Consider the following 55,386-nt stretch of genomic DNA (forward strand, 5'->3'; position numbering starts at 1 on the left):
ACCCGGCTGGCACCCTTCGAGCACACCCTCACGGCCGTCGACAGCGACCAGCAGGCCGTGGGGATCTTCGCCGGCTGGCAGTTCGGGCCAGGGCGGGCCCGCCCCGACCGCACCATCCGTGCTCTCCATCCCCTACGCACGAGGAGCGCCCATGGCGCAGCAGGAGCGAGCCGAGCGGACGCGCAGGGCTCTGATCGACGGCGCCGCCAAGGCCATTGACCTCTACGGGTACGAAGGGGCCTCGCTCGCGGTGATCTGCACCGCCGCGGGAGTGACGAAGGGCGCCCTGATGTACCACTTCCCCGCCAAGGACGACCTGGTCAGAGCGGTGCGCACCGAGGCCCGGCAGACGATCGTCGGCGCGCTGGGCGCCGTACCGCACCGCGGGATGCGGCCCCTGCAGACCGCCGTCGACATGACGCACGCGGTCGCCGGGCGGCTCGGGCACGATCCCGTCGTACGGGCGGGCGCCCGGCTGACCCGGGAGTTCGTGCACTACCCCGACGGCAGCGTCTCCTGGACCGACGCCGTCCGCGAGGAGCTGGCCGACGCCCTCGCCGGTGCGGCCGACCCCTGGGGGACGGCCGCGCAGCTCGTGTACTCACTGATCGGGATGGACGTGTGCCTGCGCGGGGAGGAGCACCGCCCGGGCCGTTCCTGCGGGCCGCTGCGCGGGCACCTGACCCGGCTGTGGCAGCTGATCCTGCCGGGGATCCTCGCGGCGCCGCAGGCCGTGGAGCTGTACCGGGCCGAGGGCTCCTCGCCGTACTGCGCCTTCGCGGCCGCGCCCGAGCCCGTGCACACCGGGCCGCGGGGATGAGCGCGGAGCGCGCGGACCGCGCGGACCGCGCGGGGGCGACGATCGGGACGGGGACGGGGACGGGCATGGGCATGGGGATGGGCGCGGCGACGAGGGCGGCGATGGGGGCGAGCGTGCCCGATCCGCGTCCGCTGACCGGTGAGCCGCTCAGCCTGGACCTCCTCAACACCCACTGGCACGACCGGTACGGCCGCTACGACCTGCTGGACTCCACCGCCGGCCTCGCGTGCTGGCTGGCCGGGTCCCGGGTGGCCGCCGCGTACGCCGGCGGCGAACTGCGCGCCGACCGGACCACCCTGACGGCCGCCCGGGCCGCCCGCTCCGCGCTGGCCGGTGTGGTCGGGCGCTCCGATGCGGGGCCGGGGGCGCTCGACGCCTTCAACCGGCTGCTCGACGCGGGCCGGATCCGCCGGCTGCTCACGGCCGCCGGGCCCGTGGAACGGCTGGAGGCGCCCGACTCGGGCCGCCTGTTCGGGTACCTCGCGGCGGCGGACTACCTCCGGCTGCTCAACACCGCGGCGGACCGGGTGCGCAGTTGTGCCAACCCGACGTGCGGGCTGCGCTTCCACGACGTCAGCCGCAACGGCACCCGGCGCTGGTGCACGAGCACCGGCTGCGGCAACCGCGCGAAGGCGGCCCGTCACTACGCCCGCCGGACGGCGTCCACGGCCTGACCCGAGCTCCTCGAACGCCGGAGGGGCCGGCCGCACCGCGCGGCGATGGTGCCCACGCAGCTCAGGACGAGGCCCACGGCCGTCCCGGCCGCGGTCAGCGGCGATCGCCGCCTTCGACGGCCGCCGGGACACCGGACCGGCAGACGTGCGCCGACCTGCTGAACATCCGCCGGGGGCAGCGCGGCGCGGACGTCCCCGCGGGCCGCACCGCCTGCTGCGGGAACTGCCCGCCTGACCGGCCGGCTCCGAAGGACTTCCGGGTGATGTCGCCCTGGCGTCACTCTGGCGCACCATGGTGTCACTGCTCTGACCAGCATTTTTATATGTCGCGACATCACTGTGCAGCACAGTGGCGCCACATTGGCTCGACATGGCGCCATCCCTGTGCCATGCTGGGGACATGGACCTCACGCCCTACGTCTCCACACTCCGCCAGGAGCTCGCCGTCGCCGCCGAGGCCGGCGGCGACGAAGCCCGCAAGCTGGCCGAGAGGCTCACCGCTCCCCTGGAGTCGGCGACCCGCCTGACCCTGCTCAACGTGCTCTCCGCCGCGATGGACGAGATCACCCGCGAACTCGCCCCCGGCTCGGTCGACGTACGGCTGCGGGGGCTCGATCCCGAGTTCGTGGTGACGCTGCCGGCCGGCGAGAACCACGCCCCCGTGGAGCCCGCCACCGCCGAACCGCTCGCACCGCACGCATCCGCCGAAGGCGACGAGGGCGGCACCGCCCGCGTCAACCTGCGCCTGCCGGCCCACCTCAAGGCCCGCGCCGAGGAGGCCGCGAGCCGCGAAGGACTCTCGGTCAACGCATGGCTGGTGCGCGCCGTATCGGCCGCGGTGGACGGCGGAGCCAGGCCGCGCCCGGCGGAGAAGTCCCAGAGCGTGGGGCAGAGCTTCACCGGCTGGGTGAGCTGACCGGGCCCGGCTCCAGCACCGCACATCACCGCACCGCATCACTTCACCCCCACCACGTCCCACCAGCGGGGACGCCCAGAAGACCCAAGAGGACGGGACAGCCATGCCTACTTTCGACACCTCCGAAGCGATCTCGGTCACCGCGCACGTGGAGGCCGGCTCCATCCAGTTCACCGCGGGCGACCGCCTCGACACCGTCGTCGCGGTGCGGCCCCGGGACCCCAAGCGCGACAAGGACGTACGGGCCGCCGAGCAGACCGAGGTCGCGTACCACAGCGGTGTGCTGACGGTCCGGACGCCCAAGTCCAACCCGTTCGGCAAGCCCGGCATCGTCGACGTGACGGTCGACCTGCCCACGGGCTCGCACGTGGACACGGCCGGCGCCTGGACCCAGGTGCTCGGCGAGGGACGGCTCGGCGAGGTCCGGGTGAAGACCTCGTCCGGCGACGTGCGCCTCGACACGACCGGCCCGCTCAGGCTGACCGCCTCGCACGGCTCGATCACCGTGGACCGGGCCGAGGGCGCGACCGAGATCACCACCAGCTCCGGCAGCGTGCGCCTCGGCTTCGTCGGCGGCCCCGCCGTCCTGAAGAACTCGCACGGCACCACGACCGTCGGAGCCGCGGCCGCCGAGCTGCGGGTGAGCGGCGCCAACGGTGACATCGAGATCCGGCGTGCCGAGGACTCGGTCACCGCCAAGACCGCCCACGGCACCCTGCGGGTGGGCGAAGTCGTCCGCGGCACCGTGGAACTGGAGACCTCCTACGGGGCCATCGAGGTCGGCGTCCGCGAGGGCACGGCCGCCTGGCTCGACGTCAGCTCCGGCTCCGGCCAGGTCCGCAACACCCTGACCGCGTCCGGGAGCCCGGACGGGAACGCGGACACCGTCAAGGTCCGCGCCCGGACGAAGTACGGCAACATCGACGTCCGCCGCGCGCTCGCCGCCGGGGCCTGACCCTCCACGGAGGGGCCCGACCCTCCTCGTGGCCGTCCCCTCGCTCGCGCAGCCCTTCTTCTTCTTCTCCATCCCCCGTCGCTTCAGCCTTCGAATGGAGGGCTCCATGCCTTCTTCTGTCATGCCCACATCACGTCGACCGGACGGTCACGCGTCTCCGGCCGCCGTCTCCGCGGTCGGTCTGCGCAAGGCCTACGGGGACAAGACCGTCCTCGACGGCATCGACCTGAGCATCCCGGCCGGTTCGGTGTTCGCCCTGCTCGGACCCAACGGCGCCGGCAAGACCACCGTCGTGAAGATCCTGTCCACGCTCATCGCCGCCGACGGCGGACAGGCCCGGGTCGCGGGCCACGACATCGCGGCCTCCCCGGGCGGGGTGCGGGCGGCGATCGGTGTCACGGGGCAGTTCTCCGCGGTGGACGGGCTGATCACCGGTGAGGAGAACATGCTCCTCATGGCGGACCTGCACCACCTGTCCAAGCGGGAGGGGCGACGGGTCACCGCCGAACTGCTGGACCGCTTCGACCTCACCGAAGCGGCGAAGAAGCCGGCCTCCACCTACTCCGGCGGCATGAAGCGCCGGCTCGACATCGCCATGACCCTGGTCGGCGATCCGCGGATCATCTTCCTCGACGAGCCGACCACCGGCCTCGACCCCCGCTCCCGCCACACCATGTGGCAGATCATCCGCGAACTCGTCACCGGCGGGGTGACCGTCTTCCTCACCACCCAGTACCTGGAGGAGGCCGACGAACTCGCCGACCGGATCGCGGTGCTGAACGACGGCAGGATCGCCGCCGAGGGCACCGCCGAGGAACTCAAGCGGCTGATCCCCGGAGGCCACGTACGACTGAGGTTCTCCGACCCGGCCGCCTACCGGTCGGCCGCCGACGCGCTCGGTGAGGTCACCCGGGACGAGGAGGCGCTGGCCCTGCAGATCCCCAGCGACGGCAGCCAGCGCGCCCTGCGCCTGCTCCTCGACCGGCTGGACTCGGCCGGCGTCGAGGCGGACGAACTGACCGTGCACACCCCCGACCTCGACGACGTGTTCTTCGCCCTGACCGCCTCCACCCACCAGACCAAGGAAGACGTCCGATGAGCTCTCTCTCCCTCGCCGTCCGCGACTCGGCCACGATGCTGCGCCGCAACCTGCTCCACGCCCGGCGCTACCCGTCCCTGACGCTGAACCTGCTGCTCACCCCGGTCATGCTGCTCCTGCTCTTCGTCTACATCTTCGGAGACGTGATGAGCGCCGGCCTCGGGGACGGCGGCGGGGGCCGGAGCGAGTACCTCGCCTACCTCGTGCCCGGCATCCTGATGCTGACCATCGGCGGCACCACGATCGGCAGCGCGGTGTCGGTCTCCACCGATATGAACGAAGGGATCATCGCCCGCTTCCGCACGATGGCGATCCACCGCGGGTCGGTGCTCATCGGGCACGTCATCGGCAGCGTGATCCAGTGCGTGATGAGCGTGGTGCTCGTCGGGGCCGTCGCGGTGGCCATCGGCTTCCGGTCCGTCGACGCCACCGCCGTGGAATGGCTGCTGGCGCTGGGTCTGCTGGCGCTCGTCTCCCTGGCGCTCACCTGGATCGCGGTCGGCATGGGCCTGACCAGCCCGAACGCCGAGGCCGCCAGCAACAACGCGATGCCGCTGATGATCCTGCCGCTGCTCTCCAGCGCGTTCGTCCCGGTCGACGCGATGCCGGGCTGGTTCCAGCCGGTCGCCGAGTACCAGCCCTTCACCCCGGCCATCGAGACCCTGCGCGGGCTGCTGCTCGGTACCGGGATCGGCAACAGCGGGTGGATCGCCGTCGCCTGGTGCCTGGGGCTGGCCGTGCTCGGCTACCTCTGGTCCAAGTCCCTGTTCCACCGCGACCCGAAGTAGTTGACCTTCGCGGCTAATGGCATTAGCTTGTGAGTGACAGGCATTAGCTGCTACTTCCGGGGGACGGGTCATGACGGAGTTTCTGAGCACGGACGGTGGACGCCTCGCCTACGAGGTCACGGGCGAGGGCCCGCTGGTCGTGCTCGCCCACGGCATGGGCGACAGCCGCGGGGCCTACCGCGAGACCGCGGCCCTGCTCGTCGCCGCCGGGTACCGCGTCGCCTCGACCGACCTGCGCGGACACGGGGAATCGAGCACCGGCTGGGCCTCGTACACCCGTACCGACGTCGCGGGCGACCTGCTCGCCCTGATCCGGCACCTGGGCGGACCGGCCGTCGTCGTCGGCCACTCCTTCGCCGGCGGCGCCGCCACCATCGCGGCGGCGCAGGAACCCGAACTGGTCGGCGCCATCGTCGAGATCAGCCCGTTCACCAAGGCCCAGAAGATCGACTTCGGAGCCCTCGGCTCCCACGCCCGCTACCGCACGGGCATGCTCCTGCTGCTCGGCGCCGGCATCCTGCGCAGCCGCGGCGTGTGGAAGCGCTACCTCGACCACGCCTACCCGGGTGCCCGCCCGGCCGGCCACGCCGCCCACCTCGCCGCACTCGACGCCGACCTGGCCCGGCCCGGCCGGATGGCCGTCGTCGCCAGGATGGGAATGTCCGCCCCCACCGACGCGGGCGCCCGGCTCGGCGACGTCCGGTGCCCCGCGCTGATCGTCGAGGGCACCCTCGACTGCGACTGGGCCGACCCGGCCGCCGAGGGCGCGGCCGTCGTCGCCGCACTGCCCGCGGGGCGCGGCCGCCTCGTGATGATCGAGGGCGCGGGCCACTACGCCCACGCGCAGTTCCCCGCCGAGACCGCCGCGGCCATCGTGTCCTTCCTCAAGGAGACCGCCCGTGCCCAGGCCGCCTAGGGCCTCGCTCTCCGCCGACGCGGTGGTCGACGTGGCGCTGGGCCTCGTCGACGCGGAGGGCCCGGCGGGCCTGACCCTGTCGGCGGTGGCCGGCCGGGCGGGCGTGGCGACGCCCTCCCTCTACAAGCACGTGCGCAACCTCGCCGAGCTCCGTGACCTGCTGTCGGCGCGGATCATGAACGAGATGGCGGACGAGATCGGGGTCGCCGTCATCGGCCGCTCCGCCGACGAGGCGATCCGCGCCTTCATGACGGCCTGGCGCGGCTACGCCCTGCGCCGGCCCCACCGGTACGCGGCCCTGCTGCAGAGCCCGGAGCCGCGGACCGCCGAAGCCGGGGAACGCCTGATCACCATCCTCTTCGCCACCCTGCGGGCCTACGGCCTGGAGGATTCCGCGGCCGTGCACGCGGCCCGCTGCCTGCGCGCCACCGCCCACGGTTTCGTCTCCCTCGAAACCGCAGGCGCCTTCGCCCTGCCCGAAGGCCTGGACGAGAGCTACGCCCTCCTGACGCACATGGTCGTCACGGGCCTGAACGCACCCCGCACCCCGCACTGACCCGGCGGTCCGGCACTGGTGAGCAGGCTACGGGGCCCGTGGCGGGACGAGCAGCCGCTCGGCGGCGAGGCCGTTCGCGCGGGTGTCCTCGTACAGGGTGGTCTCGCCGTCGCTCCAGCGGACGACGAGGTCGTCGGTGAGGCCGTCGCCGGTGTACCGGCCGGCCGTCATGAGGGCGCTGTGGGTCCAGGTGCGGTTCGGGGCGCGCAGGCGCCGTTCGCCGCCGAGCCCGCGGGGGGTGATGCCCGGGTGGCTCGCCAGCGCGCCGTTGGACCGGCGGACCAGCAGGTCCCACTTGTGGTGGCCGGAGAACTGCCCGGCGGCGAGCAGGGCGGCGCCCTTCCAGGCCGGCCCGGGGCCCACCAGCCGGTGCTCCCGGCCGAAGGTGCCGGCGCCCACGGCGGTGTGCAGGGAGACCTCGCCGTCCGACCAGCGGACCACGAGGTCGGTGACGTAGTGGGCGGCGTTGAACCGGCCGGCGGTGATCTGGGCGGCGTGCTTCCAGACGGATCCGGCGGGGGCCATCGCGGTGCCGCGGCCCAGCCCCCGGGAGCCGACGTCGCCGTACAGGGTCATCCGGCCGTTGGTCCGGCGGACCAGCAGGTCGAACCGGTCCGAGCCGGTGAAATCGCCCGCGGTGACGGTGGCGACGTCCTTCCAGCCCGCGTTCGGTGCCAGGAGCCGGCGCTCCGGGAGGAAGCCGCCCCGGCCGTCCCCCGGGAAGAGGGTCACCTCGCCGTCCGTCCACACCACCAGGAGGCTGCTGCGGCCGCTGCCGGTGAAGTCTCCGGAGGCCATGGCCTTCGCATGGGTCCACAGCTCGCCCGAGCCGGGCAGCGGGTGGCTGTCGGGGGAACCCTCGTAGGGCGGCCGGGAGAGGGAGCCGGGGTCGCGCCCGGCGTCGGCGTCCTCGTACAGGTCCCGGGCGTCCCTGCCGTAGGCGGGGGCGTACGTCACCCAGGAGTCGTTGCCGCCGCCGTGGTAGCCACCGGTGTTGCCGATGACCTTGCCGGTGCGGTGCGCCGCGTCGTAGTCCTTGATCCAGGGGCCGCCGGACACACCTCCGTAGAAGCCCTCGCACACCATCCGCAGCTGCCGGAAACCGCTCAGCCGGGTGGTGGGCACCTCGCACCGGACGGCCTGGTGCTCCTTGTTCACGCGGGAGGCGGACGGGTAGCCGACCACGGTGACCTGGTGCTCGTACGTGCTGACGGGCGTGAAGGTCAGGGCCCCGGTGAGGTTCTCGACGCGTCCCTTCGCGTTCGGTCCGACCAGGACGAAGGCGAAGTCCAGGTCGGAGACGGCGGCGTTGCCGTTCGACCGGTAGCGGGGGTCCGTGTACACGCCCTTGGCCCGGACCGGGAAGACGCCGAACGGCTGGGCGGCGGCCGTCCTTCCGTGGCGGTAGCGGGGCACGAACACCGCCTGGCTCGCCGGGTGCCGCATGCCGGCCGCGCAGTGCGCCGCCGTGAGCACCATGCTCCGGCCCGCGCTGCGGACGACGCTGCCGGTGCACGAGGTGTCGGCGGTACCGATCCCGGCCTGCCGGTAGAAGAAGGTGCCCACCATCGGCATGCCGTCGAAGTGGACGCCGGCCGGAGTGCCGGCGGGCGCCCGGGCGGTGGCCGCGGCCCGGCTCCGCACGGAGTCGACGGGCACGGCCGCCGCCATGCGCCCGGCCGTCCAGTACGCCTCCGCGGAGGCCGCGGCCGTCGCGGGAGCGGCGCCCGGCACGGCCGCCAGCACGCAGACGGCGGTCAGGGCGGAGAGGCTGGGGAGGGTGAACCGTCCGGATCCCAAAGAACCTGCCCGCCTTCTGCCCGATGTCGATCCCGCGGAACGCCGAGCCGGCCGGTACGACCGTCGACGGACAAGAACGAGACCACACCGGCACGACGTGGACGTGTACGGGCGCGTTCGCCGCGCGGGCACTGCTCCGGATGCCCGGCGCGAAGCACCCCCCAGCACCCCCCAGCACCCCCGCGCACCGGCCGTGAGGCCCGCGTCGGCCGACGGCCTGGTGGAGCCTGGTCCAGAAGTCGCCCATGGCGCGCGGCGCATCCGGGGCGGACGGCGCGGGACCGGCCGGGGGTTGCAGTAGGCGGTGCCCCGCCGCACCGCGCCGGGCCGTCGGCCGTCACGGGCGATAGAACGCGGGACAGCCCGGACCCCCGTGGCTACACTGCGCGCAGTTGATCAAGTGGTGTGGGGGCGACCGGTGTTGGAGCGGACGGCGACACGGGTGTGCCCGTTGTGCGAGGCGACCTGCGGGCTGAGCATCACCCTGTCGGACGAGGTCGTCACCCGGGTCAAGGGGAACCGCGACGACGTCTTCAGCAAGGGCTACCTCTGCCCGAAGGGCGCCTCCCTGGGCCGCTTCGACAGCGACCCCGACCGGCTGACCGCCCCGCTGGTGCGCCGCCCCGACGGCGGCTTCGAGGAAGTGGGCTGGGCCGAGGCCTTCGCCGCCGTCGAGCGCGGACTGCGCGGGGTGAGCGAACGGCACGGCAAGGACGCCGTCGCCCTCTACATGGGCAACCCGGTCATCCACACGCTGGCCCTGCCGCTCTACATGCTGGTGCTGCGCGAACGCCTCGGCACGCGCAACATCTACTCCTCCACCACCCTCGACACCATGCCCAAGAGCGTGGCCTGCGGCTGGATGTACGGGGACCCGCTCGCCTTCCCGCTGCCGGACATCGACCGCACCGACCACCTGCTGGTCCTGGGCGCCAACCCCATGGAGTCCAACGGCAGCCTGTGGACCGTCGCCGACCTGCCGGGCCGCCTCAAGGCGCTGAAGGCGCGCGGCGGCCGCCTCGTCGTCGTCGACCCGCGCCGCACCCGCACCGCGGACCTCGCCGACGCGCACGTCCCGATCCGCCCGGGCACCGACGCCCTGCTGCTGCTCGGCATCGCGCACACCCTGTTCGACGAGGGCCTGGCGAAGGACCCCGGCCCCGGCTTCGCCGGCTTCGACGAGCTGGCCGTCCAGGTGAAGGGGTTCGCCGCCGAGGACGTCGCGGACGCCTGCGGGGTCCCCGCCGGGACCATCCGTACGCTCGCGCGCGAGCTGGCCGCCGCGCCCACCGCCGCCGTGTACGGACGACTGGGCACCTGCACCACTGAGTTCGGCACCCTCACCAGCTGGCTGGTGGACGTGGTCAACATCATCACCGGGAACTTCGACCGCCCCGGCGGAGTCCTCTTCGGTGAGGCCCCGCACGCCACCCGCCGCCCCGCCGAGCCCTTCCGCACCGGACGCTGGCACAGCAGAGTGCGCGCACTGCCCGAGGCCAACGGCGAACTTCCCACTGCGACCCTCGCGGACGAGATCGAGACCCCGGGTGAAGGGCAGGTACGGGCCCTGCTGTGCATCGCCGGGAACCTGGTGCTCGCCTCGCCGCAGGGCGAACGGCTGGACCGGGCCCTGCCCGGCCTGGACTTCATGGTCTGCGTCGACCCCTACCTGAACGAGACCACCCGCCACGCCTCCGTCATCCTGCCGCCGCCCAGCGCCCTGGAATCCCCGCACTACGACGTGGTCCTGGCCGGCCGCTCCGTCCGCCGCAACGCCCGCTTCTCCCCGCCCGTACGGCCCCTGGCGCCCGGCCGCCCCAGCGAGGCGGAGATCCTCGCCCGGCTGGTCCTCATCGCCTCGGGCAAGAGCGTGGACGGCGACCCCGACAGCGTGGACGAGGCACTGACCGACCTGACCCTCAGGGCCGCCTCCGGCCGCCCGGGGGCGCCCCTGCACGGGCGAGAACCGGCCGCGCTCAAGCGGGAACTGACCGGGGACAACGCCCTGGAACGCCGGCTCGACCTCATGCTCCGGCTGGGCCCCGCCGGCGACCTCTTCGGCAGACGCCCCGACGGCCTGAACCTGGCCCTGCTCAAGGCGACCCCGAACGGCATCGACCTCGGGCCGCTGCGGCCCCGCCGCGAGGAGGTCGTCATGACCGCCTCCGGCCTGGTGGAACTGTGCCCGCCCGCCATCACCGCGGACCTGCCCCGGCTCGACGCGCGGCTGCGGGAACTGGACGCCGGCGGGTTCGTACTCATCTCCCGCCGCCAGCTGAAGTCCGTCAACAGCTGGTCGCACAACATCGCGACCCTGTCCGGCGGAACCAACCGCTGCGCCCTGGAGATCAGCACGGGGGACGCGGAGCGCCTGGGCGTCACCGCCGGAGACCTGGTCACGGTCCGCGGCCGGGCCGGTGAGGTCGTGGTGCCGGCGGAGCCCACCGACCGGCTGCGCGAGGGCGTACTGAGCCTCCCGTACGGCTGGGGGCACGGGCGCCGGGGCAGCCGGCTCACGCACGCGGCCACCCAGCCGGGCGTGAGCATGAACGCGCTCACCGACAGCTCGGTCGTCGACCCGCTCTCCGGGACGGCCGTCTTCAACGGGGTGCCGGTGCGCGTGGAGAAGACGGAGACGGCCGAACGGGAACAGGAACAGGAACGGGAACAGGAGCGGTGACGGGAACGGGAAACGGAAACGGAAAGGTGAATTCCGGACGATCCGCATTCTGCGTCATTTGAATTCCTGATCGCGCCGAGGGAAAACTTTTCAGACATCCCGAGCGTCCCTAGACTGGCCAAGAAGGTCCGATCGCCAGTCAATGGAGATTCCGTGAGTCTTGCCCGTCGCATTGCGATTCCTGCTGTTTCCCTGATGCTGCTCGCCGGAGTGGCCACCGCGGCGAACGCCGTCGAAGAACCCGCGCAGGATTCCCTGTTCGGTCCGGTGTGTTCGCCGACGCAGACCGCCATCACCGACGTCCCGCACCGGCTCTTCGCCGCGTGGAACAACGGTGACGCGGCCGGAGTCGCCGCCCAGTTCACGACGGACGGGCACATGATTCCGAGCAACGGCGCCTACCTCACCAGCCGGACCGCGATCCAGTCCTTCTACCAGGGCGCCTTCGCCGGTCCCCTCGCGGGCACCCGGATGATCGGCAAGCCGCTCAGCGTGCGCTGCCTGTCCAGCACCACGGCCGTGATCGACGGGCTCGGCGGGCTGCTCAAGCCCGGTGACACCTACACCGACCCGGAGCAGGTGCCGATCGGCCAGCGCATCATCGTCTCCTGGACGGCGGTCCGCGTCGGCAACACGTACTACATGAAGGAATTCCAGAGCACCACCATTCAGGGCTGATCACCGCGCCGGCCGCGCAAGAGAAAACGAGAGGAACGGAGAGTTTCGTTGCCACGCACGGTGCTGGTCACGGGAGGAAACAGGGGAATCGGGCTCGCCATTGCCGAGGAATTCCTCGGACGTGGTGACCGGGTTGCCGTCACCTACCGCAGCGGACCACCGGACGGGAAATTCCTGGCCGTTCCCTGCGATGTCTCGGACGCGGAACAGATCGACTCCGCATTCACCGCGGTCGAGGCGGAGCTCGGCCCGGTGGAGATTCTCGTGTCCAATGCCGGGATCACCGAGGACCGGCCCATGCTGCGGATGCAGGAGGAGCAGTTCTCCCGGGTCCTCGACACCAATCTCACCGGCGGCTGGCGCTGTGCCCGGCGGGCCCTGCCCAAAATGCTGCGCGGCCGGTGGGGGCGGATCGTCTTCGTGTCCTCCGTCGCCGGACTGCGCGGCAACCCGGGCCAGGTCAACTACGCCGCCAGCAAGGCCGGCATGGTCGGCATGGCGCGCTCGCTCGCCCGCGAGGTCGCCACCTCCGGCATCACCGTGAACGTGGTGGCGCCCGGCCTGATCGAGACGGACATGACGGCCGCCCTGTCCGGAGCCCGCAAGAGCAGCCACCTGGCGGAGATCCCGGCCGGCCGGGCGGGCCGGCCCGAGGACGTGGCCGACACGGTGGCCTGGCTCACGGGGGAGCGGGCCGGCTACGTCACGGGCGCGGTCGTGCCCGTGGACGGCGGCCTGGGAATGGGGCACTGATCACATGACCACCGTCCTTCCCGAACCCACCGCACCCCCCGCCACCGGCGGCCTCCTCGCCGGCAAGCGGATCGTCGTCACCGGGGTGATCACCGAGCGGTCCATCGCCTTCGCGGCCGCCCGGATCGCCCAGGAACAGGGCGCCCGGATCCTCCTCACCGGCTACGGCCGGATGTCCCTGGTCGAACTGGTCTCCCGGCGGCTCCCCGAGAAGCCGCCCGTCGTCGAACTGGACGTGACCGACCGGGACCACCTCGACCGCCTCCCGGACCTGGTCGGCGAGCAGCTCGGCGGCGTCGACGGAGTCCTGCACTCCATCGCCTTCGCCCCGCCGAGCTGCCTCGGCGGATTCCTCACCGCCCCCTGGGAGGACGTGGCCACCGCCGTCCACACCTCCGCCTACTCCTACGTCTCCCTCGCCAAGGCGCTGCTCCCGCTCATGGGCCGCGGCGGCTCGGTGGTCGGACTGACCTTCGACGCCACGAAGGCCTGGCCGGGCTACGACTGGATGGGCGTGGCCAAGGCCTCCCTGGAGTCCGCCAACCGCTACCTCGCCCGGGAAGCCGGCCCGCTCGGCATCAGGTCCAACCTGGTGGCGGCCGGCCCCCTGCGGACCACCGCCGGGAAGGCCATCCCGGGCCTGGCCCGCACCCAGGACGACTGGGCGGCGCAGGCACCCCTGGGCTGGAACGTCACCGACACGGAGTCCACGGCACGGGCCTGCGCCGCGCTGCTCTCCGACTGGTTCCCGGCGACCACGGGCGAGATCGTCCACGTCGACGGCGGCCACCACGCGATGGGCGCCTGAGCGACGGAGCACCCCGCGAACGAACGGGCCGGTGCCCCGGGCCGCACGCGCGGCCCGGGGCACCGACCCTTCCACGGCCCGAGGGTCAGAGCGCGAAGCTGCTGCCCGCCTCGGGAACCACCAGGAGCCCGGCCGCGCCCGCCTTCTCGAAGGCGGCGCCGACGGCGTCCTGACCCTCCGTGAAGTGCTGCCAGCCGTCCTGGTGCACGGCGAGCACCTTGCGGGCACCCAGCAGCTGCGCCACCTCCACCGCCTGCTCCGAGGTCAGCGAGAGCAGCGTCGGGCCGAACGGGGCGAGCTGCGCCGCGCCCACGTGCAGCACCGCCAGGTCGACGCCGGCCCCGCCGAGGCGCTCCGCGAGGGCCCGCACCGGCTCCAGGGAGACGTTGTCGCCGCTGACGTAGACCGTCGGCAGCCCCTCGCCGCTCAGCAGGAAGCCGGTGACGGCTCCGAGCATCGGCTCGGTACCGGCCGGACCGTGCTGCGCCGGGACCGCGGTGACCACGAGGCGGCCGCCGTCCGGGCGCTCCAGTACGTGCTCGGCCCACGGCGCCAGCCCGGTACCGCCGACGCGCTCCGCGGACTGCTCGGTGGTGAGCACCAGGGCGACCTCCTTGAGGAAGGCGCGCCCGGCTCCGTCGAGGTTGTCGGGGTGCTGGTCGTGCGACAGCAGGACGGCCGCGACCGGGCCCAGCCGGCCGGGGTCGAGCGCCGGGTCCGCGATCTTGTGCAGGGCGACCGGGCCCAGCTCGTAGGAGGAACCGGCGGCGTCGAAGGTCGGGTCCGTCACGAACCGCAGCCCGCCCAGGTCGATGACCGTGGTGGGGCCGCCCACCACGGTGACGGCGAGCTGTGCGGCGGTGTTCTCAGTCATGGAACTGCTCCTCGAAAAGTACGACTCGAACGGTGGGATGGGAAAGAGAAGGAGGGAGCGGGGAACGGGGGCCGGTCAGCCGGGATCCACGACCACCAGGCCCCCGGTGAACCCCCGCGGCAGCCGCAGCGGGTGCCAGCGGTGGCCGACGTCCTGGTCCGGGACCCCGGCCAGCGCACGGACCCCGGTGCCCACGGCCTTCACGTACGCCTCCCGCCGGGTCCAGAGGTCCAGCCACAGCAGGTCCCCGGCCCGGCCGGAGGCCTGGCCGAGGCGGGCGCGTTCGGCGGGGGAGAACAGCCGCCGGGCCAGTTCGCCGGCCCGGGGGACCGTACGCACCTCCTCGACGTCCACACCGATACGGGTCCGGGGCGCGAGCCCGCTGCCCACGGCGACGACGACCACACCCGCGGCGTGCGCGATGCTCACGTCGACCCCCGGAGCGCCCGTCACCCAGGGCCGCCCCGCCCGGTCCACGGCGAGGCCCACCCGGGCGGGCGGCCGCCCGAGCATCCGCCCCAGGACCCCGCGCAGCACGGACCGGGCCAGGACGAACTCGGCCCGGCCCAGCGGATCGGAGACGGCGTCGTACCGGGTGCGCTCGTGCGGGGCCAGCCCGGTGGCCGCCAGCTCCGCCACCGCGCCGGCCGGCAGCGTGCGCCCGTCGGCCCACCAGGCGCGTACGACACCCGGGCCCGCGGCCAACTGCCCCGCCGGGAAGGCCCGCCCCGCCGGGAAGTCCCGCCCCCCGGCCGCGACCCGAACCGCCGGGGCGGCGGTGGCCGCCGTGCCCTCCGATCCGCTCCGGTTCACGGCCGGCCGGCCGCCAGTACCCGGTCGGCCAGCTCGTCCTCGGTCAGTCCGAAGTGCGAGGTGAGGGCGCTGATCCAGCGCTCCAGGCCGAAGGCCACGCACCCGGTGAAGGCGGGCTCGCCGTCCGCGGTGCGGATCTCGCAGCGCTCGCCGAAGAAGTTGCGGTGGAAGTTGAGCGAGCCGATGGCCAGCGAGCCGTCGAAGACGAACTCCTCCTTCACCGGGAAGAGCTGGGCCATCAGCGCGCGTCCCGCGCTCGCGTCGAAGAAGGGGTCCGTGGCCGCCTCGATCTCGACCGGCAGCCCGAGCTCCGACAGGTAGCCCGTGATCTTCTTCCGGAACAGCTCCAGGTGGGCCAGGACCTCGTCCCGGGTGCCGACGCACACGATCTCGCGCATGCTGAAGCCCAGCAGCCGGCGCAGCGCGTCGTAGTGCGTCTCGCGGCGGAAGCAGGTGGCGACGGTGGTCACCTTGTGGGGACCGTCGCCCAGCGTGCGGCCCGTCAGATCGAGGTAGACGTTGTAGCAGGCCGCCGAGGGCAGCGCGTACGAGGCCTCCGTGAGGTGCCCGGCCGGCAGCGACGGCTCGCGCGAGCCGCCCGTCGCGTACTGCGGAGCGGCCTCCTCCGTGAGGGCCGCTCCCAGGATCGCCAGCTGCGGGAAGTTCTGGAAGTAGTCCAGCCGGTGCAGGTCCTCGACCCGCATCAGCGGCGGGTACTGCACCGCGTCGGCGCCGACCTCGGCCGCCCAGCCGGTGAACACGCCCTCCAGCGTGGCCCGCAGCCTCAGCGCACCCGGCCCGAGGGTGGCGAGACCGCCGCGCGTCGAAGGGGCGCGCCCCGCCTCCTGACTACTCATGGAAGAACCTCTTTCGAATCGAGTTGATCGTACGAAAATCAGACGGGGTCACGTGCTCCATCAAGATCTCTTCGCCGGTCTGTTCTTCCAGCACGTAGAGGAAGTTGACGAAGCCGAGGGAGTCGAGGATGCGGTTCTCGACCAGGTCGAGGTCCGGATCGATCGACGTCAGCTCGGGCCGCTTGGTCAGCAGGTACTGGATCACGGCGTCGACGCCGGTCGCGGTGCTCATGAGCGCGGCAGGACGTCGTCGGTGAAGATGCCCTCGTTCACGAGGAAGCTCATCGAGCGCTTGAGCATCTTGCGCTCCAGCTCGTGGAAGGCCGGGTCGGCCAGCACCTCGTTGCGCACCTGGTACGGGTTCGCGATGCCCGCGTCCCGGAAGGCCGCCGGGTTCACCAGACCGTCCACCGACTTGCGCAGGTACCGCTTGAGGTACAGCTCCAGCTCGGCCAGCTCCTGCGTGCTCAGCTTCTCGCGCAGCTGGCGGTGCAGGTGCGAGACGATCTGCCGGCCGAAGGCCACGTGCCGGGACTCGTCCTGGTGGTGGATGGCGTTGATCTTGCGGATCGTGGGGTGCAGCCGCTCGTCGTCGCCCATCCGCTTGTTGAAGAAGTCCACGACCTCTTCGAAGAGCAGCAGCCGCGCGAAGACCAGGAAGTGGGCCGACTCGCCCTCGGACTTCATCTCCAGCTGGACGCCCTTGTCCGGGTAGACCTTGCCGCCGTACAGCAGGCAGAACCGGGCGAAGAACCACATGTGGGCGTTCTCCTCGCCGATCATGTGGTGGAAGTACTCCGAGGAGAGGGCGAAGTCCTTCGTGTGGATCCGCGCGATGATCTCGGTGATCAGCTCACGGATGCCGTCGACGTTCAGGCTGTAGAAGTTGACGCTCTCCCACTTGCTGATCGCCCACTTCTGCTCCTCGGTGAACGACTCGGCCACCTTGGTCCCGTGGATGGACAGCAGCTCCGGAGTCATCCAGTACTGGTCCTCGGGCAGCGTCTCCGGCCAGTCGAACATCGTGTACGGGTCGTAGTGGTCGCGCTCGGACATCGACACGAGCCGGTCGAGTATGGACTGCAACTGCGCGTCGGCCTGCAGCACGGGCGTGCTCATCGGATCCTTTTCCTCTCTCAGTTGCCGGAGCCGTTGCCGGCGACGGCGCCCTCGCGCGGAGCGGGCTGCTCCGCCGAGAGCTGGATGTCGGTCTGGTGGCGCGGATGGGCGAACGCGCCGCCGCGGCGGTACCCGTTCACCGGTTCGTCCGCATGGTGTTCCGTGGGCAGCAGCCGGTTCAGCAGCGAACCGGTGAAGGCCTGCGCGATGTCCGGGTGCGGGGTCTCGGCGTGGTGGTCGGCCAGGATGACGAAGGCCGGGTCCATGTTCTTGACCAGGCCGTCCTCGTCCACGACCTCCAGCCAGGAATGGGCGAGGTCGAGCATCCCCATGATCCAGCCGCGCCGGGTACGGGCCTCGAAGCCGGCCTCCCGGCACCGCTCGGCCAGCTCCAGGCAGACCGAGATGCAGGGGGCGTAGCCCTGCGCGAGCACCTCGTCCTTGCGCCACTGGAGCTCCTCCGGCATCCGGCCCCAGCGGAACCGGTCCGGGCCGTACGAGGTCACGATCGCGCGCAGCTTCTCCGAGACGATCTCCCGCCGCTCCCCGGAGGTCACCAGCACCCCGGAGGCGGTCAGCCCGGCGGTGCCGCTCGCGGTGATGTCCTTCTCCCCGAGCGTCGCCGCCCCCTCGGGCCCGATCGACAGGGACTCCGTCCAGCCGCCGCTCAGCTCCGGGTGGGGCGTGGCCAGGTTCCAGTCGGTGCGCTCCGGCTCCCCCTCGCCGTGGGCGGCCGGCGGGGTCAGCTCGACGGAGTAGTTCCAGCGCCGCGGCCGGAACAGGGACTCGGGATCGGCATGCATCCAGCGCAGGGCGTAGCGCATCGTCTTCTCCGGTACGGAGGTTCCCGAGCCGGAGTAGAGCGCGAGGTTCACCAGGTCGAAGCGGTCGAAGCGCTCCGCCCCCGGCGTCCCGCCGTGCGGCAGCCCGCGGCGCAGCAGCTCGTCGAGGATCTCCGGCCCGCACTGGAGCAGTTCGAGCGCGGCGTCCCGCTCCACCCACTCGTCGCGCAGCTCCGGCGGGATGATCAGCAGGTCGCGGAGGGAGTCGAGCCAGCCCTCCAGTCCCCGCGGCGACGCGGGGCGGGTCCACGGTTTGGCTTCGATGGTCATCCGTTGCTCCCGGCGGGCGTCAGGCTTGTCAGGTTCAGCGGGGCCAGGGGCGAGAAACGGGCGCGCAGCGCCGCCTTGTCCGGCTTTCCGTACGAGGCCGTGGGGATGTCCGTGACGAACTCGAACCGTCCGGGCACGTGCGCCGCGCCCAGGGCGCCGCGCACCGCGGCGGACAGTTCCTCCACGAGGCCGGGCCGGCCCCCTTCCCACGGGTCCTCCCACGGGTCCTCCCGGGGAACGCAGACGGCGACCAGGGCCTCGCCCGTGCGCGGGTCGGGCACCCCGATGACGGCGGCGCGCCGGATGTCCGGATGGGCCGTCAGCACGTTCTCGACGGCCTGCGGATAGCAGTTGGTGCCGTCGACGATGACCAGGTCCTTGGCCCGCCCGGTCAGGTACAGGTAGCCGTCCTCGTCGATCACCCCGAGGTCGCCGGTGCTCAGCCAGCCGTCCCGCAGCACCTCGCCGCTCAGGTCGGGCCGCTGCCAGTAGCCCGCCATCACGGTGGGCCCGGACACCTCGACCGCGCCCTCCGTACGGGGCCCCAGCGTGCGGCCGTCGGCGTCCGTGACGCGCAGGGACACCCCGGGCACCGCACGGCCCACCGAGCCGAACAGTTCGGGCCGCGACGCGGCGGCCGCCGCGTGGTCCTCGGGACCCAGCGAGGTGATCGCGATGGCCTCGGTCAGGGCGTAGCTCTGCCGCAGCCGCGGGCCGAGGCTGCGGACCGCCTGGGCGAGCCGGTGCGGGGTCACGGGCGCACTGCCGTAGCTGACGGCCGCGAGCCCGGACAGGTCGGTCTCCGCCAGGGCGGGGTGGTCCAGCAGCCGGTACAGGTACGGCGGGTAGAGGTACGTGGTCACCGGCCGGCCCTCCGCGGAGGCCTCGGCGATCCGCACCAGCAGCGCCTCCGCGTCGAACTCGTCGAACAGCTCCACGCTCACGTGGTGGCGCAGCAGGCCGCAGGCGATCGCGCCCGCGGCGTGCGCCATCGGGGTCATGGCCAGGAACCGCAGCCCCGGCGGCGGGGCCGCGCCCGCCCAGGCGCCGGCCGCCGCGGTCAGCGCGCCGAAGGTGTACACGACCCCCTTGGGCAGGCCGGTGGTTCCGCCCGTGTACAGGACCCGGGCGACATCGTCCTCCCGTGCCTCCACCGGCAGGGGGGCCTGCGACCGGGCGGCGGCCTCGGCGAGCAGGTCGGTCACGTCCGGGTCCGCGACGGGGCCGAGGGCGAACAGCCGCTTCACCCCGGCGGCGCGGGCGAGTTCGGCCATCCGGTGCCCCGGCAGGATCGGCCCGGCGCAGGCGAGGATGACGGCCGCGGGCGCGGCGTCGCGCAGGATGTGCGCGGCGACCTGCTCGCCGCCGGCCGCGTACACCGGGGTGTAGCTGATGCCGAGCAGGTGCGCGGCCAGGCCCACCGCCGACATCTCGATCGGGTTGGCGGCCAGCAGGACGAGGCGGTCCCCGCGGCCCAGGCCCGCGTCCCGCAGGACCCGGGCCGTCCGGTAGGCCAGCGAGAGCAGCGCGGCGAAGGTCATGGACCGTTCGCCGTGGATCAGCGCGATGCGCTCGCCGCGGGCGGCGAACTGCTCGATGGCGCTGGTGACGTACGCGGCGGGGGCGCCGGGGTCGGGCGTGGTCACGGGGTCTCCTTCCCGGGGGCGGTGCTGCTGGTGGCGGTGGCGGTGGCGGTGGCGGTGGCACTGGCGGTAGTGGCGGTGGTCGTGGTCGTGCTCGTGGTCGTGCTCGTACGGAAGCGGCAGGCGGAGCCGCCGGTGCGCAGGCACTCCACCCGGTGGTCGCTGACCTCCGTCTTCAGCCCCTCGAACCAGCCCGCCCGCATCTGCGGGCACGGGCACGCGTAGCCCTCCAGCGTTCCGGCGCGCGCGAGCATCTCCAGGGCGAAGTTGCGGGTCACCGCCGTCTCGAAGGAGTCCTCGCCGGTGACCTTGTTGGAGGCCTCCACGGCGTCCCCGGTCATCAGCTCCGAGATGCCGGTCAGCGCGCCCGCCAGCTCGGCGGCGGAGAGGCCCGGGGCCAGCCCCTCCTCCCGCGCGTAGGCGGAGGCGATCCGCCGGGTGACGAACTGCATCGCCTCCGCGTTGACCTCGTTCGCCGCGTCCTGGCCGAACCGCCGCGCGACCCCCTGGTACCAGCGGGCGTCGTGCAGCCACCAGAACTGGCGCAGCAGGTCGGCGGAGGGCTCGCCGGGGGCTGCCGGTCCGGGTGCCTGGGAGGCGGAACTGGTCACGGTGTCCTCGTCCTTCGGGAGGGAGCGGGTGGGGGGAGCGGGTCGGTGGTGCCGTGGTGCCGGGGTGGTCGCGGGCGGGTCAGACCGCCGCCGGGGCGCGGCCGAGCACGAGGCTCACGTTGTGGCCGCCGAAGGCGAAGGAGTTGGACACCGCGGCCTCGGCGGCCGTCGCGCGGGGCGCCCCGCGGACGTGGTCGAGCGCGCACTGCGGGTCCGGCCGGTCGAGGTTGGCCGTCGCCGGGAGGCTCCGGTGGTGCAGGGCGAGTACGGTCGCCGCCGCCTCCACCGCGCCCGCCGCGCCCAGGAGATGGCCGATGGCGCCCTTCACCGAGCTGACCGGCGGCCCGTCCTCGCCGAACACCGAGCGGACGGCCCGCGCCTCGGCCACGTCACCCGCCTTGGTGGCGGTGCCGTGGGCGTTGACGTAGCCGATGTCCCGGGGCGACAGTCCCGCGTCCGCCAGCGCGCGCCGCATGGCGTCCGCGGCGCCCTCGCCGTCGGGGCGGGGCGAGGTCGGGTGGTGGGCGTCGCTGGTCGCGCCCCAGCCCAGCACCCGCCCGTAGGCGTGCGCCGAGCGGGCGCGGGCGTGGGCGGCGCGCTCCAGGACGAGCACCCCGGCGCCCTCGGCCAGCACGAACCCGCTCCGGTCCAGATCGAACGGGCGGCTCGCCGCCGCCGGATCACCCGTCCCGGCGCGGGCCAGCGCGCGGGCGTTGCCGAAGGACGTGGCCACGGAGGGGGCGAGCGCGGTGTCGGTGCCCCCGCAGATCACCACGTCCGCGGTGCCCTCGCGGATCAGCCGCAGCCCCTCGGCCACCGACATCGCCCCCGCCGCGCAGGCCGTGGCGATGGAGCTGCTGAGCCCGCGCACGCCGTGGCGCATCGCGATGCGGGCCGCCGCCATGTTGGGCAGCATGCCGGGAAGGAGGTACGGGCTGACCGCGGCCCGGCCCCGGGAGGCGCGGCCCACGGCCTGTTCCTCGTAGGTGGCGAGCCCGCCGGCGCCCGTGGAGACCACGACCGCCACCCGGTCCGCGGCCACGTCCTGGCCCACCGTCAGCTTGGCGTCGCCGAGGGCCTCGTCGGCGGCGGCCAGCGCCATGAGCACGAACCGGTCGACCGACCGGGCCTCGGCGCGCGGCAGCAGGTCCAGCGCGGAGATCTCCGGGGCCACCCCGGCCACGTCGGCGCCGGTCGCGGCCCACACCTCGCCCTCCAGCCGGCGCAGCCCGGAGCGCCCGGCCGCGAGCCCGTCCACGAAGGCCGGTACGCCGATCCCCAGCGGGGTGACCAGCCCGATCCCGGTGACCCAGACGTCGTACTGCTCCCGCAGGCCGCTCCTCACGACGCCTCCCGGGCGAACGACGCGGTGTCCGGCACGGTGTCCGGCACGGCATCCGGCGCGGGCCGTACGAGCAGGGCGAGGGCGCTCGCGGGCGCCCCGTCCGGGCCGGCCTGCTCCACGAGCAGCAGCAGCGCCTCCTCGGCGTCGCCCCCGTCGACCAGGAAACGGGTGACGTCCAGGGCCTCGCCCAGCGGATCGGCGGTCGCCGCGTCGGGGCTGAAGCAGATCACCGGACCGGCGAGCCCCCAGCGCTTGGCTATGTGGCCGACCACGGCGTTGGGCACGGACTGGAAGAAGAGGAGGGGAGCGGCGGGCCGGCCCGCGTCCACGGCGGCCGCGGTCGCCGTGTGGGTCTCCAGGTCACCGCCCCGGGAGGCCAGCACGATCGCCGTGCGCCCGGCCCGTTCGCCGCCGGTCTCGGCCGCGCCCGGAGCCCCGTACACCTGCTCCAGGCAGCGGTCGGCGGCGGCCGAGGCCATCGGGCTGAAGGAGGAGACGGCGAAACCGGCGAGCGGCACGGGCAGCGCGGGATCGCCCGGGGCGGGCCAGACGCCCTCGGCGAGGACCTCCACGGCCGCCGCGGACTCGCCGGAAAGGGCGGGGGAAAGGGCGGGGGAAGAGGCGGGGGACAGGGTCATGGCGCGCTCACCACCAATGCGGTGTTGGCCCCGCCGAAGGCGGCGTTCAGGCTGAGGACGTGCCGGGGGGAGACCCGGCGGGGCGAGCCGAGGACCAGGTCCAGACGGCACTCGTCGTCGGGGCCCGAGTGGTTCGCGTTCACGGGCAGTTCCCCGCTGCGCAGGACCAGCAGGGTGACGGCGAGTTCGAGCATTCCGGAGGCCTCCAGGGAGTGCCCGTGCAGGGACTTCGTGGAGCTCACCGGGATGGCGTCGACGGCCTCCCCGAGGGCGAGCCGCAGGGCGGCGCTCTCCGAGGAGTCGTTGGCGGGCGTGCCGGTGCCGTGGGCGTTGACGTAGCCGATGTCCGCGGGCGCGAGTCCGGCCCGCTCCAGCGCGGCGCCGATGGCCCGGGCCATGCCCAGGCCCGCGGGGTGCGGCCGGCACACGTGGTGGGCGTCGCCCGCCAGGCCCCAGCCGGACAGCACGGCCAGGGGCCGCGCACCGCGCGCGGCGGCGGCCCCGGCGGATTCCAGGACCACCGCGCCGACGCCGTCACCGAGCAGGAGGCCCTTGCGGCCGGCGCTGAAGGAGCGCAGGGCCCCGTCCGGGGAGAGCGCCCGGCCGGCGGAGAACAGCGCGAAGTTGTCCTCGTCCACCAGATAGCCCGCCGCGACGACCACGCGGTCCTCGCGGCCGGTGCGGATCCGTACGGCCGCCTCGGAGAGCGCCGTACTGGCGGCCACGCAGGCGTTGGTGTAGGTCCGGGCCGCGCCCAGCAGGCCGCAGGCCCGGGCCAGTGCGGCCGCGGTGTCCGAGATCGCGGACTTGCCCTGGACGGCCAGCGGCCCGCGGGCCACCGCCGGGTCGGCGTGCCGGCCCAGCAGCAGCGGAGCCTGGGCGCGCTCGGCCGGATACAGCCCGGCCTGCTCGCAGGCCTCGTCCACGACCCGGCGCAGCTCCTCGTCCAGGTCGGGCGAGCCCGGCAGTACGGCGGCGACGCCCGCGCGGTACCGGTCCGTGGCGAAGCGTCCGACGGGGCCGAACGCCGCCCGGGAGGCGGCCAGTCCCCGGCCGAGGGCCTCCTCGCCGCGGCCGAAGGCGCTGGTGACGCCGAGCCCGGTGATGACGACCGTGCGGTGCGCCGCCCGGCCCACCGCCGCGTCTCCCGCCGCCGCGTCTCCCGTCCGGCCCGCCGCCGCCTCGGCCGCCCCGGTCATGAACCGCTCCCGCCCGCCGCGGACGCGGCCAGGACGCCCGCCAGCACCGCGACGGCGCCGTCGACCGTGTCCATGGCCTCCAGCTCCTCGTCGCGGTCGATCCGGATGCCGTACCGCTCCTCGACCACGTGCACCAGCCAGGCCAGCTGCAGGGAATCGATCCGCTCGCCCACGTCGCCCGGGGCGCACTCGTCGTGCTGGGCCAGCAGGGCGATCACCTCCGGGCGGCCGGGGGCGGGGGACCGGCCGCTCACGCCGAGCCAGCCTGGGCCGTGACCTGGGTCCGGCGCTGCTCGACCTGGGCGACGAACTCGCCGATGGTCAGGGTCTGCAGGCCCTCGACGTCCTCGTCGGAGAACTTGACCCCGTACTCCTCCTCGACCTGCATGACGAGCTCGGCGGTGGTGAGCGACTCCAGCTCCAGGCCGTCGTCGCCGATGGGGGTGGCGTCCGTGACCCCGGTCGTGTCGAGGTTCATGGTTTCGAGGGTGTTCACTACGAAGGCGCGCACAGGGGTGCTCATGAACTGGCTCCTTGTATCAGTGTTCGTATGTGTGTTCAGGGCGTGTCTGGGCACCGGGGACGAGTGGGGGTGTCGGTGTCGGTGTCCCGGGTGGAGGTGTGGCTCGCGGTCCCGGTCGGTGACCAGCGCAAGCACGCGCACGCGCTGCTGCGGCGGGCCGCGGCGGCGGTGCTGGGCGTCGGGCCCGAGGGCCTGGCCGTGGCCCGGGAACCGGGCGGGCGGCCGTACGTGGTGTCACGGCCCGGCGCCCCGGACCACGGGCAGCGGCCGCCGGCGCCGGTACGGGTGAACGTGAGCGTGAGCCACACCCGCGGCCTGACCGCGGTCGCGGTCTGCACCGGCGGGGAGGTGGGCGTGGACGTGGAGCCGGCCCGCGAACTCCCGGCGGTGGCCCTGGCCCGGCGCTGGTTCGGCGAGGAGGACGTCCGCTGGATCGAGGCCCACGCACCCGCCCTGCGGGCCCGCGCCCTGCTGTGGGTCTGGACCCACAAGGAGGCACTGGGCAAGGTGCTCGGCACCGGGCTGGCGGGCGGCGGCCGGCTGCGGCCGGTGCCGCTGCCCGCCTCCGGCCTGCCGCCGGAGCCCGCCGGGCAGCCGGTGACCCTGCGGGAGATCTTCCCCGGATCGGGCCTGACCAGCGCCGTCCCCGAAGGCCCCGAGGGGTACGTCCTGTGCGTGGCCGGCGGCCCGGGAACCGAGGGCGCCGCGGTGTCGGTCACCCGCGTGGACGGCTGAAGCCCCGCTCCGCTCCACCAGGCTCACACCCGTTCCACGGCGGCGGCCGGCTCCGCCGCGGCCCGCAGCGCGGACGGGTCGCGCACCGGCTTGCCGGTGGTCGTCCGGGGCAGGGCCGTCAGGACGTGGATGCGGCGCGGGAGCTTGAAGGCGGCCACCCGTTCGGCGAGCAGGGTTTCCACGGCCCGCGCCGCGACCCCCTCGGCGAGGACCGCGTAGGCCTCGATGGCCCCGTCGTGGACCACCACCGCCTCGCGCACGCCGGGCAGTTCGGACAGGGTCCACTCGACCTCGGTGAGATCGACCTTGAGCCCGCCCACCGACACCTGGGAGTCCAGCCGGCCCACGATGGCCAGCAGCCCGGTCTCCGGGTCCAGCGTCCCGGCGTCGCGGGTGCGCAGCCAGCCGTCCGCCCAGCGGTCCGGACCGGCCGGGCCGAGGTACGGGCTGACGGGCCGCCGTACGAGGAGCTCGCCGTCCACCACCTTCGCCTCGATGCCCGGCGCCGTGCGCCCCGTGGCCGGCCGGGAGGCCCCGGACAGGTCGGCCGCGAGGACGCCCGTCTCCGTCATCCCGTACACCTCGCCCAGCGGTACGCCGTACCGCGCGGCGAAGGCCTCGGCGACCCCGGGCCGTACCGGCTCGCCCGCGGAGATGGCCCGTACGAGGTGCGGCAGCGCCGGGGGAGCGGACACCGAGGCCAGCAGCTGGGCGTGGAACGGCACGCCCGTGATCACGGTCGGCGCGGTCCGCGCGGCCACGGCGGCGAGGATGCCGTCGGCGCTCATCCGCTCCGGCAGCACGATCTCGACCCCCGCGTGCAGGCTGTGCAGGATCCCCGCCATCAACCCCATCGCGTGGATGAGGGAGTTGAGTACCACGATGCGGTCCCCCCGGCGGGGCATGCCGGGGATCAGGGTGTAGCGGTGGACCTCGGCGACGAGGTCCGCGGCCGTGCGCCCGATCACCTTGGAGGGGCCGGTGGAACCGGAGCTGAGCTGCACGAGCGCGTGCCCGCTCGCGGCCGGGCGGCCCCCGGGGTACGGCTCGGCCACCGCGTCGACCGCGTGGAAGCCGCGCAGGACGCCGAGGCGCACCGGTCCGGCAGGCCGGACCAGGAACTGAGGGGCCGTCCGGCGCAGCGCCAGATCGCTCTCGTGGGCGGTCAGCCGGTGGTCGAGGAGGATCACCTGGGCCCCGGTCCGCCAGGCGGCCAGCAGATGGGTGAGCAGCGCCAGCGAGGGCGGCAGCTGGAGCGCGACCGAACCGCCGCGGCGCAGTCCGGCCTCCGCGAGCTCCGCGTGGCGGGCCCCGACCTCACGGCGCAGACCGTCGCGATCCAGCCGTTCACCGATGTGCACGGCGGGCTCGGTTCCGTCGTGGCCGGAGTGCAGGAGCAGCTCGTCGACCCAGCTACCGTCGTGCGCCCGAGGATCTGCCGTCCCGGGCCCGGGGCCCCCGAAATCGCTGATCACGAACAAACATCTCCCCGTCGCACTGCCCCGTTGTGCTGCCGATTCGCCCTGACTGGCTCGGCAGTTCCGCATAATAGAAACGACCCCTCAGGGACTGTCAAGCGTCATATGAAAAGCGCGACAGCACTCTTGCGGAATTACGAATTCCTACTCCCGGGTTGCCTTGCGGGGGCCGTTCTGCGGTGCGGAAATGTTTGACTGAACAGGGACTCCCTGTAGGGTCTGCCCGTGTTGAACGGGGAGATCAATCATTCCCCGATTTCCCTGATGGGGAATCGGGAGCTCAGGGTCGGGTCCAATTGACCGGCTGTAGTGCCTGCCGCGCGGCGCCGGTTTATCCGTGAGGCCATCGAGGCGATCTTTCCCGGGCTGCGTAGTCCGTCCGGAATTCAGTCATCAGATCTTTCTATCGGATCCGGCTGTCGAATCCGTCCCTCCATGACCTCGTGAGGTGAGCATGCGCACGCTCCTGGTGGATAATTACGACTCCTTCACCTTCAATCTGTTCCACCTGCTGGCGGAGGCCAACGGGCGCGAACCCGTCGTCATCCGCAACGACGAGCCGGGGTGGAGAACCAGCCATCTGGAGGGGTTCGACAACGTCGTCCTGTCCCCCGGACCCGGCACTCCCGAGCGCCCCGAGGACTTCGGCATCTGCACGGAGATCGTCCGCGCGGCGGACCGCCCGGTCCTCGGCGTGTGCCTCGGCCACCAGGGCATAGCCCACCTCGGCGGCGGCTCCGTACGGCGGGCCCCCGAGCCCCGGCACGGACGGGTCTCCCCCGTGGAGCACTCCGGCACGGACCTCTTCGCCGGGCTCCCCTCGCCCTTCGACGTCGTGCGCTACCACTCCCTCACCGTGGAAGACCTCCCCGAGGACGTCTTCGAGGCCACCGCCTGGGCGCCGGGCGGCATCCTCATGGGACTGCGCCACCGCGAACGCCCGCTGTGGGGCGTGCAGTTCCACCCGGAATCCATCAGCAGCGAGCACGGACTGCTGATGATGCGCAACTTCCGCGAACTCACCGCCCGCTGGCAGCAGCAGCACCCCGCCGCGCGGCCCCTCGCCCCGGCCGCGCCCGCGGCCGCGCCCGCCCGGCCCGCCCCGCGCCGGCACCTGCGCGTCCTCACCGAGCGGCTGCCCACCGCGTGGGACCCCGAGATCGTCTTCGACGAACTGCTGCGCGGCGGGAACCACGCCTTCTGGCTCGACAGCAGCCGCAGCGACGGCGCCACCGGCCGCTTCTCGATCATGGGGGACGCCTCGGGCGACCTGGCCCGCGTGGCCACGGCCGACGTCGCGGCCGGTACGGTCACCGTCGTGTCCGAGCGGGACGGCGTGCGCAGCGCGCAGGTCGAGCGGCGCCCCTTCTTCGACTGGATCGACGAGGACCTGAAATCCCTGCGGACGGACCTGCCCGACCGGGCCGAGAACCCCTGCAACTTCGCCCTCGGCTGGGTCGGCTACCTCGGCTACGAACTCAAGGCGCAGTGCGGCGCGGGCCCCGTCGTGCACCGCTCGAAGCAGCCCGACGCCACGATGGTGTTCGCCGCCCGCGCCCTGGCCTTCGACCACCTGACCGGCACCACGCACCTGCTCGCCCTGGCCCCCGCGGAACCCGGAGCCGGAGCCGGCGCCGATGCGGATGCCGATGCGGATGCCGATGCGGAGGGGGACGCCGAGGCGCTCGCCCTCGAAGCCTCCGCGCGCGCGTGGCTGCGTACCACCGGCGAGCGGCTGCGCGCCCTCGCCGGCAAGGCGGCCGAAGCCGACGTGCCCGCGCAGCCCCTGGACGCCGGCGACCTGAGCCTGCGCCACGACCGCGACGCCTACCTGGACCGGATCCGGCGCAGCCAGGAGGACATCGCCGCCGGCGAGACCTACGAGGTCTGCCTCACCAACGAACTGCACAGCGAGGCGAAGGTGGACCCCTGGGAGGGGTACCGCTTCCTGCGCCGCACCAGCCCGGCGCCGTTCGCCTCGCTGCTCCTCTTCGACGACCTGGCCGTCCTCAGCACCTCGCCGGAGCGGTTCCTGCGCGTCACCGCCGAGGGGCTGGCCGAGTCCAAGCCGATCAAGGGCACCCGGCCGCGCGGAGCCACCGCGCGGGAGGACGAGGCGCTGATCGAGGACCTGCGGACCAACGAGAAGGACCGCTCCGAGAACCTGATGATCGTCGACCTGGTCCGCAACGACCTCGGCCGGTGCGCGGAGGTCGGCTCGGTCCACGTGCCCACACTGTTCGACGTGGAGACCTTCGCGACGGTGCACCAGCTCGTCAGCACCGTACGGGCCACCCTGCGCCCCGGGGTGAGCGCCGTGGAGTGCGTGCGCACCGCGTTCCCGGGCGGATCCATGACGGGCGCCCCCAAGATCCGCACCATGCAGATCATCGACGAACTGGAGGAGGGCCCGCGCGGCGTGTACTCCGGAGCGATCGGCTACTTCTCCCTGTGCGGCGGCGCCGACCTCAGCATCGTCATCCGCACCGCCGTCGTGACCGACGAGGGCATCCGCTACGGAGTCGGCGGCGCCATCGTCGCGCTCTCCGACCCCGCGGACGAGTACGAGGAGACCATCACCAAGACCACCCCGCTGCTGCGCCTCCTCGGCAGGGGCTTCCCCGGCCGCGACGGGGTGGCGGCGGCGTCCGCGTCCACCGAGCCCGCGGTGTCCCGTTGACCGGGCCGACCGGGCCGACCGGGCAGCCGGCCCGAGCGGCCGCGCCCGGCCGCGCCGCCGACCGGCTCTTCGCGCTCACCCCGTACGGGGCCCTGCGCGAGGTACCCGCCACGGAAACCCCGGGCACCCTCCTCGCCGCGGACTCCTGGCTGGTCGCCGACGGCCGGGTCCGCGCCCTGGCCCGGCACCGCCGCCGCTTCACCGCGACCTGCGCCGCGGCCGCCGGCGTGCCCGACGCGCTCCTCGACGCCTTCTGGACCGCGATGGCCGCCCTGCTGCCCCGGGGCGACGGCCACTGGTTCCCGCGCGTCGAGCTGGAAACCGCCTCCGCCGACGCGCCCCCGGACACCGTCCTGCCCGGCGGCCACCGGCTGCTGTACCGGCTGCGCACCGCGCCGGCCCTCTCCACGACGGCCAGGGTCTGGGGGCTCGCCGTCCGCGACCCGCGCCGGACGCCCCGTCACAAGGGGCCGGACCTGGGCGCCCTGGCGGAGGTCCGCTCCAGGGCCGCGGCCGCGCGGGCCGACGAGGCGCTCCTGGTCACCGCGGACGGGGTGGTGCTCGAAGCGGCGAACTCCTCGCTCCTGTGGTGGGAGGACGACGTCCTGTGCCATCCGCCCGCCGAACTCCCCGTTCTCCCCGGGGTCACCGCCGCACTGCTGCTGGAGCGGGCAGCCCGCACGGGCGTGACCGTACGGCCCGCCCGGCGCAGGCTGTCCGCGCTGGCCGGGCGGGAGGTCTGGGTGGCCAACGCCCTCCACGGCCTGCGCCCCGTCACGGCCTGGACGGGCGGCTCCCTCCCGGCCGGCACCCCGCTGCGCGCCGCCGCGTGGCAGAGCTGGCTCGACGGCCTGCGGACCCCGCTCCCGGCGTGAGCCACTCGGACCCCGCTCCCGGCGTGAGCTACTCGGCCGCCGCGATCGGCTGGAGCCGCCGGGGGATCGTCGAGCCGGCCGGATCGGTCCGGGCCAGATCGCCGGAGAGCACGGCCTGGTGCAACTGCTGGAGCGGAGCGGACGGCTCCAGCCCCAGCTCCCGTACGAGCGAGGCCCGCAGCTTCTGGTAGGCCTCCAGGGCGCGCCAGCCCCCGCCCGAGCGGTGCAGCGCGCGCATCAGCTGCCCGCAGAAACCCTCGTGGAGGGGGTGGCGGGCCGCCAGCACCCGCAGTTCGGGGATCACCTCGGCGCAGCGGCCGAGCCGGATGTCGGCCTCGATGCGCCGCTCCAGGGCGGCCGTGCGCTCCTCGTTGAGCTGGAGCACCTCCAGCTCGAGGATCGACCCCGCGCGTACGTCGACCAGCGCCGGGCCCTGCCACAGCGCGAGCGAGCGGCCGAGCAGATCGGACGCGGCACGGTAGTCGCCGATGTCGTAGGCGGCCCGGCCCTGCCCCGCGAGCCGCTCGAACTCGTGGGCGTCGACCTGACCGGGCGGCACCTGGAGGAGGTAGCCGCCGAACCGGGTGACCAGGACCTCCTTGGCGTCGAGCCCCGGATCCCGCTCCAGGGCGCCGCCGATCTTGCGGCGCAGCTGGAGGATGTACGTCTGCAGCGTCGTGGTGGCGCTGCGGGGGATGTCCTCGCCCCAGATCTCCTCCATCAGCGTCGGCACGGTGACGACCCGGCCGGCGTGCAGGGCGAGCAGGGCCAGCAGTTGCCGGGGCTTGGTGGCGGTCGGAACGACCGAGACGCCGCGCTCCTGGGCAGTGAGCGACCCGAGTACTTTGATCTCCATCTGTGCGCTCTCCCTCATCGGGCCACGGATGCCGGACGGTGTGCGACGACCCCTGTCGGAGCCAGGCGAACAGACTCGCAGCCAAGGCCCTCGGCGGCCCAGTGAGGTGCGCACGAGGTGAATCATGAAAATGTCATACGGGTCCGGTGAACGTGGCACTGCCGGTCCTGTGAGGTCCCCCTCCAGACTCTCGTCCCAGGCAGACACCAGTGCAGCACCGTTGGTCTCAGGGGGAAGTCATGAACGTGGCCCAGGAACTTTTCCGTTTCGCGGAACTCGCCGCCCGTACCGCTCTGGAACCCAAGCTCGGACAGCGCTTCGACGCCGACCCGGCAGGCGTCCTGCTGGAGTTCGGACTCCAGGCCCAGGGAGTCGACTGGACGTCCGGCGCGACCCTCGCCATCGACGACCTGAGCGCCGTCACCGGTTCGGTGTCCAGCTGCCTGCGGTGCAGCATCTGCACCGGCGGCAACATCACCGACCAGGCCGACCTCCAGGTCGCGGCATGACGCCCCCGCCGGAGGGCCAGGCGGGCCCCTTCGTCGCCTTCAAGCGCCACGTGCGGGCCGAAGCGGTCCCGGGCGAGGCCGCCTTCGTCCTCTCCGACCAGGGAGTGACCGTCCTGCGCGGAGCCGGGATAGAGAGCCTCGTCCCGCTGCTCGACGGCAGCCACACCCTGGACGCGTTACTCAGGGCCGCCTCGCGGACCATGCCGGTCGCCGAGGTGGGACGGGCGTTACGGAGCCTCGCGCAGGCCAATCTGGTCGGGTACCGACACGGCGGAGCCGACACCGCCGGCGCCGCCCCGGCCGGCGGGGACACCGCCCTGGCCCAGGCCTACTGGGACCGGGCGGGCCTCGACGGCTACGAGGCGACGACCGAGGTCACCACGGCGCCCGTCGCGGTGATCCCGGTCGGCGGGGTCGACGCCGACGCGGCCCGAGCCGCCTGCGCCGCCTCCGGGCTCAACGCCGTGGACGAGCACGCCGACACCCCGCTGGCCCTGGTGGTGTGCGCCGACTACCTGGACCCCGGGCTGCGGGCCGTCTCCGCGCGGCTGCGCCGCCAGGGCCGGTCCTGGCTGCTGGCGAGACCGTTCGGCGCCGATCCCTGGACCGGCCCGTTCTTCTCGCCGGCCACCGCCGGAGCCGCCGGAGCCGCCGGAGCTGCCGGAGCCGCCGGAGCCGACGGGCCCTGCTGGACCTGCCTGGCCCACCGGCTCTCCGAGCACCGCGCCGGGGAACTCCCCGTACAGCGCGCCCTGGGCCTGGACGGACCGGCGCCCAGACCCGCCCCGACCCTGTCGGCCGTACGGTCCCTGGGTCTGCAGTGCGCCGTCCTGGAACTGTCGAAGTGGCTCGCGGGACTGCGCTACCCGGAGCAGCGCGCCGTGTGCGTCCTGGACAGCCTCAACCTGAGCACCGCCCACCACACCGTGCTGCGCCGGCCGCAGTGCCCCGACTGCGGGGACCCCTCACTGGTCGCGGCGCGCACCGCGCGGCCCCTCGCCCTGACCTCCCGCCAGAAGGCCGAGGGCACCGGCAGCAACGACCGGGCCGTCTGCGCCGAGGGCATCCTCATCGAGAACCGCCACCTGATCAGCCCGGTCACCGGCATCGTCACGAACGTCCGCCCCGTCGCGGGACTGCCCGACGGACTGCACGCCTACGACTCCGGTCACAACCTCGCCCTGCGCGGGCACTCGCTGGCCGGGGTCCACCAGGTCCTGAGGGCCCGCAGCGGAGGCAAGGGGGCGACCGCCACCGAGGCCCGGGCGAGCGCGCTGTGCGAGGCGGCGGAACGGTACAGCGCCGCCCGCCAGGGCGACGAGCTGATCATCCGGGACTCCCTGTCCGGGCTGGGCTCCGCCGCCGTCCACCCCAACACCTACCAGCTGTTCGACGAGCGCCAGTACGCCGGCCGGCAGCGCTGGAACGCCCTGCAGCCGCCCTTCCACCGGGTCAGCCGGCCCTTCGACCCCGCCGCCGAGACCGAGTGGACGCCCGTGTGGTCGCTCAGCGCGGGCGCCCACCGGCTGCTGCCCACCTCCACCCTGTACTTCGACAGCGGCGCCGGCGCCTCCCGGGACGGCCTGTGGTCCGACTCCAACGGCAACGCCGCGGGCGGCAGCCTCGAGGACGCCGTGGTCCAGGGCGTGCTCGAACTCGTCGAGCGGGACGCCGTGGCGCTGTGGTGGTACAACCGGCTGCGCCTGCCCGGCCTCGACCTGGACTCCTTCGACGAGCCCTGGCTGGCGGCCACCCGGTCGGCCCTCGGCCGGGCCGGCCACCAGGTGTGGGCCCTCGACCTCACCTCCGACCTCGGGATCCCGGTCGTGGCGGCCGTGTCCCGGCGCACCGACGGCCCCGCGGAGGAGTTCGTCTACGGCTTCGGAGCCCACCTCGACCCGCGGCTCGCGCTGCGCAGGGCGGTCACCGAGATGGTGCAGATGCTGCCCGCCCCCGGCGGTTCCGGTACGGACCTGCCGGGCCAGCCCCAGCTCTTCGCGGACCCGGCGCACCGCGCGCGGACCCCCGCGTCGTGGCGGTACGCCGGACGCAACGCCGACCTCCTCGACGACGTCACGCACCTGCGGACCCTGCTGGAGTCGCACGGGATGGAGCTGCTGGTCCTCGACCAGACCCGGCCCGACGTGGGGATACCCGTGGTGAAGACACTGGTGCCCGGACTGCGCCCGTTTTACGCCAGGTTCGCCCCGGGACGCCTTTTCGAGGTACCGGTGCGTCTCGGCCAGCTGAATGCGCCCACCGCATTCCATGAACTCAACGAGCTCCCGCTGCCCTTGTAGACGCCCGTGCGGACGGCCCCCCGGATGGCCCTCCCGATGGGCTTCCGGATGGCCTTCCGGATGGCCCTGTATCTTCGGCAGGCGCGGCATATAGTGCGGACTCGGATCCTCTCGTTTTCCTACCGAGGAGTGAGCATATGACGGGCCGTTTCCGGACTGCGGACAACGACCTAGCTCAGGGGACCGACCAAGCGGAAACCAAGAATCCGGACAAGCGGCGGGTCACCGACGTACTCGCCCCGCGCCTCGCGCAGGGCATCGTGGTCACCGTCCTGTCCGGGTACGCAATCGTCACCCTGCTGAATGTCGAATACGCGCTGCGCGACCGGCGGCGCGAACTCCTCGTCTGCGCGGCGGCGGTCCTGCTCCTCTACGGTCTCCAGCTGGTCCTCACCTCGCCCAAGGCCCGGCACTGGTCCACCGGACGCAAGTGCGCCGCCCTGGGCGTGCAGTTGTTCCTCACCTTCCTGCCCCTGGTCTGGCTGAACGTGCTGTGGGGCAGCGTGGCGGGACCCCTGAGCGCCTCGGTCCTGCTGCTCGCACCGCCCAGGATCGCCTGGCCCTCCTTCGCGGCCATCTCGGGCGTGGTGCTGTGGTGGGCGGTGGGTCAGGGCGTGACCGTGCTGGACCTCGCGTACGCGGCCATCTCCACCGCGCTGACCGGACTGGTGATCTACGGCCTCACCCGGCTGACCGACCTGGTCCACGAAGTGCACCAGACCCGCGCGGAGATGGCCCGGATGGCCGTCATCCAGGAACGGCTGAGGTTCGCCCGGGACCTGCACGACCTGCTCGGCTACAGCCTCTCGGCCATCTCGCTGAAGTGCGAGCTGGTCCAGCGGCTCGTCGTCAACAACCCCGAGCGGGCCCGCGAAGAGGTGGTCTCCGTGCTCGGGGTGTCCCGCCAGGCACTCGTCGACGTACGGGCGGTGGCCCGCGGGTACCGCGACATGTCGCTGGCGGCGGAGGCCGTGTCCGTGGCCGACGTGATGGCCTCGGCCGGCGTGGAGGCGGACGTCGACATCGACTGCGGACGGCTGCACCCGCTGGTGGACACCGTGCTGGCGACCGCCCTGCGCGAGGGCGTGACCAACATCCTCCGGCACAGCAAGGTGCAGTCCTGCACCATCAGGGCCGCGGTCGTCGACGGGGAGATGGTGGAACTGGTGATGGAGAACGACGGGGTGGTGGCCGTCGGGCTCGCGGACCCCGTGGACCGGGGCAGCGGGCTGGGCAACCTGGCCACGCGGCTCACCGCGATCGGCGGGACCCTGACCGCGGGCGTCGAACCGCGCAGCCGGTTCCGGGTGACGGCGAGGGCGCCGCTGAGGCCGGTCGCCCCCGACCCCCCGGACACCGTCGGGCCACAGGGACACGGGTACGGCGGGGACGCAGACACGGCGTCCGTCGCATCGCTGGAACGTCGAGCCGGCTGAAACCGGCGCGAGCCGACCGGCACGAGGGGTATACGGGGGAACAACCATGCTGTCGCTGCTGCTTGCCGAGGACGTCCACATGGTCCGCGGCGCACTCATCGCCCTGCTCGAACTGGAGCCTGACTTCCAGGTGGTCGCCTCCGTGGACCGGGGTGACCTCATCGTGGCCTCCGCGCTCGAATCGCGCCCCGACGTCGCGATCATCGACATCGACCTGCCCGGGATGGACGGCCTGACCGCCGCCGCCGAACTGCGCGAACGGCTGCCCGCCTGCCGCACGCTGATCCTCACCAGCCTCGGCAGACCCGGCACCCTGCGCCGGGCGATGGCCGCCCGCGTCTCGGGGTTCCTGCTGAAGGACTCACCGCCGGCCCGGCTCGCCCAGGCGGTACGGGCCGTGGCCAACGGGCAGCGGGTGATCGACCCCGATCTCGCCCTGAGCGCCTGGGAGGCCCTGGACAATCCGATATCCCCGCGCGAGACGCAGGTGCTCCGGCTGGCCGCCCGGGGCGCCGACGCCGGCGAGATCGCCGAGCAGCTCTTCCTGAGCGAGGGCACGGTGCGCAACTACCTGACGGCCATCGTGGACAAGCTCAACGCACGCAACCGGATCGACGCCATCCGCATCGCCGAGGAGGCGGGCTGGATCCCGTAGGGCACGGGAGCGGGCCGGATCCCGCCGGGGAAGGGGCCGGGAAGCGGGAGCGGGACGGGCGGGCGGCTCACGCCACCCGCAGCACCCGGGTCGACTCCTCGTGGACCTCGGCCGCGGCGGCCAGACCGGCCAGCCGGCCGCGGTAGCCGGCGCCGGCGCGCACCCGCGCACAGGCCTCGGCGTCCAGCCACCACAGCACGCCCAGGTAGGACCGGGGATCGGCGGCCGAGCGGAGCAGATCGCTGCCGCCGAAACCGCTGACCGGCACGCACTGCGCGACCAGGGCGCCGAAGTCGAGCTCGAACTGCTTCGGCGGGCCGTCGAGCACGGCCCGGACCAGCACGACGTGGGCGGCCTCCGAGAGCTCGCCCCCGACGGTCATCCGTCCGACGGTGACCATCAGTTCGCTGGTGGAGACGGTGTGCGGACCGAGCCCGGGATGCCGCAGCGGCGACGGCCCGTCCTCGTGCCCGGCCTCGTGCGAGGCCTGGAGCAGCCGGTCCAGGGTGCTCCACTGGTCGAGGTGGACGTACGTGCCGGGGCGGTCCGGGCACGCGGCCGTCACGAGCGCCTCGAACCCCTTGGCGGATTCCCGGTGGCGCGCGTAGCCGACGAGTGCCCGCTCGAACGAGGAGGGATCCCCGGTCGTGGTCATCCGCTCGACGACCGTCACCTGTCGGCCGCGCTCTCGCTGTGTCATCGGCGGCTCCCCTCCTGCTCCGTGCACGGCATAACCGGTGCATTGTCGGCACATGCCGCTAGAGCGCCGATGGAATCCGCTCCCGTACGGGCCTCTCCGGCCTCCCCGCGGGCCCCGCGGCAGGGGTTTTCACCAGCCGTGCCGAACTTCTGCCGCTCCCTTGCCGTTCGGCTGGCCGTCGCCCGCGCACGCTGGTGGACAGGAGCCGGGAACACGGCGACCGACGGCCTCCGGGACGGGGCAGGGGAGGACGACGCGTGAAGAAGGTGCACTTCGCGGGGACACACCGGGTCCGCCATCCCGAGGAGACCTGGGCCCGCCTCGGCGAACTCCGCGACTCCTTCGGGATCACCCGGGTCGCCGACGTCACCGGCCTCGACACCCTCGGCGTCCCGGTCGTCGCCGCGGTCCGGCCCGCCGCCCGGACCCGTCCCGTCGCCCACGGCCGCGGAGCCACCCCGCTGCTCGCCCGGATCTCCGCCGTCATGGAGTCCGTGGAGCTCTGGCACGCCGAGTACGCCTGCCCGCCCGCCGAAGTGCTGCGCACGCCCGCGCGCGAACTCGCCCTGCCCTACGACGTACGGGCCCTGCCCCTGGACCCCGGCAGCCTGCTCAGCGAACACACCCCCCTCGACTGGGTCATCGGCACCGACCTGGTCACCGGAGCCCCCGTACCCGCCCCCCGGGCCTGCGTCGCCGCGGACGACGAGGCCGGCACCGAGTGGCGGCCCCCGCTGCTGCGCAGCACGGGCGGCGCGCTGGCCGGCGGCAACAGCTACGAGGAGACCGTGGTCCACGCGCTCTACAAGGTGATCGAACAGGACTGCGCCCCGGCTCCGGGTCCCCCTGCCGCGGCTTCCCGCGCGGCGGCTTCCGGCGCCCCGGCCCGGCTCGCGGCGGGCTTCGACACCACCGCCCCCGTCGACCCGGCCGGCGTCGACGACCCGCTCTGCGCCGAGGTCCTCGCCCGCCTCTCCGCCGCCGGGGTCCGGGTCGCCCTCACCCGCCGGGCCAACCGCTGGGCGCTGCCCTGCTTCTCCGTGGGCCTGTGGTCGAAGTCCTTCCCCGTGCCCGTCACCGCCGTCGGCGTGCACAGCGACCCCGGCATCGCGCTGGGCCGCGCGCTGACCGGCGCCGCCCGCGACCGGCTGCGCGCCCTGGTGGGCGACGGCCCGGCCGCGGCGTCCCGGGTCCGCGCGAGGCCGCCGCGCGGTGCCCGCCCCGCCGGGGCGGGCGCGGGGCGGCTCCTCGACTGGCGGGAAGCCTCCGCCCACGCCGCCGAGTTCGCCGAGGACACCGACGAGATGCGCTGGCTCGCCGGCCTGGTCACCGCGGTGACCAGCCACCGGCCGGTGGCCGTGGACCTCAGCACCGAAACCGACTTCCGGGTCGTCAAGGTCGTCGCCGCGGGTCTCACCGGCCCCGCCGCCGGCTCCGGCCCCGCAGGCCTTTCCGGGGAGCGCCGTTGACCACCCACGTGTTCCTCGGAGCCTGCCTCGACGCCGGTGAGGCCCGCGCCGCGCACCCCGGGGCGGTCCTCCACCCGCCGGCCCGCCACGGCGATCTGCTCGCGCTCGGCACCGGCCCCGGGGACACCGTCGTCCTCCTCGACGGCGTCCAGAGCCACGGCACCCCGGTGTCCCACGAGGAGATCCTCGACCTGCTCGCCGCGGACACCCGGGTCGTCGGCGCAGCCGGGTTCGGCGCCCTGCGCGCCGCGGAACTGTGGCCGTACGGCATGCGCGGGATCGGCCTCGTCTTCGGCATGTTCGTCCAGGGGACCCTGGACGGCGACGCCGAGGTCGCCGCGCACCGGCCCACGCGCACCCACGCGCACCCCACCCTCGCGCTGGTCACCCTGCGCTGGACGGTGGCCAACGCCGTCACCGACCGGCTCCTGGACGCCGCCACCGGCGACACCCTCCTCGACCTCGCCGGCTCGGTGCACTGCGCCGAGCGCTGCTGGCCCGGGCTGATCCGGCTCGCCCGCGAGCACGCGCCGCAGACCGGAGCGGCCGCGACCGCCCTGCACGCGTACGCCCGGCGGACCCGCTCCACCACCGACCTGCAACGCGTCGACGCCCTGCTCGCGCTGTCCTGGCTGGCCCAGGAAGCCCCGGGGGCCACCGCGTCCTCCCCGCCGGAACCGCTGCTCGTACCCGCCTGGTTCCTCGCGCCCACGAGCCGCCGCGCGCAGTGGCGCGGCACGTTCCGGCCCACCCCGGGAGCGCGCCGCCACCCGGCCGTCCGCGAGGTCGACGTCCTGCGCTTCCAGCAGCTCTACGCCCCCGATTTCCCCGCCCGCTACCGGGGTTTCGCCCTGCGCCGGATCGCCGGGCACCTGCTGCCGGTGGGGGAGTCGGAGCTGGAGACCTGCGCGCTGGAGTCCGCCGCCCGGGCGGGCATCACCGCCGACCTGCTCCCCGCCCAGGCGTGGGAGCACTGGCTGACCCCGGGCGAGCGCCGCTCCGGAACCCCCTGGCAGCGGCTGCTCACCCTGCTCGTCCGCTCCTTCCGCAGCGCCCCGGGCGACGCCCCCTTCCACGGCGTGCCCGCGGAGCTGCGCCGGGCGGACGCGGTGTGGGCGGCGAGCACGAGCGCGGTCGCCGCCGCTGACCGGCTGAGCGAGGCCGCCGCGGCGGCCGTCGCGACGGCCTCGGCGGGAGGCGCGGAGGGAGGCCCGGCGGCGGGCGGCGTCCGCCGGATCCCGGTGCGCGAGGTCCGCGCACACCTGCGGGAGACCTGGGGCTGCGGCAGCCCCGCGGCCCTGGAAGCGGCGGCCCGCGACCGGGGCTTCGCCTCCCTGGCCGAGGCCGAGGAGGCGGCCCGCCGCTTCATGCCGCTGCGCGCGGCCCGGGCGGTCCCCGCCGCGGACGTCGGCCCGTGACCGGACGGCGCCGCCGCACCCGGCGGGCGTAGGCCCAGGTGGAGGCCCGCTAGCGCCCCGCTCTCGGCCCGCTCTCGCGCCCCGTCCCAGGCGTTGCGGCGGCGGTACTGTCCCGAAGTGGGGTCCACTCGCGGGCAGCGGACCGGACCGGGAGGCACCGATGAGGACCGTACTGATCGTCGAGGACGACGACGGAATCGCCGAGGCTCTGGAGCAGGCGCTGACCGTGCACGGCTATGCCACGTGCATCGCCGGCACCGGGGCCGCGGCCCTGGAGCAGCTGGACGACGCCGCCCTGGTCCTGCTCGACCTCGGCCTGCCCGACCTCGCCGGCCACGAGGTCTGCCGGCGGATCCGGGAGCGCTCCTGCGTCCCCGTCATCGCGCTGAGCGGCCGGGCCGAGGAACTCGACCGCGTGATGGCCCTGCACATGGGCGCCGACGACTTCGTGGCCAAGCCCTTCGGCCGCTACGAACTGATGGCGCGCATCCAGGCCGTCTTCCGGCGCTCCGGCGACTGCCCCTGGCACGACGGCGAAGCCGCCGCGAACGGACCGGCGCCCGGGGCCGGCCCCGTACACGTACGCGACCACGTGCACGACCAGGTGCGCGAGCACGAGCAGGAGCAGGAGCGGGATCACCTCCTGCGGGCGGGCCCGCTCAGCCTGGACCGGCGCGCCCGCAAGGTGTACCTGGACGGCACGGAAGTACGCATCACCCGCAAGGAGTTCGAGCTGCTGGCCATGCTGATGGAGGAGCCGGGCACGGTCATGGAACGCCAGGACATCATGGCGCGGGTCTGGGACGAGAACTGGTTCGGTTCCACCCGCACGCTGGACGTCCACGTGGGCTCCCTGCGCGGCAAGCTCGGCAGCAACGACTGGATCGAGGCGGCCCGCGGCGTCGGCTACCGGCTGACGGTCCCGCAGCCGCAGGCATCATGAACGGCGTTGACGCCGTTAACGGCGTTAACGCCGCGAGCGCCGCCCACGCGCTGAACGAGCCCCCCGCGTGGGCGCCGGAGCAGCCCTCGGTCGCGGTGGCCGCCGCCCACCAGATGCGCGGCCCGCTGTCCTCCGTACGACTGCGCCTCGAACTCCTCCAGGACCGCTTCCAGGGCGCGGCCGATCCCGGCCCGGCCCGGGAGGTCGCCGCCATCCTGCGCGAGGTGGCACGGCTCTCCGAGGTCCTGGAACAGGTACTGGCCTGGGGCGCGGTCGAGCACGCCGCGGTACGCGCCGAGACCGCGGACGCCCTGGCCGTCGCCGCCCTGCGCGTGGAGGCCTGGTCCGCCGCGGCCCGGGCCGGCGGCACGCACCTGGAGGTCATCGGGGAACGGGCGGCCCTCCTCCAGCAGCGGGGCACGCTGGAGCAGACCCTCGACGTCCTGCTCGACAACGCGCTCAAGGTCTCCCCGCCGGGCGCGACCGTACGGGTGTCGGTGGGCCGGGACGCCCCCGGAGAGGTGGCCGTCGACGTCTGCGACGAGGGGCCGGGAATGACGCGCGAGGAGATCGCCCACGCCTGCGAACCCTTCTGGCGCGGCCGTTCGGGCCGCGGCGGCCGGGGGAGCGGCCTCGGGCTGACGATCGCGGCCGCCCTGCTCGCCGCCTCGGGCGGCCGGCTCGAACTCGGTGCGCGCGGAGCCCTGCCCGGTCTGCGCGCGAGGGCGGTCCTCCCTGCGGACCCCCTCGCGCGGACCGCCCCGGCTCAGCCCTCCGTCCCCACCGCGGGCGGTCCGCCACTGCTGCGCACGACCTCGTAGGCGAACCGGTGGATACGGATGCGCAGACCCCTCACGCGTTCGGCCCGTGCGTACGGGCCTGCCACGTGCGGGGGCCGTCGAAGCCGCCGACCCGCTCGGGCCGGCGCCAGCGGGCCGCCGGCCGCCGCAGCGGGGCCGGGTCCGCCGCGGGCCCCGCCTCCGCGGCCCTGGCCAGCAGGACCGCGGTCAGCGCGGCGACCTCCTCCGGGCTCGCGCTGCCCTTCTCCACGCGCACCAGGAACGGGTGGTGCTTCTCGCGCGCGGCGTCTCGTACCTGTACCTCGGTCATCTCCGGGTCCTCCTCACTGGGGCGGGTTGCCGTGCTTGCGGCGGGGCAGTGCGGCGTCCTTCGTACGCAGCATCGACAGGCAGCGGATCAGCGCCGAGCGGGTCTCGCGCGGGTCGATCACGTCGTCGACGAGACCGCGCTCGGCCGCGTAATAGGGGTGCACCAGCTCGGTCCGGTACTCGTCGATCTTCTGCAGGCGCATGGCCTCGGGATCGTCGGCGGCGGCGATCTCCCGCCGGAAGACCACGTTGGCGGCCCCCTCGGCGCCCATCACGGCGATCTCGTTGGTCGGCCAGGCCAGCGCGACGTCCACCCCGATCGAGCGGGAGTCCATCACGATGTACGCGCCTCCGTACGCCTTGCGCAGGACCACGGAGATCCGCGGCACCGTCGCGTTGCAGTACGCGTACAGGAGCTTCGCGCCGCGCCGGATGATGCCCTGGTGCTCCTGGTCGACCCCGGGCAGGAACCCCGGCACGTCGACGAGGGTGACCAGCGGGATGTTGAAGGCGTCGCAGAACTGCACGAACCGCGCGCCCTTCTCGCTCGCCTTGATGTCCAGGACGCCGGCCATGGCCGCGGGCTGGTTCGCGACGATCCCCACCACCTGCCCGCCGAGCCGGGCCAGCGCCACGACGAGGTTCGGCGCCCAGCCGGCGTGGACCTCCATGTACTCGCCGTCGTCGGTGATCTCCGCGATCACCTCGCGGATGTCGTACGAGCGGTTCCCGTCGGCCGGGACCGTGTCGAGCAGCGCGTCGCAGTGCCGGTCGGCGCTGTCCTCGCTGTGCACGTCCGGCGGCAGCTCGCGGTTGTTGGAGGGGAGCAGGGAGAGCAGGTAGCGCACCTCGGCGAGGCAGGTCTCCTCGTCGTCGTAGACGAAGTGGGCCACGCCCGAGACCCCGGCGTGGACGTCGGCGCCGCCCAGGCCGTTCTGCGTGACCTGCTCCCCGGTGACCGCCTGCACCACGTCGGGACCCGTGATGAACATCTGCGAGATGTCGCGGACGGCGAAGACGAAGTCGGTGAGCGCCGGCGAGTACGCGGCCCCGCCGGCGCACGGCCCGAGCATCACGCTGATCTGCGGGATCACGCCCGAGGCCTTGGTGTTGCGCTGGAAGATGCCGCCGTACCCGGCGAGCGCGGAGACGCCCTCCTGGATCCGGGCGCCCGCCCCGTCGTTGAGCGAGACCAGCGGGGCCCCGGCGGCCAGGGCCATGTCCATGACCTTGTGGATCTTCTGGGCGTGGGCCTCGCCGAGCGCCCCGCCGAAGATCCGGAAGTCGTGGGCGTACACGAACACGGTGCGGCCGTCGACCTCGCCCCAGCCGGTGACCACGCCATCGGTGTAGGGGCGCTTGTCCTCCAGGCCGAAGCCGGTGGCCCGGTGCCTGCGCAGGCCCTCGACCTCGGTGAAGCTCCCCTTGTCGAGGAGCAGGGCGATGCGCTCGCGCGCGGTCAGTTTGCCCTTGGCGTGCTGGCGCTCGGTGGCCGCCGGGCCGGCGCCCTCCCGGGTCTCCTCCTTGATGCGGGCCAGTTCACCGAGCCGGTCGGGCGGTGTGCCGGACCCGTCGGCCTGCTGTGTCGTCCGTGTCGTCTGTGTCGTCTGTGTCGTCACCACGGCGCTGGTTCCTCCCCGTTGTCCGGTTCATCGCGTCTACCGGTCGGCAGACGGTTCGTAGTCCGAGCACATCGACGGTTCCGCGGCGATCAGCTCCAGGGCGTCGGCGGCGGTCAGCATCTCCATCGTCACGAAGCGCGCGGTGATCTCGTGCGGTCCGTCGGTGAGCAGGGCCGACGCCGCCACGTGGGCGGGGCAGCTCGGCAGGTTCTGGACGATCCAGCCCTCGGGACGCTCGGGCGCCTCCGGACCCTCGTCCGTGCCCAGGTAGTCGGCGGACAGCTCCCGCCCGAGCCCGGTGCCCAGGCCCTTGAAGTAGGCCTCCTTGCGCGTCCAGAGCCGGCCGAAGGCCAGTTGCCGGTCCGTCGCCTTGTCGATGGCGGCCAGCTCCTTCTGCTCCATTGGGTGCAGATCGGGGGAGCACAGGTCGGTCGTCTCCAGCGACGGCACCCGCTGCACGTCGATGCCCACGGTCGAGGTCGCGATCCCGATGAGGACCACCCCGTGACTGTGCGACAGGGAGAAGTGCAGCGGCACCGGCGAGTCGAGGAGCACCGGCCGGCCGTGGGGGCGGTCGCAGCAGGGGCAGGCGTCGCGCCCGAACTTCAGCAGGCCCGGGGCGATGCCGGTGTAGGCGGAGAGCAGACGGCGCAGCGCGATGTGGGCCGACAGGTAGGTCAGCCGGTCGTTCGGCCTGATGAACGCGGCCGCCCGTTTGTGCTCCTTCGCGTCGAGCTCGTCCGTGACCAGGGCGCCCTGGTTCTCCTCCGTCAGGTCCGGATGGCACACCCACAGGTGCATGTCCTGATCGGGTGGGGTGATCCGGGCCGTCCCGGAGGCGTGACTCATCGGCCCGCGCCGGCGGTCGCGGCGAACTGGGCCTGGGACTCCCGGCGGTCCGGCATCAGCGCGGACAGCAGGGCGGCGACCTCGGCCACGCTGTCGTCGCGGAGCAGGTCCGGCGCCTTCACCGTGACGCCCAGCGCCGTCTCCAGCTTCCGCTTGAGCTGGATGGCCATGATCGAGTCCACGCCCTGGCTGCGCAGCGGCCGCCGGACGTTGATCCGGTAGGCGGGCGGGATGTCGAGGGTCTCGGTGAGTTCCTGGCAGATGTACTGCTCGATGATCCGTATGCGCGCCCCGGTGTCCGCGGCGCGCAGGGCCGGGAGATCGGGCAGACGTTCGAGCCAGGTGCTCGTGCTCTGCACTGTCATGTTCTGTACCGCCTTCTATGAGGGGTGGACGGTGTTTTCGGGTGGGAAGGGGTCCGCTCGCCTCCTGGTGACGGGATCGCCCCGTCTCGTCGGTGCCTGCCGGATCACTGCTCCGTGCACGGCGGTACGGGTGCGGCGTCACCCTTCCCGGAGCGTCCGGGCGCGTTCCGGTGAGCGGTGCGCGCCCCGCCCGCCGGCCCCCGGGCAGAGCTCCGGCCCCGCTTCGCCGCGCTCAGCCGCGGATGGCGCCCGGGGCCGGGGGCGGCGCGTCCCGCCCGGCGCCGAACCACCGCAGCATGGCCCGCGGCAGACCGTCCCCGGTCCGGCTCGCGGCCCCGGTCGTGCCCGGTGCGGTCCGGTCCGGTGCGGTCCACACGATGTGGCCGTCCGGCCGTACGAGGACCGCGCCGGCGCCGTGCAGGGGACCCGGCGGTGCGCCGGGTTCGGGACGGGCGGTGACGAAGACGACCCGGTCCGCCCAGGGGCGGGCCACACGGCGCAGGGCCGGGCTGCCGAGGAGGTCCAACAGGAGCCCGCGGCCCGGGCGGAGCATGGCCGTCGTCGTCATGACGGGCCCCCAGGGCGTGACCAGCCGGGCGTGCGGGAGCCGCGCACCGAGCAGGGCGAACGGCGGGTCCGTACCGGGCCCGCCACCGGGCGGGAGCCGCACCGGGCCCCGGACACCGGCCGCCACCCGGCGGCCGGCCCCGCGCCGCCCGGTGTCGTCCGGCCGGTCCGGCCGGTCCACCCGGTCTTTGCGCGAGCCGAGCTGAGACATGCTCACTCCCTTGGTCTCGATCCCGGCGGACAGCTGACCGGACCGTGCTTCACAGCTTCTTCGGGCCGGGGCGCCGGTTCAACACACCGCGATTTCAGAGCCTGGCCAGAGTTCTGCAGAGGCCGCCCACCTGTGTAAGGAACGACCCACGCGCCGTGCAGGGGAGGAACAAAGGGGCCCGCGTGACCTCAGTCGGTGTCCTCCGGGGGCCGGGGGGCGGGCTTCGTGTGGAGGACCTCGCGGGCCTGTTCCGCGGCGCGGGTTATGCCCTCGCTCACGAAGTCGACGAAGCGCGCGATGTTCTCGAGGCGGGTGGCGGCCGGGGTGCCCGGGCCGAGGACGCCGACGCCCTGGCGGGCCGTCTCCACGAGCAGGGTGTGGGCGCGGGCGCTGGCGATCATGCCCTGGTACCAGACGTCGTCGTCGACGACGTAGCGCTCGCGGCGGCCCTCGCCGGGCTCGCGCCGGACCAGGGACTGGCCTTCGAGGAAGGTGATGGCCTTGGAGACGGTCGCCGGGCTGACCTGGAGGCGCCGGACGAGTTCGGCGGCGGTGAGACTGCCCGCGTCCGTCGTGTAGAGCGCGGCGAGGACGCGGGCCGTCATCCGGGACAGGCCCGACTGCATGAAGATGCCGGCGAACGTCTCCTCGTACGCGCGCACGGCCTCCGCATCGCGCCCGTCGGCCTGCGGGGAGGCCGGACCCCGCGGTGCGGCCTGCCGGCTCCGGTGGGCGCGGCGTTCGGTGGCGCGGTGGGCCAGGTCGGAGCGGTAGGAGGCGGGGCCGCCGTTGCGCATCACCTCGCGGGTGACCGTCGAGGTCGGCCGGTCCAGCCGCCGGGCGATCTCCGCGTAGGCCAGGCCGTCGGCCAGCCCCAGCGCGATCTGCTGGCGCTCCTGCTGGGTGAGTCTGCCTCCCGGCACCGTGATCTCCCTCCGTAGGTCCGTGATGATCCCCAGCATAGCTTTCACTCGCAGCTCATTGCAACGGATGGATAGGCTCCGTTGCATTGAATTCATCATCATTGCAACGAAATGCGGTCTCTGACCTGCAGTGATGGAAGTTCTGTGCAACGAGTCTGTTGCGGGGTATTGGAATGCAACGTAGCTTTTCCGTTGTCGGAAACAACCGGCACCACCACGGAAACGCAGGAGAGAAACCATGCAGAAGTTCGCCACCACCGCCCCGATCGCCGCCGTCCTCGACATCCCCGCCGGCCGCATCCGCCTCATCGCCGCCGACCGGGCCGACACCACGGTCGAGGTCCTGCCCGCGGACGCCTCCAAGGGCCGCGACGTGAAGACGGCGGAGCAGACGACCGTCGCCTACGCCGACGGGGTCCTGCGCATCGAGGTCCCCGAGCCGAAGAACCGGATCCTCGGCGGCGCCGGATCCATCGAGGTCACCGTCCAGCTTCCCGCCGGCTCCCGCGTCGAGGCGAAGGCGGCCGCCGCCGAACTCCGGGGCGTCGGACGGCTCGGCGACATCGCCTTCGAGGGCGCGCAGGCCTCGGTCAAGCTCGACGAGACCGCGAGCGCCCGCCTCACCGTGCAGGACGGCGACATCGCGGTCGGCCGCCTGGACGGCCCCGCGGACATCAGCACCCAGCGGGGCGACATCACCATCGCCGAGGCCGTGCAGGGCACGGTCGTGCTGCGCACCGAGTCCGGCGGGATCTCGGTCGGCGCCGCCGCCGGCGTCTCCGCCTCCCTGGACGCGGGCACCTCCTACGGCCGGATCCACAACGCGCTGAAGAACACCGGGGACGCGGCCGCCCGGCTGGACATCCGCGCGACCACCTCCTACGGCGACATCACGGCCCGCAGCCTCTGAGCCGCGTGCCCACCGCCGCACCGGCGCCGGCCCACCGCAGCACCACCACTGGACCGGCGCCGGCCCACCACCGCACCACCACCGCACCACCGCCGGCCCACCACCGGATCGGCGCCGGCCCACCACCCCGTCCGAACCCGCACCGCCACCCGCACCGCCACCCGCACCGTCAAGGGAGCACCGCAATGAGCACCACCGAGCAGTACCAGGCCGCGGAGCGGCTCCTGCACCGCCCCGTGCGCCCCGGCGAGCTCGTCACCGGCGACAAGGTCAGGCCCCAGTGGACCGGCGCCGGCGCCGGTGCCCGGTTCTGGTACGCGGTGCACACGGGCGCCGGCCGGCGGTTCGTCCTGGTCGACCCGGCGGCCGGCACCCGTGAGCCGGCCTTCGACCACCCCCGGCTCGCCGCCGCCCTGGCCGCCGCCTCCGGGGAGGCGGTCGATCCCGAGGCGCTGCCGTTCGCGGCGATCGAACCGGCGGGCGGCGCCGTGGAGTTCGACGCCTTCGGCGAGCACTGGCGCTGCGCACCGGACGGCGACGGCTACACCTGCGAGCGGGCCGAGGCCCGGTCCGCCCCGCCCGGCAGCCCGCTGGAGGTGACCTCACCCGACGGGAAGACCGCCGTGTACCGCCAGGGCCACGACCTGTGGGCGCGCTCGCTGTCCGACGGCCGCACCTGGGCCCTGACCACCGACGGCGCACCCGGCCACGCCTACGGCGCCGGCCCCGACTGCACGGCCAACGCCACGCTGCTCGGAAAGATAGGCCTCCCGCACCTGCCGCCCGCCGTGGCCTGGTCGCCCGACGGGACGAAGGTGCTGGCGCACCGCACCGACGAGCGCGAAGTCCGCCTCACCCACCTGGTGCAGGCCGCCCCCGCCGACGGCGGCCCGCCCCTCACCCGCGCCCAGCGCTACGCCTACCCGGGCGACGAGCACGTCCCGCGCGCCGAACTCGTCGTACTGGACCTCGCCCGGGGCGCCGTGGTCCGCGCGCAGGCCGAGCCGCTGCTCATGCCGCAGCTCTCCCCGATCACGGCCCGGTGGGCGTGGTGGGCCCAGGACGGCTCGGCCGTCCACTACCTGGCCCGCCCCCGCGACCTGCGCACCCTCACCCTGCACCGGCTCGACCCGGCCACCGGGGAGGTCACCACGGTGCTCGCCGAGAGCGGCCCCACCCGCGTGGAGCCCAACCCCTGGGCGTTCGAGGCGCCGATCGTCCGGGTCCTGGCCGACGAGGTGCTCTGGTACTCGCAGCGCGACGGCCACGGCCACCTGTACCGCTACGACCTGCACACCGGCGCCCTGCTCGGACAGGTCACCTCCGGTCCGTGGGAGGTCCGGCAGATCCTGCACGTGGACGAGGCCGCGCGGACGGTGTACTTCACCGCCTCCGGCCTGGTCGAGGAGGATCCGTACCGGCGTACGGTGTGCAGCGCCTCCTTCGACGGTACGGGCTTCACCCGGATCACCCCGGACGACCAGGACCACACCGTCATCACGTCCCCCGCCCAGGACTACTTCCTCGACTCCGCGTCCACCGTCGACACCCCGCCCGTCACCCGCGTCCTCGACTGGACCGGCCGGGTCCTGGCCGAGCTGGAGCGCGCCGACATCAGCAGGCTCACCGCGACCGGCTGGACCGCGCCGGAACGGTTCCGCGTCAAGGCGGCCGACGGCGGGAGCGACATCTACGGAGTCCTCTACCGGCCGCGGGACTTCGACCCCGCCCGGCGCTACCCGGTCATCGACACCCTCTACCCCGGCCCGCAGGTCAACCGCGTCGCCCCGGGCTTCGACCCCGGCGGCCTCGGCCTCGACGCCGAACCCCTCGCGGCCCTCGGATTCGTGGTGATCGCCGTGGACGGGCGCGGCACCCCGGGCCGCGGCAAGGCCTTCCACGACGCCTCGCAGGGCCGGCTGTCCGACGCTGGCGGGCTCGACGACCACGTGGCGGCGCTGCGCCAACTGGCCGCCACCCGGCCGTGGATGGACCTGGACCGGGTGGGCGCCTTCGGCCACTCCGGAGGCGGGTTCGCCGCGGCCCGGGCGATGCTCGACCACCCGGAGGTCTTCACCGCGGGAGTGGCCATGTCCGGCTCGCACGACGCCCGCTGCTTCAACCTCGGCTTCGTGGAGTCCTACGACGGCGCGGACGACCCGCGGGCCTGGGCCCGTACGTCCAGCCTGGACCTCGCGGACCGGCTCGCGGGCCGGCTGCTCCTCGTGCACGGGGAGATGGACGACCAGGTCCACCCGGCCCACACCCTGCGGCTCGCGGACCGCCTCGTCGCGGCCGGCAAGGACTTCGAACTGCTCCTCGTCCCCGGCGCCGACCACACCTTCATCGACCACCTGGCCTACGTGCGCAAGCGCTGCTGGGACTTCCTGGTCCGCGAGCTCCACGGCACCCGGCCCCCCGCGTACCGCCCCGCCCCGATCCCCCTGGGACCCGAGCTCCTGGCCGACCTGTTCGCCTGAGCCGGTGCGCGGTGCACCACCGACGGCCCGGCCCCGGAAACCACCGGGGCCGGGCCGTCACCGCGTCACCGCGTCACCGCGTCACCGCGTCACCGCGTCACGCCTCACCGCGCAGGCCGCGCCGTCAGGCGACGCAGCGCAGCATCTCCAACGGGGGGTTGTCGGCGAGGTTCGCCCAGTGCTCCGCACCGAACTCCCGCACCCCGGCCTCCGACACCGTCACCGGGATCCAGGTGAGCCCGCTGAATCCGGCCGCCTTCAGGGCGGCCTCGTAGACCTCGCGGCGCGGGAAGTTCGCGACGAAGGAGACCGGCGGGTCGAGCAGCGCCGTGGTGCGCACCGTGAACCCGGTCTCGACCTCCTCACCGGTGAGTTCGGTACGGAAGCCGTACTTCTCCGGCGTCGGCCCGTCGAACCGGTAGTCGGGCGACTGGTTGATCAGGAAGAGCTCGGCGCCGGGCTTCAGGCTCCGGTGGATGTTGCGGCACATCCGCTCCGTGGTGGCGATGTCCGAGGCGTAGTTGAGGAGCTGGACGGCCAGCCCGACGTCGAAGGGCTCCTCGAAGGACCGCAGCTCGGCCGCGTCGCCCACCTCGTACCGAATGCCCAGGGGATCGCGCTCCTCGATCGCCCGGGCCACGGAGACCAGCTCGCCGGAGATGTCGATCCCGAGCACCTCGGACGCGCCGCGCCGCTTGAGCTCCCGGCTGTAGAAGCCGGTGCCGGAGGCCACGTCGAGCACCGACTTGCCCGTCACGTCCCCGACCAGGGCCAGGAACCCGGGCACGATCGCCCACTGCTCCAGCGGAAGGGCCTTGAAGCCCTCGTAGGCCTCACCGATCTCGTCGTACTGCTCCTGTGCACTCATCGTGCCGTCCTCCCCGTTGGTTCTCCACTGTGCGAGAGGGCCCGGAGCCCGCCCTCGAACGCGGCGGCCGGGGCCCTCTGACCGGCAGTCTCTCCCAAACGGACGGACCATCAGCCTTGGCGAAAAGCACGAAAACCGGCCACCCCTCCCAGGCTCCCGCACAGCCGCGTCCCGGCGGCGGGGCGCATGCCGAAGGGGACCCGCCGGGCGGCGGGTCCCCTTCGGAGCCCCGGGACGCGTGGGTTTTCCGGGGAGTCGGGCGGTTCCCGGCTCAGGAGGCCGCGAGGGCTACGCACATCCCGCCGAGCGCCACCGCCTGGAGCAGGACCCGTACGTTGATGACGCTGTCCCAGGTGCGCTGCAGGCCACGGGCGTCGGGCGCGACGCGGCAGTCCAGCGCCGCTCCGGTCAGCTCCTTGTTCACCGGCGCGCTCACCTTGTTGTAGATGGCCAGCCACACCACCAGGGCCACGGCGGCCACGCCCGAGGCCACGGACGGGGTGGTCTTGCCCTCGAATCCGGCCACGGCCGCGGTGCCGACCGTGGCCACCAGGCCGAAGACGCCCGGGATGGGCATCCGGCTGTCGCCGAAGCGGTGGATCTGTCCCATGGCACTGGTCAGGGCCGCGTCGTCGACGTGGGCCATGGCCGGCCGCTGGACGAGTGCCGAGAACACGTCGGTTCCGTAGACCACCGCGTTGGCCATGGTGGCCACCACGGCCAGCGTGAGCAGGAGCGCTTCCATCACAACCACCTCTGTCGTTCTGCCGGTTGCCGCGTGGCCGTCGCGCCACGGGGGATATAGCGATGCTAGATGTCCTGCCGACACTATCAACATCGGCGCTCGTAATGCTAGCGTTGACAACTACCGGAGTCCGTCAGGGATTCGTACCCGATGGGAGCGGCCCGGCCGCCCGGACAGCCTTGAGGAGAGCTAGACATGGCCATAGGACGACGTCCCCGTCGCGTACTCATCGCCGGCGGAGGGATCGGCGGCCTCGCCGCAGCCCTCGCCCTCCAGCGCAAGGGCTTCGAGGTCGTCGTCTTCGAGCGGGCCCGGGAACTGCGCGACGGCGGCGCGGGCCTGCACATCTGGACCAACGGCGTACTCGCCCTGGATCACCTCGGCCTGGCCGAGAAGGTCCTGGAGACCGCCCCCGCCCAGCAGACGGCGCACTTCAGCACCTGGCGCGGCGAGGTGCTCGGCGCCTGGCCGGTGGGCGACTTCGTCACCCGGTACGGACAGCCCACCATCGCCGTCGAACGCTCCGTGCTGCACGGCATCCTGCGCGACGCGCTGGAGGGCCCCGTGGTCCGCACCGGCGCCCAGGTGATCGGCTTCGACCAGGACGCCGAGGGCGTCACCGTCCGCTTCGCCGACGGCGGCAGCGAGCGCGGCGACCTGCTGATCGGCGCCGACGGCATCCACGGAGCCGTGCGCGACGCCATGTTCGGCCCCGCCAAGAACCGCTTCAGCGGCTACATCGCCTGGCGCGGCCGGGCCCCCATGGAACACGCCGACATCCCGGCCGGCACCTTCAACGCCATGTTCGGGCCGGGCACCCGCTTCACCTACTACGACGTCGCACCCGGCCTGGTGCACTGGATGAGCGTGGCCAACGGAGCGCCCGGCGGCCGCGACGAGCCCGGCGTACGGGACATGCTGCTGCGCCGCCACGCGGGCTGGGGCGGCCCGGTCGCGGACATCCTGCGCGCCACCCCCGAGGAGTGGATCCTGCGCGGCGACGTCGAGGGCCGCAAGCCCGAACGCCACTGGGGCAAGGGCCGCGTCACCCTGCTCGGGGACGCCGCCCACCCCATCACCTTCAACATCGGCCAGGGCGCCTGCCAGGCCCTGGAGGACGCCCTGGTCCTGGCCGAGCACCTGGAACGGGCCGGAAGCGACCCGGTCTCGGCACTGCGCGGCTACGAGAGCGAGCGCCGCGAGCGCACGGCGCCCCTGCAGCGCATCGCCTGGCGCATCGGGCAGATGGGCTCCGTGGAGAACCCGCTGCTCATCAAGGCCCGGGAGGCCTTCATGCGCAAGAACTGGAACACCAAGGCCTTCGCCGCCGCGGAACAGGGCCAGGTCGCCTACGGCACCCGCTGGGCCAAGGCCCCCGGCCGGGCCGTCACGCCCGCCGAATGAATCGAGGCGCATTCGAGGAATGCGCCAGAGCGTGCTGCCAGATTTCACGGGGTCGAGAACCGGTCACCGACGGCCCGGGTCCAACGGACCGAGCGGACCGGCGGACCGACCGCTCGGCGACCTGTCACCCACAACTCAGTGAGGTAGGAACGGGGATGATCGACAATCTCTTCACGATGTTTCCCGGTCAGGGCTCGCAGCGCGCGGGCATGGCCGGACACCTCCTGCGCGAACACCCCCGCACGGTCGGACGCGTCCTGGCCCGGGCGGAGGAGGCCACGGGACTGCCCCTGACGGAACTGTGCACCACGGCCCCCGACGCGGACCTCGCACCGACCGAGATCGCCCAGCCCGCCATCGTCGCCACCAGCCTGGCGGTGTACGAGGTCCTGCGCGAGGAGACCGGTTTCCGGCCCGGCGCCGTCGCCGGGCACAGCCTCGGCGAGTACACGGCCCTGATCGCCGCCGGCGTCCTCGAAGCGGGCGACGCGCTGCGCCTCGTACGCCGCCGCGGCGAGCTCATGGCCGGAGTCTCGCGCCGGGTGTCCGGGGCGATGACTGCGGTCATGGGGCTGGCTCCCGAGCGGATCGAGCAGCTCTGCGCGGCGGCCGCACCGCTCGGCGTGGTGGAGGTCGCCAACTACAACGAGGCCGGCCAGACGGTGATCTCCGGCCAGAGCGCGGCGGTCGCCGAAGTGAGCCGGCTCGCCCTGGAGGCGGGAGCCGAACGGGCCGTGCCGCTGAAGGTCTCCGCGCCCTTCCACTGTTCGCTGATGAAGGCGGTCGAGGACGAGTTCACCGCCGAACTGGAGCGCACACCCTTCTCCGCGCCCCGGCTGCTCGTCATCAGCTCGGTGACCGGCGCCGCGGTACGGGACGGGGCGCACGCCCGCGACCTGCTCCGGCGCCAGCTCGCCGGCCCCGTGCGCTGGGTCGACGTACTGGCGGCCGCCTCGGTGCACGGCGTGGGCGGCTACCTCGAGGTCGGCCCCGGCCGCGTCCTCAGCGGCTTCGCCAACCGCTGCGTGCCCGGCGCCCTGGTGCGCAGCACCAACGACGAGCGCCGCGTCAGCACCCTGCTGCGCGACCTGCGCCCGGAGTCCGCCGTCGCCGCGGCCGCCGCCTAGCCGCGTACGCCGCGCAGGCCCGCCCGTCCCTCCGTCCTCCCGTCTCCACCCCACGTTCTTTCCTCCCCTCCGCGAGAATCCACTTGAAAGGCAGCAAACGGTGCCCGAAACCCTGACCACCCTGTCGACCGACTACCTCCCCGCGGTCCAGGCCGCCATAGCCGACGCCCTCGGCATCGACGAGGCCGAGGCCGTTCCCGACGCGACCCTCCTCGGGGCGCTGGGTGCCGAGTCCATCGACCTGCTCGACATCCTCTTCCGGCTGGAGCGCGCCACCAAGGTGAAGATCACCGTGGCCGACATCGCCAACCTGCTCCAGGGCGGCATCCCGGACGAGGAGTTCGGCGACGAGAACGAGGTCGTCAACGACACCGGCCTGACCCACCTGGAGAAGGTCCTGCCGCAGTTCGACCGCAACCAGCTCGCGGAGCCGCTGACCGCCGAAGGCGTCCTCGGCCTGTTCACCGTGCAGAACCTCACCGATCTGCTGACCGAGCGCGCCCACGCGGCCGCCGCCGCCTGACATGCCCTCCCGCGTCCGCCCGGCCCCCACCGACGGGCCGGGCGGATGCGGGGTGGCGCCGGGGCCCGCAGGGCGCCCGACGGCCGCAGCAGCCAGGACGCCCACCTCGTAGCAGAAACGGGAAGAGACAGATGAAGCTGAAGGACCGCACCGCCCTGGTCACCGGTGCCTCGCGGGGCATCGGCCGGGCCATCGCCCTGGCCCTGGCCGAACAGGGGGCGGCCGTCGCAGTCAACTACCGCTCACGCCGGGAGGACGCCCTGGCGGTCGTCAAGGAGATCGAGGCGGCGGGCGGCCGGGCCGTGGCGATCGGCGCCGACGTCTCCGACCCCGCCGAGGCCGCGGAACTGGTCGCCGAGGCGATCCGTCAGCTGGGCTCCCTGAACGTACTGGTCAACAACGCGGGCACCAGCGACGACGGCCTGATCTACGATTCCGCGCCGGACGCCTGGCTGAACGTCATGAAGGTCAACTTCGGCGGGGCGTACCACTGCACGCACGCCGTCATGGAGCACTTCATGGCCCAGGGCGACGCCACCGTCGTCAACATCTCCTCCGCCATGGGCGAGCGCGGCTGGATCGGACAGTCCAACTACTCCGCCTCCAAGGGCGCCCTGAACTCCTTCACCCGCTCCGCCGCGATCGAACTCGCGCGGTTCGGCGTACGGGTCAACGCGGTCCTCGCCGGCTTCACCCCGACCGAACTGGTGGGCGAGGTGCTCCAGCGCGACGGCGGCAAGAGCATCAAGCGGCAGATCCCGCTGCGCCGCTTCGCCACCGTCGAGCAGGTCGCCGCCGCCGCCGTGTTCCTGGCCGGCCCGGACTCCGGCTACACCACCGGCGAACTGCTCACCGTCGACGGCGGATTCTCCGCCCAGCTCGGCATCGGCCGCCCGTAACGGACCGGAGGGAACGGAAGAGACCAGGAGACGAAGAGACGACCATGCGATTCCATCTGATCGACCGGATCGAGACCTGGACCCCCCGCGAGCGCATCACCGCCCGCAAGGTCACCACCGTCGGCGAGGACCACTGGCAGACCACGGCCGACGGCCCGGCACTGCCCTTCGGCCTCGCCCTGGAGGCCCTGTGCCAGTCGGCCACCTGGCTGATCATGCTCAGCACCGACCACAAGCTGCGCGCGGCACTGCTCGCGGTCGGCGAGGCCACCGCCCACCGTCCGGTGGTTCCCGGTGAGGTGCTCCGCATGGAGGCCAGGATCGAATCGATGAACGACGACGCCGCGATCCTGGACGGCACCGTCACGGTGGACGGCGAGACCGTCCTGGAAGCGAGCGGCATCATGTGCGCGCTCATCGACGCCGAGCGTCTCGACGACCCGGCGAACACGGCGCGCATGGCGCGACAGCTGCAGGGCGGAGGACCGGTCGGATGAAGCGCGTAGCCATCACCGGAGTCGGGGCGGTCACCCCCCTCGGGAACGATGCGGAC

General features: G+C 73.6%; 56 protein-coding genes (1 of these 56 only partly in view). 31 read left to right on the forward strand and 25 right to left on the reverse strand.

Annotated elements, in window-relative coordinates; translation table 11 throughout:
* Positions 1-151 precede the first annotated feature (151 nt).
* From ACWCP2_RS23315 to ACWCP2_RS23350, 8 genes are all read left to right on the forward strand, one after another.
* A complete protein-coding gene (locus ACWCP2_RS23315; RefSeq protein ID WP_450910502.1) occupies positions 152-820 on the forward strand; it encodes a TetR family transcriptional regulator in 669 nt (222 codons plus the stop codon).
* Positions 817-1,494 (forward strand): CGNR zinc finger domain-containing protein, encoded by a 678-nt coding sequence (locus ACWCP2_RS23320; RefSeq protein WP_450910503.1) that lies wholly within the window; start codon positions 817-819, stop codon positions 1,492-1,494. The genes ACWCP2_RS23315 and ACWCP2_RS23320 overlap by 4 nt, the downstream gene beginning before the upstream one ends.
* Before the next feature lie 400 nt (positions 1,495-1,894).
* Entirely contained in the window at positions 1,895-2,410 is a 516-nt protein-coding gene (locus ACWCP2_RS23325; protein ID WP_450910504.1) for a toxin-antitoxin system HicB family antitoxin, read from the forward strand.
* Between the two features lie 103 nt (positions 2,411-2,513).
* Complete coding sequence (locus ACWCP2_RS23330) at positions 2,514-3,365, forward strand: DUF4097 family beta strand repeat-containing protein (RefSeq protein WP_450910505.1); 852 nt, start codon at positions 2,514-2,516, stop codon at positions 3,363-3,365.
* A 106-nt stretch (positions 3,366-3,471) separates the two neighbouring features.
* Positions 3,472-4,464 (forward strand): ATP-binding cassette domain-containing protein, encoded by a 993-nt coding sequence (locus ACWCP2_RS23335; RefSeq protein ID WP_450910506.1) that lies wholly within the window; start codon positions 3,472-3,474, stop codon positions 4,462-4,464.
* Entirely contained in the window at positions 4,461-5,252 is a 792-nt protein-coding gene (locus ACWCP2_RS23340) for an ABC transporter permease (protein WP_450910507.1), read from the forward strand. Before ACWCP2_RS23335 ends, ACWCP2_RS23340 begins: the two co-directional genes overlap by 4 nt.
* 70 nt (positions 5,253-5,322) lie before the next feature.
* Complete coding sequence (locus ACWCP2_RS23345) at positions 5,323-6,168, forward strand: alpha/beta fold hydrolase (protein ID WP_450910508.1); 846 nt, start codon at positions 5,323-5,325, stop codon at positions 6,166-6,168.
* Positions 6,152-6,724 (forward strand): TetR/AcrR family transcriptional regulator, encoded by a 573-nt coding sequence (locus tag ACWCP2_RS23350; protein WP_450910509.1) that lies wholly within the window; start codon positions 6,152-6,154, stop codon positions 6,722-6,724. Before ACWCP2_RS23345 ends, ACWCP2_RS23350 begins: the two co-directional genes overlap by 17 nt.
* Before the next feature lie 27 nt (positions 6,725-6,751).
* Here the strand turns inward: ACWCP2_RS23350 and ACWCP2_RS23355 are convergent, their stop codons facing one another.
* On the reverse strand, positions 6,752-8,524 hold the full coding sequence (locus ACWCP2_RS23355; protein WP_450910510.1) for a trypsin-like peptidase domain-containing protein: 1,773 nt from the start codon (positions 8,522-8,524) through the stop codon (positions 6,752-6,754).
* Positions 8,525-8,945: 421 nt separating this feature from the next.
* On the opposite strand from ACWCP2_RS23355, the gene ACWCP2_RS23360 reads away from it, so the two are divergent.
* The 4 genes from ACWCP2_RS23360 (at position 8,946) to fabI (ending at position 13,443) form a co-directional block, all read left to right on the forward strand.
* Complete coding sequence (locus tag ACWCP2_RS23360; protein ID WP_450910594.1) at positions 8,946-11,204, forward strand: molybdopterin-dependent oxidoreductase; 2,259 nt, start codon at positions 8,946-8,948, stop codon at positions 11,202-11,204.
* A gap of 153 nt (positions 11,205-11,357) precedes the next feature.
* Entirely contained in the window at positions 11,358-11,882 is a 525-nt protein-coding gene (locus ACWCP2_RS23365; protein ID WP_450910511.1) for an SgcJ/EcaC family oxidoreductase, read from the forward strand.
* Positions 11,883-11,930: 48 nt separating this feature from the next.
* Entirely contained in the window at positions 11,931-12,635 is a 705-nt protein-coding gene (locus tag ACWCP2_RS23370) for a 3-oxoacyl-ACP reductase family protein (RefSeq protein WP_450910512.1), read from the forward strand.
* Positions 12,636-12,639: 4 nt separating this feature from the next.
* The gene (fabI, locus tag ACWCP2_RS23375; protein ID WP_450910513.1) at positions 12,640-13,443 is read left to right on the forward strand and encodes an enoyl-ACP reductase FabI; all 804 of its coding nucleotides are present in this window, start codon (positions 12,640-12,642) and stop codon (positions 13,441-13,443) included.
* Between the two features lie 85 nt (positions 13,444-13,528).
* Here the strand turns inward: fabI and ACWCP2_RS23380 are convergent, their stop codons facing one another.
* From ACWCP2_RS23380 to ACWCP2_RS23440, 13 genes are all read right to left on the reverse strand, one after another.
* A complete protein-coding gene (locus tag ACWCP2_RS23380; RefSeq protein ID WP_450910514.1) occupies positions 13,529-14,317 on the reverse strand; it encodes an MBL fold metallo-hydrolase in 789 nt (262 codons plus the stop codon).
* A 75-nt stretch (positions 14,318-14,392) separates the two neighbouring features.
* On the reverse strand, positions 14,393-15,130 hold the full coding sequence (locus ACWCP2_RS23385) for a 4'-phosphopantetheinyl transferase family protein (RefSeq protein ID WP_450910515.1): 738 nt from the start codon (positions 15,128-15,130) through the stop codon (positions 14,393-14,395).
* A complete protein-coding gene (locus ACWCP2_RS23390) occupies positions 15,127-15,987 on the reverse strand; it encodes an aminoacyl--tRNA ligase-related protein (RefSeq protein ID WP_450910516.1) in 861 nt (286 codons plus the stop codon). The genes ACWCP2_RS23385 and ACWCP2_RS23390 overlap by 4 nt, the downstream gene beginning before the upstream one ends.
* Positions 15,980-16,219, reverse strand: coding sequence for an acyl carrier protein (locus ACWCP2_RS23395; protein ID WP_450910517.1), 240 nt, complete (start codon positions 16,217-16,219; stop codon positions 15,980-15,982). Before ACWCP2_RS23395 ends, ACWCP2_RS23390 begins: the two co-directional genes overlap by 8 nt.
* Positions 16,216-17,106: a diiron oxygenase gene (locus tag ACWCP2_RS23400; protein ID WP_450910518.1), complete on the reverse strand. Its 891-nt coding sequence runs from the start codon at positions 17,104-17,106 to the stop codon at positions 16,216-16,218. Before ACWCP2_RS23400 ends, ACWCP2_RS23395 begins: the two co-directional genes overlap by 4 nt.
* A gap of 17 nt (positions 17,107-17,123) precedes the next feature.
* Complete coding sequence (locus tag ACWCP2_RS23405) at positions 17,124-18,218, reverse strand: hypothetical protein (protein WP_450910519.1); 1,095 nt, start codon at positions 18,216-18,218, stop codon at positions 17,124-17,126.
* Complete coding sequence (locus ACWCP2_RS23410; RefSeq protein ID WP_450910520.1) at positions 18,215-19,864, reverse strand: AMP-binding protein; 1,650 nt, start codon at positions 19,862-19,864, stop codon at positions 18,215-18,217. The genes ACWCP2_RS23405 and ACWCP2_RS23410 overlap by 4 nt, the downstream gene beginning before the upstream one ends.
* Positions 19,861-20,472 (reverse strand): L-2-amino-thiazoline-4-carboxylic acid hydrolase, encoded by a 612-nt coding sequence (locus ACWCP2_RS23415; protein WP_450910521.1) that lies wholly within the window; start codon positions 20,470-20,472, stop codon positions 19,861-19,863. Before ACWCP2_RS23415 ends, ACWCP2_RS23410 begins: the two co-directional genes overlap by 4 nt.
* 79 nt (positions 20,473-20,551) lie before the next feature.
* Positions 20,552-21,817, reverse strand: a complete 1,266-nt coding sequence (locus ACWCP2_RS23420; RefSeq protein WP_450910522.1) for a beta-ketoacyl-[acyl-carrier-protein] synthase family protein — start codon at positions 21,815-21,817, stop codon at positions 20,552-20,554.
* A complete protein-coding gene (locus ACWCP2_RS23425; protein WP_450910523.1) occupies positions 21,814-22,455 on the reverse strand; it encodes a beta-ketoacyl synthase chain length factor in 642 nt (213 codons plus the stop codon). Before ACWCP2_RS23425 ends, ACWCP2_RS23420 begins: the two co-directional genes overlap by 4 nt.
* On the reverse strand, positions 22,452-23,654 hold the full coding sequence (locus tag ACWCP2_RS23430) for a beta-ketoacyl-[acyl-carrier-protein] synthase family protein (protein ID WP_450910524.1): 1,203 nt from the start codon (positions 23,652-23,654) through the stop codon (positions 22,452-22,454). The genes ACWCP2_RS23425 and ACWCP2_RS23430 overlap by 4 nt, the downstream gene beginning before the upstream one ends.
* Positions 23,651-23,908, reverse strand: a complete 258-nt coding sequence (locus ACWCP2_RS23435; RefSeq protein ID WP_450910525.1) for an acyl carrier protein — start codon at positions 23,906-23,908, stop codon at positions 23,651-23,653. The genes ACWCP2_RS23430 and ACWCP2_RS23435 overlap by 4 nt, the downstream gene beginning before the upstream one ends.
* Positions 23,905-24,177 carry an acyl carrier protein gene (locus ACWCP2_RS23440; protein ID WP_450910526.1) on the reverse strand — a complete coding sequence of 91 codons (273 nt, stop codon included), beginning with the start codon at positions 24,175-24,177 and terminating at the stop codon, positions 23,905-23,907. Before ACWCP2_RS23440 ends, ACWCP2_RS23435 begins: the two co-directional genes overlap by 4 nt.
* 69 nt (positions 24,178-24,246) lie before the next feature.
* On the opposite strand from ACWCP2_RS23440, the gene ACWCP2_RS23445 reads away from it, so the two are divergent.
* A complete protein-coding gene (locus tag ACWCP2_RS23445; RefSeq protein ID WP_450910527.1) occupies positions 24,247-24,912 on the forward strand; it encodes a 4'-phosphopantetheinyl transferase family protein in 666 nt (221 codons plus the stop codon).
* Positions 24,913-24,935: 23 nt separating this feature from the next.
* On the opposite strand, the gene ACWCP2_RS23450 is transcribed toward ACWCP2_RS23445, so the two are convergent.
* Positions 24,936-26,387 (reverse strand): class I adenylate-forming enzyme family protein, encoded by a 1,452-nt coding sequence (locus ACWCP2_RS23450; protein WP_450910528.1) that lies wholly within the window; start codon positions 26,385-26,387, stop codon positions 24,936-24,938.
* A gap of 457 nt (positions 26,388-26,844) precedes the next feature.
* Between ACWCP2_RS23450 and pabB the strand changes: the two genes are divergently transcribed.
* Positions 26,845-29,070 (forward strand): aminodeoxychorismate synthase component I, encoded by a 2,226-nt coding sequence (gene pabB, locus ACWCP2_RS23455; protein ID WP_450910595.1) that lies wholly within the window; start codon positions 26,845-26,847, stop codon positions 29,068-29,070.
* Positions 29,067-29,945, forward strand: a complete 879-nt coding sequence (locus ACWCP2_RS23460; RefSeq protein WP_450910529.1) for an aminotransferase class IV — start codon at positions 29,067-29,069, stop codon at positions 29,943-29,945. Before pabB ends, ACWCP2_RS23460 begins: the two co-directional genes overlap by 4 nt.
* A gap of 28 nt (positions 29,946-29,973) precedes the next feature.
* On the opposite strand, the gene ACWCP2_RS23465 is transcribed toward ACWCP2_RS23460, so the two are convergent.
* Complete coding sequence (locus tag ACWCP2_RS23465) at positions 29,974-30,801, reverse strand: AfsR/SARP family transcriptional regulator (protein WP_403717386.1); 828 nt, start codon at positions 30,799-30,801, stop codon at positions 29,974-29,976.
* 239 nt (positions 30,802-31,040) lie between these two features.
* Here ACWCP2_RS23465 and ACWCP2_RS23470 point away from each other — a divergent pair, with 239 nt between their 5' ends.
* The 4 genes from ACWCP2_RS23470 (at position 31,041) to ACWCP2_RS23485 (ending at position 35,701) form a co-directional block, all read left to right on the forward strand.
* A complete protein-coding gene (locus tag ACWCP2_RS23470) occupies positions 31,041-31,310 on the forward strand; it encodes a hypothetical protein (protein ID WP_450910530.1) in 270 nt (89 codons plus the stop codon).
* Positions 31,307-33,610, forward strand: coding sequence for a TOMM precursor leader peptide-binding protein (locus ACWCP2_RS23475; protein WP_450910531.1), 2,304 nt, complete (start codon positions 31,307-31,309; stop codon positions 33,608-33,610). The genes ACWCP2_RS23470 and ACWCP2_RS23475 overlap by 4 nt, the downstream gene beginning before the upstream one ends.
* Before the next feature lie 137 nt (positions 33,611-33,747).
* Positions 33,748-35,046 carry a sensor histidine kinase gene (locus ACWCP2_RS23480; RefSeq protein ID WP_450910532.1) on the forward strand — a complete coding sequence of 433 codons (1,299 nt, stop codon included), beginning with the start codon at positions 33,748-33,750 and terminating at the stop codon, positions 35,044-35,046.
* Positions 35,047-35,092: 46 nt separating this feature from the next.
* The gene (locus tag ACWCP2_RS23485) at positions 35,093-35,701 is read left to right on the forward strand and encodes a response regulator transcription factor (protein ID WP_250745316.1); all 609 of its coding nucleotides are present in this window, start codon (positions 35,093-35,095) and stop codon (positions 35,699-35,701) included.
* A 67-nt stretch (positions 35,702-35,768) separates the two neighbouring features.
* On the opposite strand, the gene ACWCP2_RS23490 is transcribed toward ACWCP2_RS23485, so the two are convergent.
* On the reverse strand, positions 35,769-36,401 hold the full coding sequence (locus ACWCP2_RS23490) for a hypothetical protein (protein WP_450910533.1): 633 nt from the start codon (positions 36,399-36,401) through the stop codon (positions 35,769-35,771).
* 257 nt (positions 36,402-36,658) lie between these two features.
* Here ACWCP2_RS23490 and ACWCP2_RS23495 point away from each other — a divergent pair, with 257 nt between their 5' ends.
* The 4 genes from ACWCP2_RS23495 (at position 36,659) to ACWCP2_RS23510 (ending at position 41,052) form a co-directional block, all read left to right on the forward strand.
* Positions 36,659-37,870 carry a YcaO-like family protein gene (locus ACWCP2_RS23495; protein WP_450910534.1) on the forward strand — a complete coding sequence of 404 codons (1,212 nt, stop codon included), beginning with the start codon at positions 36,659-36,661 and terminating at the stop codon, positions 37,868-37,870.
* Positions 37,867-39,288 (forward strand): TfuA-like protein, encoded by a 1,422-nt coding sequence (locus tag ACWCP2_RS23500; protein WP_450910535.1) that lies wholly within the window; start codon positions 37,867-37,869, stop codon positions 39,286-39,288. Before ACWCP2_RS23495 ends, ACWCP2_RS23500 begins: the two co-directional genes overlap by 4 nt.
* A 160-nt stretch (positions 39,289-39,448) precedes the next feature.
* Positions 39,449-40,231: a response regulator transcription factor gene (locus tag ACWCP2_RS23505; RefSeq protein WP_450910536.1), complete on the forward strand. Its 783-nt coding sequence runs from the start codon at positions 39,449-39,451 to the stop codon at positions 40,229-40,231.
* On the forward strand, positions 40,228-41,052 hold the full coding sequence (locus tag ACWCP2_RS23510) for a sensor histidine kinase (protein ID WP_450910537.1): 825 nt from the start codon (positions 40,228-40,230) through the stop codon (positions 41,050-41,052). The genes ACWCP2_RS23505 and ACWCP2_RS23510 overlap by 4 nt, the downstream gene beginning before the upstream one ends.
* A gap of 31 nt (positions 41,053-41,083) precedes the next feature.
* Here the strand turns inward: ACWCP2_RS23510 and ACWCP2_RS23515 are convergent, their stop codons facing one another.
* From ACWCP2_RS23515 to ACWCP2_RS23540, 6 genes are all read right to left on the reverse strand, one after another.
* On the reverse strand, positions 41,084-41,341 hold the full coding sequence (locus ACWCP2_RS23515) for an acyl-CoA carboxylase subunit epsilon (protein ID WP_450910538.1): 258 nt from the start codon (positions 41,339-41,341) through the stop codon (positions 41,084-41,086).
* Positions 41,342-41,354: 13 nt separating this feature from the next.
* Positions 41,355-42,959: an acyl-CoA carboxylase subunit beta gene (locus ACWCP2_RS23520; protein ID WP_450910539.1), complete on the reverse strand. Its 1,605-nt coding sequence runs from the start codon at positions 42,957-42,959 to the stop codon at positions 41,355-41,357.
* A gap of 39 nt (positions 42,960-42,998) precedes the next feature.
* Positions 42,999-43,811 carry a 4'-phosphopantetheinyl transferase family protein gene (locus ACWCP2_RS23525; RefSeq protein WP_450910540.1) on the reverse strand — a complete coding sequence of 271 codons (813 nt, stop codon included), beginning with the start codon at positions 43,809-43,811 and terminating at the stop codon, positions 42,999-43,001.
* Positions 43,808-44,176, reverse strand: a complete 369-nt coding sequence (locus tag ACWCP2_RS23530; protein WP_450910541.1) for an acyl carrier protein — start codon at positions 44,174-44,176, stop codon at positions 43,808-43,810. The genes ACWCP2_RS23525 and ACWCP2_RS23530 overlap by 4 nt, the downstream gene beginning before the upstream one ends.
* Positions 44,177-44,408: 232 nt before the next feature.
* On the reverse strand, positions 44,409-44,954 hold the full coding sequence (locus ACWCP2_RS23535) for an aromatic-ring hydroxylase C-terminal domain-containing protein (protein ID WP_450910542.1): 546 nt from the start codon (positions 44,952-44,954) through the stop codon (positions 44,409-44,411).
* 188 nt (positions 44,955-45,142) lie between these two features.
* A complete protein-coding gene (locus tag ACWCP2_RS23540) occupies positions 45,143-45,877 on the reverse strand; it encodes a helix-turn-helix domain-containing protein (protein ID WP_450910543.1) in 735 nt (244 codons plus the stop codon).
* A gap of 238 nt (positions 45,878-46,115) precedes the next feature.
* On the opposite strand from ACWCP2_RS23540, the gene ACWCP2_RS23545 reads away from it, so the two are divergent.
* Both ACWCP2_RS23545 and ACWCP2_RS23550 read left to right on the forward strand, forming a co-directional pair.
* Positions 46,116-46,787 carry a DUF4097 family beta strand repeat-containing protein gene (locus tag ACWCP2_RS23545; protein ID WP_450910544.1) on the forward strand — a complete coding sequence of 224 codons (672 nt, stop codon included), beginning with the start codon at positions 46,116-46,118 and terminating at the stop codon, positions 46,785-46,787.
* A 185-nt stretch (positions 46,788-46,972) separates the two neighbouring features.
* A complete protein-coding gene (locus ACWCP2_RS23550) occupies positions 46,973-49,267 on the forward strand; it encodes a DPP IV N-terminal domain-containing protein (RefSeq protein WP_450910545.1) in 2,295 nt (764 codons plus the stop codon).
* 124 nt (positions 49,268-49,391) lie between these two features.
* On the opposite strand, the gene ACWCP2_RS23555 is transcribed toward ACWCP2_RS23550, so the two are convergent.
* Together ACWCP2_RS23555 and ACWCP2_RS23560 are read right to left on the reverse strand one after the other, a co-directional pair.
* Entirely contained in the window at positions 49,392-50,135 is a 744-nt protein-coding gene (locus tag ACWCP2_RS23555; protein ID WP_450910546.1) for a class I SAM-dependent methyltransferase, read from the reverse strand.
* Positions 50,136-50,406: 271 nt separating this feature from the next.
* Positions 50,407-50,880, reverse strand: a complete 474-nt coding sequence (locus ACWCP2_RS23560) for a DUF1772 domain-containing protein (protein ID WP_375955133.1) — start codon at positions 50,878-50,880, stop codon at positions 50,407-50,409.
* Between the two features lie 195 nt (positions 50,881-51,075).
* Between ACWCP2_RS23560 and ACWCP2_RS23565 the strand changes: the two genes are divergently transcribed.
* From ACWCP2_RS23565 to ACWCP2_RS23590, 6 genes are all read left to right on the forward strand, one after another.
* Positions 51,076-52,284, forward strand: coding sequence for an FAD-dependent monooxygenase (locus tag ACWCP2_RS23565; RefSeq protein WP_450910547.1), 1,209 nt, complete (start codon positions 51,076-51,078; stop codon positions 52,282-52,284).
* A 155-nt stretch (positions 52,285-52,439) separates the two neighbouring features.
* Positions 52,440-53,411 carry an ACP S-malonyltransferase gene (gene fabD, locus ACWCP2_RS23570; protein ID WP_450910548.1) on the forward strand — a complete coding sequence of 324 codons (972 nt, stop codon included), beginning with the start codon at positions 52,440-52,442 and terminating at the stop codon, positions 53,409-53,411.
* A gap of 100 nt (positions 53,412-53,511) precedes the next feature.
* On the forward strand, positions 53,512-53,934 hold the full coding sequence (locus ACWCP2_RS23575) for an acyl carrier protein (RefSeq protein ID WP_250745298.1): 423 nt from the start codon (positions 53,512-53,514) through the stop codon (positions 53,932-53,934).
* 131 nt (positions 53,935-54,065) lie between these two features.
* Positions 54,066-54,833 carry an SDR family NAD(P)-dependent oxidoreductase gene (locus ACWCP2_RS23580; RefSeq protein ID WP_266914467.1) on the forward strand — a complete coding sequence of 256 codons (768 nt, stop codon included), beginning with the start codon at positions 54,066-54,068 and terminating at the stop codon, positions 54,831-54,833.
* A gap of 44 nt (positions 54,834-54,877) precedes the next feature.
* Positions 54,878-55,330: a 3-hydroxylacyl-ACP dehydratase gene (locus tag ACWCP2_RS23585; RefSeq protein ID WP_450910549.1), complete on the forward strand. Its 453-nt coding sequence runs from the start codon at positions 54,878-54,880 to the stop codon at positions 55,328-55,330.
* Positions 55,327-55,386, forward strand: the start of a protein-coding gene (locus tag ACWCP2_RS23590; protein WP_450910550.1) for a beta-ketoacyl-[acyl-carrier-protein] synthase family protein. The gene runs 1,218 nt beyond the window's last position; the window shows 60 of its 1,278 coding nt (coding positions 1-60); it begins with the start codon at positions 55,327-55,329; its stop codon lies off the right edge, out of view. The genes ACWCP2_RS23585 and ACWCP2_RS23590 overlap by 4 nt, the downstream gene beginning before the upstream one ends.

Source organism: Streptomyces sp. NPDC002104, assembly GCF_053593795.1.

What these genes read in the sequence shown, in the direction of transcription:
- ACWCP2_RS23400 (WP_450910518.1), bottom strand. Translation starts at nt 17,106, where the DNA reads ATGAGCACGCCCGTGCTGCAGGCCGACGCGCAGTTGCAGTCCATACTC.
- ACWCP2_RS23515 (WP_450910538.1), bottom strand. Translation starts at nt 41,341, where the DNA reads ATGACCGAGGTACAGGTACGAGACGCCGCGCGCGAGAAGCACCACCCG.
- ACWCP2_RS23560 (WP_375955133.1), bottom strand. Translation starts at nt 50,880, where the DNA reads ATGGAAGCGCTCCTGCTCACGCTGGCCGTGGTGGCCACCATGGCCAAC.
- fabI (WP_450910513.1), top strand. Translation starts at nt 12,640, where the DNA reads ATGACCACCGTCCTTCCCGAACCCACCGCACCCCCCGCCACCGGCGGC.
- ACWCP2_RS23320 (WP_450910503.1), top strand. Translation starts at nt 817, where the DNA reads ATGAGCGCGGAGCGCGCGGACCGCGCGGACCGCGCGGGGGCGACGATC.
- ACWCP2_RS23380 (WP_450910514.1), bottom strand. Translation starts at nt 14,317, where the DNA reads ATGACTGAGAACACCGCCGCACAGCTCGCCGTCACCGTGGTGGGCGGC.
- ACWCP2_RS23335 (WP_450910506.1), top strand. Translation starts at nt 3,472, where the DNA reads ATGCCTTCTTCTGTCATGCCCACATCACGTCGACCGGACGGTCACGCG.
- ACWCP2_RS23585 (WP_450910549.1), top strand. Translation starts at nt 54,878, where the DNA reads ATGCGATTCCATCTGATCGACCGGATCGAGACCTGGACCCCCCGCGAG.
- ACWCP2_RS23330 (WP_450910505.1), top strand. Translation starts at nt 2,514, where the DNA reads ATGCCTACTTTCGACACCTCCGAAGCGATCTCGGTCACCGCGCACGTG.
- ACWCP2_RS23405 (WP_450910519.1), bottom strand. Translation starts at nt 18,218, where the DNA reads ATGACCATCGAAGCCAAACCGTGGACCCGCCCCGCGTCGCCGCGGGGA.
- ACWCP2_RS23550 (WP_450910545.1), top strand. Translation starts at nt 46,973, where the DNA reads ATGAGCACCACCGAGCAGTACCAGGCCGCGGAGCGGCTCCTGCACCGC.
- ACWCP2_RS23545 (WP_450910544.1), top strand. Translation starts at nt 46,116, where the DNA reads ATGCAGAAGTTCGCCACCACCGCCCCGATCGCCGCCGTCCTCGACATC.
- ACWCP2_RS23315 (WP_450910502.1), top strand. Translation starts at nt 152, where the DNA reads ATGGCGCAGCAGGAGCGAGCCGAGCGGACGCGCAGGGCTCTGATCGAC.
- ACWCP2_RS23465 (WP_403717386.1), bottom strand. Translation starts at nt 30,801, where the DNA reads ATGGAGATCAAAGTACTCGGGTCGCTCACTGCCCAGGAGCGCGGCGTC.
- ACWCP2_RS23530 (WP_450910541.1), bottom strand. Translation starts at nt 44,176, where the DNA reads ATGACAGTGCAGAGCACGAGCACCTGGCTCGAACGTCTGCCCGATCTC.
- ACWCP2_RS23325 (WP_450910504.1), top strand. Translation starts at nt 1,895, where the DNA reads ATGGACCTCACGCCCTACGTCTCCACACTCCGCCAGGAGCTCGCCGTC.
- ACWCP2_RS23390 (WP_450910516.1), bottom strand. Translation starts at nt 15,987, where the DNA reads ATGAGTAGTCAGGAGGCGGGGCGCGCCCCTTCGACGCGCGGCGGTCTC.
- ACWCP2_RS23480 (WP_450910532.1), top strand. Translation starts at nt 33,748, where the DNA reads ATGACGGGCCGTTTCCGGACTGCGGACAACGACCTAGCTCAGGGGACC.
- ACWCP2_RS23425 (WP_450910523.1), bottom strand. Translation starts at nt 22,455, where the DNA reads ATGACCCTGTCCCCCGCCTCTTCCCCCGCCCTTTCCCCCGCCCTTTCC.
- ACWCP2_RS23395 (WP_450910517.1), bottom strand. Translation starts at nt 16,219, where the DNA reads ATGAGCACCGCGACCGGCGTCGACGCCGTGATCCAGTACCTGCTGACC.
- ACWCP2_RS23565 (WP_450910547.1), top strand. Translation starts at nt 51,076, where the DNA reads ATGGCCATAGGACGACGTCCCCGTCGCGTACTCATCGCCGGCGGAGGG.
- ACWCP2_RS23525 (WP_450910540.1), bottom strand. Translation starts at nt 43,811, where the DNA reads ATGAGTCACGCCTCCGGGACGGCCCGGATCACCCCACCCGATCAGGAC.
- ACWCP2_RS23470 (WP_450910530.1), top strand. Translation starts at nt 31,041, where the DNA reads ATGAACGTGGCCCAGGAACTTTTCCGTTTCGCGGAACTCGCCGCCCGT.
- ACWCP2_RS23510 (WP_450910537.1), top strand. Translation starts at nt 40,228, where the DNA reads ATGAACGGCGTTGACGCCGTTAACGGCGTTAACGCCGCGAGCGCCGCC.
- ACWCP2_RS23505 (WP_450910536.1), top strand. Translation starts at nt 39,449, where the DNA reads ATGAGGACCGTACTGATCGTCGAGGACGACGACGGAATCGCCGAGGCT.
- ACWCP2_RS23555 (WP_450910546.1), bottom strand. Translation starts at nt 50,135, where the DNA reads ATGAGTGCACAGGAGCAGTACGACGAGATCGGTGAGGCCTACGAGGGC.
- ACWCP2_RS23580 (WP_266914467.1), top strand. Translation starts at nt 54,066, where the DNA reads ATGAAGCTGAAGGACCGCACCGCCCTGGTCACCGGTGCCTCGCGGGGC.
- ACWCP2_RS23340 (WP_450910507.1), top strand. Translation starts at nt 4,461, where the DNA reads ATGAGCTCTCTCTCCCTCGCCGTCCGCGACTCGGCCACGATGCTGCGC.
- ACWCP2_RS23485 (WP_250745316.1), top strand. Translation starts at nt 35,093, where the DNA reads ATGCTGTCGCTGCTGCTTGCCGAGGACGTCCACATGGTCCGCGGCGCA.
- fabD (WP_450910548.1), top strand. Translation starts at nt 52,440, where the DNA reads ATGATCGACAATCTCTTCACGATGTTTCCCGGTCAGGGCTCGCAGCGC.
- ACWCP2_RS23535 (WP_450910542.1), bottom strand. Translation starts at nt 44,954, where the DNA reads ATGTCTCAGCTCGGCTCGCGCAAAGACCGGGTGGACCGGCCGGACCGG.
- ACWCP2_RS23490 (WP_450910533.1), bottom strand. Translation starts at nt 36,401, where the DNA reads ATGACACAGCGAGAGCGCGGCCGACAGGTGACGGTCGTCGAGCGGATG.
- pabB (WP_450910595.1), top strand. Translation starts at nt 26,845, where the DNA reads ATGCGCACGCTCCTGGTGGATAATTACGACTCCTTCACCTTCAATCTG.
- ACWCP2_RS23475 (WP_450910531.1), top strand. Translation starts at nt 31,307, where the DNA reads ATGACGCCCCCGCCGGAGGGCCAGGCGGGCCCCTTCGTCGCCTTCAAG.
- ACWCP2_RS23440 (WP_450910526.1), bottom strand. Translation starts at nt 24,177, where the DNA reads ATGAGCACCCCTGTGCGCGCCTTCGTAGTGAACACCCTCGAAACCATG.
- ACWCP2_RS23430 (WP_450910524.1), bottom strand. Translation starts at nt 23,654, where the DNA reads ATGACCGGGGCGGCCGAGGCGGCGGCGGGCCGGACGGGAGACGCGGCG.
- ACWCP2_RS23345 (WP_450910508.1), top strand. Translation starts at nt 5,323, where the DNA reads ATGACGGAGTTTCTGAGCACGGACGGTGGACGCCTCGCCTACGAGGTC.